This window comes from Burkholderia sp. 28_3, assembly GCF_003253915.1.
GTDB classification, from domain to species: Bacteria; Pseudomonadota; Gammaproteobacteria; order Burkholderiales; family Burkholderiaceae; genus Burkholderia; species Burkholderia cenocepacia.
The window spans coordinates 1-52,961 of the sequence record NZ_QKZF01000031.1 but is presented as its reverse complement, the minus strand read 5'-3'; the positions used below and the strand labels follow the sequence as shown (position 1 = coordinate 52,961).

General features: G+C 61.7%; 61 protein-coding genes and 4 pseudogenes. 8 read left to right on the top strand and 57 right to left on the bottom strand.

Going from position 1 to position 52,961, the window contains the following annotated elements:
- Nucleotides 1–73 precede the first annotated feature (73 nt).
- The 24 genes from traN to DFS13_RS35900 all read right to left on the bottom strand — a co-directional run bounded on the left by traN (nucleotide 74) and on the right by DFS13_RS35900 (nucleotide 18,886).
- On the bottom strand, nucleotides 74–1,102 hold the full coding sequence (traN, locus tag DFS13_RS36015) for a conjugal transfer protein TraN (RefSeq protein ID WP_258400025.1): 1,029 nt from the start codon (nucleotides 1,100–1,102) through the stop codon (nucleotides 74–76).
- Nucleotides 1,099–2,379: a hypothetical protein gene (locus DFS13_RS36010; protein WP_165581455.1), complete on the bottom strand. Its 1,281-nt coding sequence runs from the start codon at nucleotides 2,377–2,379 to the stop codon at nucleotides 1,099–1,101. The genes traN and DFS13_RS36010 overlap by 4 nt, the downstream gene beginning before the upstream one ends.
- A 5-nt stretch (nucleotides 2,380–2,384) precedes the next feature.
- Complete coding sequence (trbC, locus tag DFS13_RS36005; RefSeq protein ID WP_027811082.1) at nucleotides 2,385–3,173, bottom strand: type-F conjugative transfer system pilin assembly protein TrbC; 789 nt, start codon at nucleotides 3,171–3,173, stop codon at nucleotides 2,385–2,387.
- A complete protein-coding gene (gene traU, locus DFS13_RS36000; RefSeq protein WP_027811081.1) occupies nucleotides 3,170–4,201 on the bottom strand; it encodes a conjugal transfer pilus assembly protein TraU in 1,032 nt (343 codons plus the stop codon). The genes trbC and traU overlap by 4 nt, the downstream gene beginning before the upstream one ends.
- Entirely contained in the window at nucleotides 4,198–4,890 is a 693-nt protein-coding gene (locus DFS13_RS35995; RefSeq protein WP_027811080.1) for a hypothetical protein, read from the bottom strand. The genes traU and DFS13_RS35995 overlap by 4 nt, the downstream gene beginning before the upstream one ends.
- 46 nt (nucleotides 4,891–4,936) lie before the next feature.
- Nucleotides 4,937–5,578: a type-F conjugative transfer system protein TraW gene (gene traW / locus DFS13_RS35990; RefSeq protein WP_027811079.1), complete on the bottom strand. Its 642-nt coding sequence runs from the start codon at nucleotides 5,576–5,578 to the stop codon at nucleotides 4,937–4,939.
- A gap of 253 nt (nucleotides 5,579–5,831) precedes the next feature.
- Nucleotides 5,832–6,341 (bottom strand): S26 family signal peptidase, encoded by a 510-nt coding sequence (locus DFS13_RS35985; protein ID WP_049030195.1) that lies wholly within the window; start codon nucleotides 6,339–6,341, stop codon nucleotides 5,832–5,834.
- Nucleotides 6,342–6,555: 214 nt separating this feature from the next.
- Entirely contained in the window at nucleotides 6,556–6,924 is a 369-nt protein-coding gene (locus DFS13_RS35980) for a TrbI F-type domain-containing protein (protein ID WP_205713840.1), read from the bottom strand.
- 2 nt (nucleotides 6,925–6,926) lie between these two features.
- A complete protein-coding gene (gene traC / locus DFS13_RS35975; protein WP_027811076.1) occupies nucleotides 6,927–9,521 on the bottom strand; it encodes a type IV secretion system protein TraC in 2,595 nt (864 codons plus the stop codon).
- 14 nt (nucleotides 9,522–9,535) lie between these two features.
- Nucleotides 9,536–10,216, bottom strand: a complete 681-nt coding sequence (gene traV / locus DFS13_RS35970) for a type IV conjugative transfer system lipoprotein TraV (protein WP_027811075.1) — start codon at nucleotides 10,214–10,216, stop codon at nucleotides 9,536–9,538.
- Nucleotides 10,217–10,218: 2 nt separating this feature from the next.
- Nucleotides 10,219–11,130, bottom strand: a complete 912-nt coding sequence (locus tag DFS13_RS35965) for a DsbC family protein (RefSeq protein WP_223274479.1) — start codon at nucleotides 11,128–11,130, stop codon at nucleotides 10,219–10,221.
- Nucleotides 11,127–11,402, bottom strand: a complete 276-nt coding sequence (locus DFS13_RS35960) for a hypothetical protein (protein ID WP_027811073.1) — start codon at nucleotides 11,400–11,402, stop codon at nucleotides 11,127–11,129. The genes DFS13_RS35965 and DFS13_RS35960 overlap by 4 nt, the downstream gene beginning before the upstream one ends.
- A complete protein-coding gene (locus DFS13_RS35955; protein ID WP_027811072.1) occupies nucleotides 11,399–11,752 on the bottom strand; it encodes a hypothetical protein in 354 nt (117 codons plus the stop codon). Before DFS13_RS35955 ends, DFS13_RS35960 begins: the two co-directional genes overlap by 4 nt.
- Before the next feature lie 2 nt (nucleotides 11,753–11,754).
- The gene (locus DFS13_RS35950; RefSeq protein WP_027811071.1) at nucleotides 11,755–12,213 is read right to left on the bottom strand and encodes a hypothetical protein; all 459 of its coding nucleotides are present in this window, start codon (nucleotides 12,211–12,213) and stop codon (nucleotides 11,755–11,757) included.
- Nucleotides 12,210–12,638, bottom strand: a complete 429-nt coding sequence (locus DFS13_RS35945; protein WP_027811070.1) for an HNH endonuclease — start codon at nucleotides 12,636–12,638, stop codon at nucleotides 12,210–12,212. The genes DFS13_RS35950 and DFS13_RS35945 overlap by 4 nt, the downstream gene beginning before the upstream one ends.
- On the bottom strand, nucleotides 12,635–13,489 hold the full coding sequence (locus DFS13_RS35940; protein WP_175048440.1) for a hypothetical protein: 855 nt from the start codon (nucleotides 13,487–13,489) through the stop codon (nucleotides 12,635–12,637). The genes DFS13_RS35945 and DFS13_RS35940 overlap by 4 nt, the downstream gene beginning before the upstream one ends.
- Nucleotides 13,482–14,804: a TrbI/VirB10 family protein gene (locus DFS13_RS35935; protein ID WP_027811069.1), complete on the bottom strand. Its 1,323-nt coding sequence runs from the start codon at nucleotides 14,802–14,804 to the stop codon at nucleotides 13,482–13,484. The genes DFS13_RS35940 and DFS13_RS35935 overlap by 8 nt, the downstream gene beginning before the upstream one ends.
- Nucleotides 14,797–15,543 (bottom strand): type-F conjugative transfer system secretin TraK, encoded by a 747-nt coding sequence (locus tag DFS13_RS35930; RefSeq protein ID WP_027811068.1) that lies wholly within the window; start codon nucleotides 15,541–15,543, stop codon nucleotides 14,797–14,799. Before DFS13_RS35930 ends, DFS13_RS35935 begins: the two co-directional genes overlap by 8 nt.
- Nucleotides 15,540–16,151: a type IV conjugative transfer system protein TraE gene (locus tag DFS13_RS35925; RefSeq protein ID WP_027811067.1), complete on the bottom strand. Its 612-nt coding sequence runs from the start codon at nucleotides 16,149–16,151 to the stop codon at nucleotides 15,540–15,542. Before DFS13_RS35925 ends, DFS13_RS35930 begins: the two co-directional genes overlap by 4 nt.
- 4 nt (nucleotides 16,152–16,155) lie before the next feature.
- On the bottom strand, nucleotides 16,156–16,443 hold the full coding sequence (gene traL / locus DFS13_RS35920) for a type IV conjugative transfer system protein TraL (RefSeq protein ID WP_027811066.1): 288 nt from the start codon (nucleotides 16,441–16,443) through the stop codon (nucleotides 16,156–16,158).
- Between the two features lie 12 nt (nucleotides 16,444–16,455).
- Entirely contained in the window at nucleotides 16,456–16,854 is a 399-nt protein-coding gene (locus tag DFS13_RS35915; RefSeq protein WP_027811065.1) for a hypothetical protein, read from the bottom strand.
- Between the two features lie 179 nt (nucleotides 16,855–17,033).
- On the bottom strand, nucleotides 17,034–17,423 hold the full coding sequence (locus DFS13_RS35910; protein WP_034192246.1) for a hypothetical protein: 390 nt from the start codon (nucleotides 17,421–17,423) through the stop codon (nucleotides 17,034–17,036).
- Nucleotides 17,420–17,917 (bottom strand): lytic transglycosylase domain-containing protein, encoded by a 498-nt coding sequence (locus tag DFS13_RS35905; RefSeq protein WP_027811064.1) that lies wholly within the window; start codon nucleotides 17,915–17,917, stop codon nucleotides 17,420–17,422. Before DFS13_RS35905 ends, DFS13_RS35910 begins: the two co-directional genes overlap by 4 nt.
- Before the next feature lie 717 nt (nucleotides 17,918–18,634).
- Nucleotides 18,635–18,886, bottom strand: coding sequence for a hypothetical protein (locus tag DFS13_RS35900; RefSeq protein ID WP_034192245.1), 252 nt, complete (start codon nucleotides 18,884–18,886; stop codon nucleotides 18,635–18,637).
- 282 nt (nucleotides 18,887–19,168) lie between these two features.
- Between DFS13_RS35900 and DFS13_RS35895 the strand changes: the two genes are divergently transcribed.
- Nucleotides 19,169–19,786: a helix-turn-helix transcriptional regulator gene (locus tag DFS13_RS35895; protein WP_049120948.1), complete on the top strand. Its 618-nt coding sequence runs from the start codon at nucleotides 19,169–19,171 to the stop codon at nucleotides 19,784–19,786.
- Here DFS13_RS35895 and DFS13_RS35890 read toward each other — a convergent pair.
- The 5 genes from DFS13_RS35890 to DFS13_RS35870 all read right to left on the bottom strand — a co-directional run bounded on the left by DFS13_RS35890 (nucleotide 19,773) and on the right by DFS13_RS35870 (nucleotide 27,053).
- Nucleotides 19,773–20,585 (bottom strand): VUT family protein, encoded by an 813-nt coding sequence (locus tag DFS13_RS35890; protein ID WP_027811061.1) that lies wholly within the window; start codon nucleotides 20,583–20,585, stop codon nucleotides 19,773–19,775. The two genes, DFS13_RS35895 and DFS13_RS35890, sit on opposite strands and share 14 nt — an antisense overlap.
- 167 nt (nucleotides 20,586–20,752) lie before the next feature.
- Nucleotides 20,753–21,229 (bottom strand): cupin domain-containing protein, encoded by a 477-nt coding sequence (locus tag DFS13_RS35885; protein ID WP_034192242.1) that lies wholly within the window; start codon nucleotides 21,227–21,229, stop codon nucleotides 20,753–20,755.
- Nucleotides 21,230–21,691: 462 nt separating this feature from the next.
- Nucleotides 21,692–24,586 carry a MobF family relaxase gene (gene mobF, locus DFS13_RS35880; protein ID WP_027811060.1) on the bottom strand — a complete coding sequence of 965 codons (2,895 nt, stop codon included), beginning with the start codon at nucleotides 24,584–24,586 and terminating at the stop codon, nucleotides 21,692–21,694.
- A gap of 6 nt (nucleotides 24,587–24,592) precedes the next feature.
- Nucleotides 24,593–26,659, bottom strand: a complete 2,067-nt coding sequence (locus DFS13_RS35875; RefSeq protein WP_027811059.1) for a type IV secretion system DNA-binding domain-containing protein — start codon at nucleotides 26,657–26,659, stop codon at nucleotides 24,593–24,595.
- Entirely contained in the window at nucleotides 26,652–27,053 is a 402-nt protein-coding gene (locus tag DFS13_RS35870) for a hypothetical protein (RefSeq protein ID WP_027811058.1), read from the bottom strand. Before DFS13_RS35870 ends, DFS13_RS35875 begins: the two co-directional genes overlap by 8 nt.
- 1,016 nt (nucleotides 27,054–28,069) lie before the next feature.
- Here DFS13_RS35870 and DFS13_RS40060 point away from each other — a divergent pair.
- A complete protein-coding gene (locus DFS13_RS40060; protein ID WP_143277545.1) occupies nucleotides 28,070–28,573 on the top strand; it encodes a hypothetical protein in 504 nt (167 codons plus the stop codon).
- 247 nt (nucleotides 28,574–28,820) lie between these two features.
- Nucleotides 28,821–29,132, top strand: a complete 312-nt coding sequence (locus tag DFS13_RS35865) for a hypothetical protein (protein ID WP_027811057.1) — start codon at nucleotides 28,821–28,823, stop codon at nucleotides 29,130–29,132.
- A gap of 162 nt (nucleotides 29,133–29,294) precedes the next feature.
- Here DFS13_RS35865 and DFS13_RS35860 read toward each other — a convergent pair whose 3' ends face one another.
- The 15 genes from DFS13_RS35860 to DFS13_RS35795 form a co-directional block, all read right to left on the bottom strand.
- Nucleotides 29,295–29,594, bottom strand: coding sequence for an addiction module antidote protein (locus DFS13_RS35860; protein ID WP_027811056.1), 300 nt, complete (start codon nucleotides 29,592–29,594; stop codon nucleotides 29,295–29,297).
- Between the two features lies 1 nt (nucleotide 29,595).
- Nucleotides 29,596–29,889, bottom strand: a complete 294-nt coding sequence (locus tag DFS13_RS35855; RefSeq protein WP_027811055.1) for a type II toxin-antitoxin system RelE/ParE family toxin — start codon at nucleotides 29,887–29,889, stop codon at nucleotides 29,596–29,598.
- Between the two features lie 104 nt (nucleotides 29,890–29,993).
- Nucleotides 29,994–30,137, bottom strand: a complete 144-nt coding sequence (locus DFS13_RS40480) for a hypothetical protein (RefSeq protein ID WP_154233621.1) — start codon at nucleotides 30,135–30,137, stop codon at nucleotides 29,994–29,996.
- 56 nt (nucleotides 30,138–30,193) lie between these two features.
- Nucleotides 30,194–30,472: a DUF3717 domain-containing protein gene (locus tag DFS13_RS35850; RefSeq protein WP_370540367.1), complete on the bottom strand. Its 279-nt coding sequence runs from the start codon at nucleotides 30,470–30,472 to the stop codon at nucleotides 30,194–30,196.
- On the bottom strand, nucleotides 30,460–31,011 hold the full coding sequence (locus tag DFS13_RS35845; protein ID WP_077186813.1) for a hypothetical protein: 552 nt from the start codon (nucleotides 31,009–31,011) through the stop codon (nucleotides 30,460–30,462). Before DFS13_RS35845 ends, DFS13_RS35850 begins: the two co-directional genes overlap by 13 nt.
- A complete protein-coding gene (locus DFS13_RS35840; RefSeq protein ID WP_027811052.1) occupies nucleotides 30,986–31,252 on the bottom strand; it encodes a hypothetical protein in 267 nt (88 codons plus the stop codon). Before DFS13_RS35840 ends, DFS13_RS35845 begins: the two co-directional genes overlap by 26 nt.
- Nucleotides 31,253–32,295: 1,043 nt before the next feature.
- A complete protein-coding gene (locus DFS13_RS35830; protein ID WP_039350079.1) occupies nucleotides 32,296–34,425 on the bottom strand; it encodes a ParB/RepB/Spo0J family partition protein in 2,130 nt (709 codons plus the stop codon).
- A gap of 699 nt (nucleotides 34,426–35,124) precedes the next feature.
- The gene (locus tag DFS13_RS35825) at nucleotides 35,125–35,313 is read right to left on the bottom strand and encodes a DUF6900 domain-containing protein (RefSeq protein WP_027810081.1); all 189 of its coding nucleotides are present in this window, start codon (nucleotides 35,311–35,313) and stop codon (nucleotides 35,125–35,127) included.
- Nucleotides 35,314–35,365: 52 nt separating this feature from the next.
- Nucleotides 35,366–35,533, bottom strand: a complete 168-nt coding sequence (locus tag DFS13_RS40475; RefSeq protein ID WP_165581456.1) for a hypothetical protein — start codon at nucleotides 35,531–35,533, stop codon at nucleotides 35,366–35,368.
- 49 nt (nucleotides 35,534–35,582) lie between these two features.
- Nucleotides 35,583–36,089: a hypothetical protein gene (locus DFS13_RS35820; protein WP_027810082.1), complete on the bottom strand. Its 507-nt coding sequence runs from the start codon at nucleotides 36,087–36,089 to the stop codon at nucleotides 35,583–35,585.
- A 23-nt stretch (nucleotides 36,090–36,112) separates the two neighbouring features.
- On the bottom strand, nucleotides 36,113–36,766 hold the full coding sequence (locus DFS13_RS35815) for a DNA methyltransferase (protein WP_027810083.1): 654 nt from the start codon (nucleotides 36,764–36,766) through the stop codon (nucleotides 36,113–36,115).
- Nucleotides 36,767–37,226: 460 nt separating this feature from the next.
- On the bottom strand, nucleotides 37,227–37,688 hold the full coding sequence (locus tag DFS13_RS35810; protein WP_027810084.1) for a hypothetical protein: 462 nt from the start codon (nucleotides 37,686–37,688) through the stop codon (nucleotides 37,227–37,229).
- A gap of 111 nt (nucleotides 37,689–37,799) precedes the next feature.
- Nucleotides 37,800–38,081, bottom strand: a complete 282-nt coding sequence (locus DFS13_RS35805; RefSeq protein ID WP_034175683.1) for a hypothetical protein — start codon at nucleotides 38,079–38,081, stop codon at nucleotides 37,800–37,802.
- A 23-nt stretch (nucleotides 38,082–38,104) separates the two neighbouring features.
- Nucleotides 38,105–38,770 carry an LPD29 domain-containing protein gene (locus DFS13_RS35800; protein WP_027810086.1) on the bottom strand — a complete coding sequence of 222 codons (666 nt, stop codon included), beginning with the start codon at nucleotides 38,768–38,770 and terminating at the stop codon, nucleotides 38,105–38,107.
- Nucleotides 38,771–38,843: 73 nt separating this feature from the next.
- Entirely contained in the window at nucleotides 38,844–39,671 is an 828-nt protein-coding gene (locus tag DFS13_RS35795) for a DUF932 domain-containing protein (RefSeq protein WP_027810087.1), read from the bottom strand.
- A gap of 665 nt (nucleotides 39,672–40,336) precedes the next feature.
- On the opposite strand from DFS13_RS35795, the gene DFS13_RS35790 reads away from it, so the two are divergent.
- A complete protein-coding gene (locus tag DFS13_RS35790) occupies nucleotides 40,337–40,801 on the top strand; it encodes a hypothetical protein (protein ID WP_027810088.1) in 465 nt (154 codons plus the stop codon).
- Nucleotides 40,802–41,390: 589 nt separating this feature from the next.
- Here DFS13_RS35790 and DFS13_RS35785 read toward each other — a convergent pair.
- The 13 genes and pseudogenes from DFS13_RS35785 to DFS13_RS35715 all read right to left on the bottom strand — a co-directional run.
- Nucleotides 41,391–41,600 (bottom strand): annotated as a pseudogene (locus tag DFS13_RS35785) (DUF4158 domain-containing protein); the annotation flags it as partial.
- Nucleotides 41,601–41,786: 186 nt separating this feature from the next.
- Nucleotides 41,787–42,215 (bottom strand): arsenic resistance N-acetyltransferase ArsN2, encoded by a 429-nt coding sequence (gene arsN2 / locus DFS13_RS35780; RefSeq protein WP_027810089.1) that lies wholly within the window; start codon nucleotides 42,213–42,215, stop codon nucleotides 41,787–41,789.
- A 126-nt stretch (nucleotides 42,216–42,341) separates the two neighbouring features.
- A complete protein-coding gene (gene arsH / locus DFS13_RS35775) occupies nucleotides 42,342–43,079 on the bottom strand; it encodes an arsenical resistance protein ArsH (protein WP_077186795.1) in 738 nt (245 codons plus the stop codon).
- Nucleotides 43,057–43,479: an arsenate reductase (glutaredoxin) gene (arsC, locus tag DFS13_RS35770; protein ID WP_027810091.1), complete on the bottom strand. Its 423-nt coding sequence runs from the start codon at nucleotides 43,477–43,479 to the stop codon at nucleotides 43,057–43,059. The genes arsH and arsC overlap by 23 nt, the downstream gene beginning before the upstream one ends.
- Nucleotides 43,476–44,708: an MFS transporter gene (locus tag DFS13_RS35765; protein WP_027810092.1), complete on the bottom strand. Its 1,233-nt coding sequence runs from the start codon at nucleotides 44,706–44,708 to the stop codon at nucleotides 43,476–43,478. Before DFS13_RS35765 ends, arsC begins: the two co-directional genes overlap by 4 nt.
- Nucleotide 44,709: 1 nt before the next feature.
- Nucleotides 44,710–45,783 (bottom strand): ACR3 family arsenite efflux transporter, encoded by a 1,074-nt coding sequence (arsB, locus tag DFS13_RS35760; RefSeq protein ID WP_027810093.1) that lies wholly within the window; start codon nucleotides 45,781–45,783, stop codon nucleotides 44,710–44,712.
- A 64-nt stretch (nucleotides 45,784–45,847) separates the two neighbouring features.
- Complete coding sequence (locus DFS13_RS35755; protein WP_027810094.1) at nucleotides 45,848–46,342, bottom strand: arsenate reductase ArsC; 495 nt, start codon at nucleotides 46,340–46,342, stop codon at nucleotides 45,848–45,850.
- A 16-nt stretch (nucleotides 46,343–46,358) separates the two neighbouring features.
- Nucleotides 46,359–46,853, bottom strand: coding sequence for an arsenate reductase ArsC (locus tag DFS13_RS35750; RefSeq protein ID WP_027810095.1), 495 nt, complete (start codon nucleotides 46,851–46,853; stop codon nucleotides 46,359–46,361).
- Between the two features lie 9 nt (nucleotides 46,854–46,862).
- Nucleotides 46,863–47,342 carry an ArsI/CadI family heavy metal resistance metalloenzyme gene (locus DFS13_RS35745; RefSeq protein ID WP_027810096.1) on the bottom strand — a complete coding sequence of 160 codons (480 nt, stop codon included), beginning with the start codon at nucleotides 47,340–47,342 and terminating at the stop codon, nucleotides 46,863–46,865.
- A complete protein-coding gene (locus DFS13_RS35740; RefSeq protein WP_027810097.1) occupies nucleotides 47,339–47,674 on the bottom strand; it encodes a helix-turn-helix transcriptional regulator in 336 nt (111 codons plus the stop codon). Before DFS13_RS35740 ends, DFS13_RS35745 begins: the two co-directional genes overlap by 4 nt.
- Nucleotides 47,675–48,961: 1,287 nt before the next feature.
- Nucleotides 48,962–49,272: pseudogene (locus DFS13_RS35725) on the bottom strand (integrase); the annotation flags it as partial.
- Between the two features lie 353 nt (nucleotides 49,273–49,625).
- Nucleotides 49,626–50,114: a DUF411 domain-containing protein gene (locus tag DFS13_RS35720; RefSeq protein WP_077186796.1), complete on the bottom strand. Its 489-nt coding sequence runs from the start codon at nucleotides 50,112–50,114 to the stop codon at nucleotides 49,626–49,628.
- A gap of 101 nt (nucleotides 50,115–50,215) precedes the next feature.
- Nucleotides 50,216–50,587 (bottom strand): creatininase family protein, encoded by a 372-nt coding sequence (locus DFS13_RS35715; protein WP_306172480.1) that lies wholly within the window; start codon nucleotides 50,585–50,587, stop codon nucleotides 50,216–50,218.
- A gap of 113 nt (nucleotides 50,588–50,700) precedes the next feature.
- On the opposite strand from DFS13_RS35715, the pseudogene DFS13_RS35710 reads away from it, so the two are divergent.
- The 4 genes and pseudogenes from DFS13_RS35710 to DFS13_RS35695 form a co-directional block, all read left to right on the top strand.
- Nucleotides 50,701–51,759 (top strand): annotated as a pseudogene (locus DFS13_RS35710) (IS4 family transposase); the annotation flags it as partial.
- A 53-nt stretch (nucleotides 51,760–51,812) separates the two neighbouring features.
- Nucleotides 51,813–52,289, top strand: a complete 477-nt coding sequence (locus DFS13_RS35705; RefSeq protein WP_027810101.1) for a transposase — start codon at nucleotides 51,813–51,815, stop codon at nucleotides 52,287–52,289.
- Nucleotides 52,265–52,615, top strand: a complete 351-nt coding sequence (tnpB, locus tag DFS13_RS35700; protein ID WP_027810102.1) for an IS66 family insertion sequence element accessory protein TnpB — start codon at nucleotides 52,265–52,267, stop codon at nucleotides 52,613–52,615. The genes DFS13_RS35705 and tnpB overlap by 25 nt, the downstream gene beginning before the upstream one ends.
- Nucleotides 52,616–52,646: 31 nt before the next feature.
- Nucleotides 52,647–52,868: pseudogene (locus DFS13_RS35695) on the top strand (IS66 family transposase); the annotation flags it as partial.
- Nucleotides 52,869–52,961: the final 93 nt, after the last annotated feature.

Here is a 52,961-nt window from a genome sequence, read left to right as displayed (position 1 = left end):
GATCACCGTCGCTATAATCCATTGACCGCGCAACACCACCTTCCAGACTGATCACGTTCGCCGAAACGATTGATCACCATCGCCGAAATCCGCACTTGGAGCAGCCCTGGTTGTACTGGACACAGAGGTTCTGGCCACGCTTCAGACTGAGCACCTGCTCGTCAGGGGAACAGGCGAGCCACATCTGGATCAGCTGCGCAGCGATCTCGGCCGCGAATACGTACGGATTGAAATCGGCAAGCTGAACACCATTGGTGAGGGAGAACGAAAAACTAAAGCCGTAGGCACCAAAGGTTCCGGAGGTAGACAACGCCCTGTCCGCCCATGCGCCCATCTGCAAGAGACCAGAGTTCACGATCGAGCTATCGACCGTTTCGTACAGCTGGTCAAAGACATACTTCGACCCTAACGCGATGCCCTGCTTCGCCGCCGTTCCGCCAACCGACAGTCCAGCGCTGACCGCGGCGCTTCCGATCGCGTTGTTCGAGTAAGCGGCACCGCCGCCGTTGCTGGTGCAGCAGCTCTTGATCTCGAGGCCGCCCAGCACCTTGATCGAGCAGCTGCTGTCGTAGCCTTTGAAAATGTTCACGTTACCGCCACCGACACCGTAGGCGCCGGCTTCGCGCCCGGTTTCCAGCCCTGCTACGACCTTGCCGAGCGCGCCGTCCGCACCACTACTTGACGAGAAGCATCCGGCACCCGGTGCGCACATCGTGTTCGTGCATTGGGTGACGGTCGTCGTGTGCGCCGGAGTATCGAGACACTGGTACGTGTACTGCATCGTGTCGCAGCTTCCCTGCACCGCGTCGTTGTATGACACACACTGCTGGTTCACTAGGCCGCAGCCTTGCTGCTGCAATGGCGCGCAGTCGTTAACGGTGGAAGCGGCTTGGCATTCGTAGGTATCCTGGTAGTTCCAGCAATCCTGGTAGAGCGGAATCCCGTTGATGATGCGTGTGCCGGCCGGCTCGATGCAGGTTGAACCAGTGCGTTGGCAGGTGGGCGCGGCATACGCTACCGGCGCGGCGAGCAGGGTGACGGTCATTACACTGCCGACGAGGGTGAACGCACGCGCGGCGAACATGAGAGCGCGGATATTCATTGTGCGGCCCGCTGTTCGAACGAGCTGCACTGGTCGATCCAGTTCGGCGTGCAAGTCGCGGTGCAGATCTGGTTCAGCGTGAGCTGAACTCGGGCCTGCCCGCCGCCCTGGAAACCGTACCCGCCTATCGCCGCTTGAATCTCGACGGTATTGACGCCCTCGTGCAAATACGCGCGGATGTCGGTGTTGGGCGCAATGGTCGACGGGTTCCCCTCGTACTCGCTACCGAAGGTAAAGAACGGTCGATACTCTGTGAGACCGCCATCTGCCGTAAAGGCAGTTTTATCCGAACACACGCTCCGAATGCCGTTGTAAATCAAATTGTGTGTGAAGGTCACACCAGGCGAAGACGCGGCAAGATAGCCGGTGGTCTGCCGTCCATCAATACCGCCGGCCGACGCCGGCAGCGTCGCCACTCCGCATTGGAGAATGCGCCCGCCGTCCGGCGCATCGGTGTAGACCGTGACGCCGTTAATGTCGACGCTGCGCAGCGTATTGTTTGCCGTGATCTGGCTGATGACTGCGGTACCGATCTGACCAAGGTTCTGGACGCTGAAACTCATCGAGCCGGACACGGTCAGTCCGTTGTAGCCTGAGTTGTCGTGATAGCCCGTGTCAGCGCCGAAGTTCCAGAGCGCAGAGTTCGATGCCAGGCGCGCGGCAAACCCGCCGGTGAAGCTTCCCTCGACGACCCCGCCAGCGGCGCAGCCTTGATAGGGTTCGGTGCAGACGGGGTCATTGATGCGGTTGCAGGTATAGGTTTGCGTACCCACGGCCTGTTCGCAGGTTTCCTTCCGGTAGGTCGCCGGCACCGTCGACGTCACGTTGTGGCAGTCCTGCGAACTCGTCGTAGACCCGGGGTTATTGATCGCGCCCTTGCTTCCGGTCACGATCGGATCGCTCGCGGTGATCGGCATGCGATTGGGAGGCTTCTTCGCGAGGTAATTCACGGCATCGCATTCCTGACGCCAGTAGGCACTCGGGTTCGCTGGCTGCGTTGAGCAATCCGCTTCCTTCCCTGACCCGGCCGGCCCGAGACTGCCCTGCCCACCGCCATACAGCGGCGTCAGCTCGCCGTCCTGGTTCGTGTAGTTCGGCACGTTCGAGCTACCGCCACTGATGCTTCCGTGAGCCGCGTTCATTCCTGACTTACCGAACGACTGGCCTTCAGTAAACGCAGTCCCGGTAGATGGGGCGTCCGCAGCAGCGCACACGGCGACCGCAGCCAGAGCGGTCGCGATGGCCAGTGGTGCGCTTCGGCGCAGGGTTGCCCGCATTCCGTTCATTCGACATCCCCCAGTGCACGGAGATATCGCTCGGCGATCCCCCCGTAGGTAGGGCTGTGATCGACGATCTGGCGCAGGGCATACGCGGGCGTCACGTCTCCCGACAAGGAGACGTACGACGCCGGCAGCGCACATCCGCTGCTGTCGACCTGACTGTTGGCGTCTCCACCGCGTGTGACGACATAGGCGGGCACACGGGCGATGCGATACTGCGTGAACGCCTTCGGGTTGACGACGATGCCGCCGGACGCAATCCCCAGCCGCTGCATTTCAGCGGCCGTCGCCTTCAGCGAGTCGTTCTTGAAGCCCCGGAACACCACAGTTCCCCCGGCCTGATTCATGGTCTTCACCAGGCGTACCAGCGAGGCAGCGGGCATCGAGAAGCTCGCGAACGCGACGAAGGAGTCGGTCACACGACGCTGCGTACGGCTTTCGTACCGTTTGGCGACGGCGAACGGATCTGCACCGGCGGCGGCTGGCGCCGGCGCCGGTAGGTTCGGGAACGCGTTGCCATCGTGAGCTGCCTTTGCTGCCGCCTGGGCCATCTGCCGATCGCGACTGCGCTGGATACGGCTCATCTCGGCATCAATCGCATCCGACGATGGCATCACGCCTCGGTAACGTGCGGTGCCGCTGGCTGCCTCATCGAAGATCGCTCGGCGCGTGGTATTGATCTGCTGCTGCTCACGCGCGAGCGCGTCATTCGACACGGTTTGTGCCGACACATGACCGGCCGCGAGGGCGATCGTGCCGGCGGCTATGATGGAGAAAGTGAGCCGACTCATTGGGGCAAGTCTCCGAGGTTCGCACCCATGCAGCAGTTGCGCTTGCGGAAAATCTCGTACGCGAAGTCCTCCCCCGTGTACGGGATCATCTTTCCGGCGCCCCAGAGCGCCGACGTGCGGCCATACGGCTGACAGCACTGACCGTTGATCTGGTCGGTTTGCGCAACGGGGTAGAGCATCGTGTACTTGTATTGGGTCTTGTCCATCACCGGCTGCAGGTAGTAGCCGCACATGGCCCCGTCACCTGTCGTGCCCCACATCAAACCCTCGCGATGCAGCTTTGCGGTCATGCGCTCGACCAGCAGTGACGACGCCTGGATCGCGGACACATGGGCCTGAACGTGGCCGTTGAATGGATAGATCGAGCCGTTGCAGCCCGCGCACCAGAAGAGCAGGTTGCTGCCGAAACCTAGGCTCGAGAGCACGCAGTCACCTGCGCAAGCGGCCTGGGCGATCGGACTGCCGAACAGGTAGGTCTCCGGCTCGAGGAGCATGGTGAGATCGTCGTCGCTCCACGTCGGATCGACTTCGGTCATGTACGCGACATCGAAGCTGCCCGTCTCCATACAGGGGTCGTCTAGCAGGATCTCGGTGTAGTACATGACCGGATCGGTGTACCAGTGCACCTGATAGAAGCTCTGCTTGGTGTCGTCCTTCTGCTCGCGCACCTCCCCCTCCGGGGCGTGGATGCCCGGGTTCAGCGAGATCCCGCCGAGCGACACGAAGCAGTAGGGCGAGCGCGTGACGTCGACGCGCCGGATCGGCTCCCAGAAGCTGAACTTGACGCCAAACGTGCCGCTACAGAAGCAGAGGAATCCGCCCGGGTTCGGGGTGTCGTCCTGGCCCATATTGAGGAACGTGACGCTACCGATGGCCATCGGGAAAGCGCATTCCCAGCAGATATCCGTGATCGGATTGGCGAATCGGCCGACACACTGACCCGCATCGGCCGGCGCCGAGAACGAGAAGCAGCTGGCAACCAGCGCGATCGCGAGAATCCAGCGGCGAAGGAGAGGGCGCATGCTCATGAAAGCAGCTCCCGCATCGCCGGATACACGTGGAAGACGAAGTCGATCAGGTATGCGCCGACGTGATGGCCAAGGCGATAGACGATCGGCAGGAGGATCACTGCAAGACCGCCGGTCGCCGCACCGGCAACGCCCCAAGCGGCGACCCATACCACACGTGACGTTACCGTGGCCAGGATGTCGAGCAGCTTCGCTCCAATCGAACGACGTGCGGACTCAACAACGCCGGAGACGGGAAGAGGCTCATCCAACTGGACCGTATGGGTCGATTCGACGCCGATACCGAGGGCGCCCTTCACCCCCTTCTCGATACGACCGATCAGCTCAACGGCTTCGACCTCGCTCAGATGCTCGGCGATGACCGCAGCAGGACGGTGGATATCATCTACAGCACCCACCACAACACGAAAGGTTTCCCCGCTGCTGTCTCCTACGATCTGGCGGTCAGGTTGAACGGATAGACGAGCGACCCTGCTGTCGTAGGGGCTCGCGCGCCAGTAGTAAGTCGCGAGCACACCCTTTCCTGAAACGACGACCTGATCATTGGTGACGTCTACGACATACCGGATCGGCTCGACTGTCGCATTGAAGTGCTGAAGAGCAGCAGCGCCGTCGTGGGGCGAGTTCTTCTCGACGACGTCGATAACGGCCGGGTCGGCAGTGAAGTCCAGACGGTCATAGTTGTTCATCGCGATTCCGATAAATTGGGAGGTGACAGGTGATTTGGTCGCCGGGTCAACGCAGTTGCTCCGCAGGTTCTTCCTCAAGAAGCAGTTGGTTGCCGCGCTGGCTGATGACGGCCGGCACGCGGGTGATCCCGAAACGCTGGCTAAGTCGACCCTGCTGATCGAAATACACTTGCCGTTTCCACGACTTCGTCAGGTCAAACCACGAACCAGCAGTCAGGATCGGTTTGATGGAATCGCCGGAGCGGGCCGCGAGCGCCTGCACCGCCTTGACCTGTCCCGCATCGCGGCCGTCGAAGAACACCAGGCGCTCGTGCAGCGTGACAATGTCGAGCGGATTGATACGCGTGCCGGCGGCGACGATCACGGCGCCCTCGTCGTTGGTGACGGGCTTGGAGTAGGTGACCGTCGGATCAATCAGGCGACTCGAGTACGCGCTGACGGTCGAAATGCCCGGCACCGGGGGCAGGGACGTGACGTCATGCAGCGCGCGCTGGCGCGCACGGCGCTCGATGGCCGCCAGCCCACCATTGGCTTGCAGTTCGAGCAGGCGGCGCTTCAGCATCGCAATCGCGTCGTGCTCCGCAATCGGATACGTCGGGCCAACCACGCCCAGGTCCTCCGCAATCGCTGAAATCGGGGATACCGCGACCGTCAGTGCCGCGATCCACAGGACTGCAGCTCGTCGGATAAGCTGTCGTAGCTGCCTCCAACCAACGAGCAAGCAGGCTGGACCTATCCCTGTGTCCACTATTTGGACGATAAAGAAATGTGGTGTACCAATGACATGCCTATAAACCAGGCCACCAGAAACCCCACACCAAGACAGAACACGATCACGCACATCCATACGGCCCATATGAACAAGCCAATTGCAAGCATCAGAAGCGTCATCTGAGCCTCCAGTTGAAGCGCCGGCCGGCGTGCTGAGGGCGCGGCAGCGGTTAAAAAATTTCATAGGCCTCCCCGACGATTGCGGTTTGAGGAACGGTGCCGGCGATCGAGTACCGCGAATCGAGGCTGTTCGGGTTCGGCGTGGCCACGAAGTAGTGTCCCGGCGGAATCACGCCGTCTTCGGTCGGAAACAGCGCCATCCCTGCAAGCGAGAGCGGCTTGGCGTAGCCGATATAGGTCTGATTGACCCAGACGTTGCGACCAACGACGTGCACGACATCGCCAGGCAAACCAGCCACGTGTTTGATGAAGGTCAGTCCTGCGGGGTAGGTCGCCCCACCGTGCCACCGAAATGCGATGGTGTCGCCGAGGCGCGGCCGACAGGGGCCCTTGCGGATGAAGTAGAGCGTCCCCGGCAGACTGGTCGACATGTTGAACGTCAGCCCATACCAAGGCGTGAGGCCCCATGCGACAGCCGCCACGACCGTCAGCGCGACCACGGTGCGAACAAACCGTCGATAGCGAGCCAGGCCGCTGGAGTAGGCGACGAGCGCGATCACTGCTCATCTCCGCGAAGGTCGGTTCTTGCAAAATTCGCGCCCCCCGATCGACGCAAGTCGAAATGCGTCGTTACGTTTGCAAGCGCCGCCGCACAAGTACTGGTCGAGGCGGCCAGATAATCACCAACGGCGGTCGGTGCAAATCGTCCGCCCACCATTTTTGTTCCAAGCGTGCGCGCAGAAAACTGGGAGAGGGCCGTCGATCGGAGACGAGTCATTTCGCGATCCTCTTGGCGATCAGGTCAGTGAGGTCGGGCGCATCACCTGCGAGCACGGCAGCTTTATTGACGACAACGCAGCCGCACTGTGTGCCGAGCTGGTCCAGCGCGGCCGACAGGCGCTTTGCGTAATCGCCGGCGTGTTGGGTCGCCTTATTCTTCGCGTCGTCCGTCATGTGGACGGGATCGCCATTATTGAAGGTCTTCAGCAGCGTTTCCTGCTCATCGCTGATGAGCTTCTGCACGTCAACCACGACGACCGGCGCAACTCTTTCGCGTTGCGTCCATAAGTAGACGAGCGGGGAGCCCAGCACCAACGAAGCGCCGATCGAGATAAGGCCGGTGAGTACGAGGTCGTGTCGCATGTTCACTTCCGTTTGGCTTGGATTAGGGCGCGGATCGCGTCTTCTGTGGACGTGCCGCCGGCACGCAAACGCTGCATGAATTCGTAGTCCGGCCCCTTCGTGGTCGCCATGGCCAGCGTGAATTCGTCAGGGATATGGCGCAGTAGGTGCGTGCCGCCGTTCGGATCGACGAGGACGAACTCGCTATAGCGACCGGGTACCGGGCGTAGCGACTTCAACATGCGTTTCAACCCCGGCGACAGATCCATCACGTCGCCCTTCTCGATCTTCTTGAGCGTGTCGTCGCTTTGCTTGAGGTGGAACTTCCATGCGGAGTTGTCGAACGCGGCCTGCGTTGCCTTGTTCATCCCGGCGTCGGTGATCCCCTGCGTCGCGAAAAAGAAGCTGCCTTCGTATTTGCGCGCACGCCGATAGCCTTCTTCCATGAAGTCGGCCGATTCCTGATCGTCACCGACGATCTGCCAGCCCTCGTCCTGCAGGAACAGCTTCGGTCGCGACCGGTCAAAGCGGTACATTTCGTTGGTGACCTGATTGGTCAGGCCGAGCATGATCACCGTGCGCAGTTGGGGATCGCTGTTGAGGTGCTCGAGCTCAAGTCCAACCACTTCATTGTCGAGTCGTACGTTGGTGCGCCCGTTGACGTAGTCGCCGTAAACACCCCCCTTGCAGAACGGTTCGAGACGCACGGCAAGTTCATACGCGATGCGCTCGGGTTGCCCATTCTGGTCCTTCAGGCTCAGCAGGGCGTCTCGCACCAACGTGGGACTACCTTCCTGGCCGTAGTCCTTCCATACGATGCGCACTGCGACATCGAGCAACGCGCCCTCGAACGGAGTGATAGGAGCGGTCGGCGATACCATGCGCGCGATGATCGGCCGGATGAATTTCACCTCGCTGTCGAGACCATTTTCGGTATCGATGCCAGCGGTCGAAAACGCATTGATGACGATTCGCGACCCAGGCTTGAAGTCGATGTACTGGCCGTCTCCCATGTCGATCTGCTTTTCGTACGAATAGCCCACGTCACAGATCCGGATGATTCCGCCGACCGAGCGGAACGCTCCGATGATGTCGTTCATGAGCACCGATTTACCGGCGCCGGAAGTACCATCGACAAAGCCGTTGTAGTTCGTTCCGCTCGAGTAAATGTCTACAAGCGCGGGTGTACCGCGACGGCCAAAAAAGAGCAGGCTTGCCCGTCCATTCGTACCCGACCACTCGCCGAGCACCGGTGCCATATCGGTCGCATTTACGGTGGTCTTGGTGGTGATCAACCGAAACTTCTTGAGGTCGTCCCGCATGTCGCTTGTCAGCATCATGGGCAGGGCCGACAGGAATGTCGTCAGCTGCTGGGTCAGCATCGGGAACAGCTTGAAGCGCTCCGAACGCCAGATGCCTTTCGCGGCCGCCACACACTGCTCCATCTTCTTGCGCGGCGCGAAGAGCGTGAGCGTGTGATAGAGCTCACACATCGAGCCCCCTTGCGTGAGCTGCATCGAGACGGCTTTCCAGTCCTGATTCTGCAGCGCCAGTTCGGGCTGCAGCTTCGCGATCTTCGATTCGGCGTTCTGCGTCGCGCGCGCACTACGCAAAGCGGCCCGTGTCTCGACGGCGGTCTGATCGAGAATCAGGACGCCGAGCGTGATCAGGTACGGGCAGGGGTATTGATGGACATCGTTGAAGAGCGAGCCGACGATGTTGTTCATCTCCCACAGCTCTTTGCTCTTCGGATACTGGTGCACGCCAAAGCTGCGCACAGCGATGCGTGCGTCGGGCTCGTCGGCATCCTCCGGCGGCACTCCGTAGAGCAAATGCTTTGCCTTCACCCGCATGTGGTGACCGAAAGCCGTCAGTTGGTCACGAATGGGCTTGTCGTCGCTATAAGTCTGATCGATCGTTTCAGCCCCATCGCCAAAGAACGCACCGGGGTTGAGGATCGGCCAGAGAAAACGCAACAGATCGTTGGGCTCCGCGCTACGGCTTGCCAGGCTTGCGGAACTCAACGTCGCACCGACGACGTCGCGAATATTCTGGATTTCTTCGATCAGCTTCAGATCGTCGAGCGAGCCCTTGCGCACGATCGACAGCAACAGCCGCTTGTCCGTGATCGAATAGTTTTGGCCAAGAAACAGCGGCTGGCCGAGTTTGCCGCGAATGAATGCGGCGCGGCGCTCGGCCTGTTCCAGATAGAACGAGGGCGCACGTCCCGCCTCGGCGTACTCGCGCCGAAGGTCGACGTAGGCGTTCAATGACTCCTCGATGATGGGGTCGCCCAACAGCATCCATTGGAGCCCATAGCCGGCCGGAACCGAGTCATATAGGCCGTGGAGACTGCGGGTCAACTCCGCGTCGGCGCCCGTCTGCGGTGCAACCGCAAGCACGAAGCCAACCGAATCCGTGTTGTAGTAGAGCTCGGTGGCGGGGTCGTACTGGTCATACGGAAGCAGGTTATGAAGTCCGACCGTCTCTATGCGTCGCTGGTCCGCGGCAACGGGCGCGGGCGGCCCGAGATCGTCCTCGGTGCCGAGAATTGCTTCGCTGATCGCAATTCGCGCGAGCGATTTCGCGTCATCGATCCAGGCCTGCAAGGTGCTCATCAATGACTCCTGGATCAATGGTCCGTCGCTGCGGGCATCGCAGCCGCTGCACGGTCGACTGCGCCGGCAGGCGTGAGAATGCCCTGCATGACCCGATCAGCACTCGATATCGCCCCCGACGTCGAATCGCTGTTGGAGCTGGAAGTAGCCGCCTTGCTACCGCTACTGCTAGCATCCCGCGCAGGAGTCGGCGGCATCACCGGCCGGAACGCGGCCTGGATGCGCTGCTGGTTGTGCGCGATCGACCAGTGGCCAGGATCGACGATCAGATAGACGTATTCCTGGTCATGCAAGTCGGAGTCCGCGTCCTGCCACGGCGCGAACCAGACACGCATTTCGCGCGAAGCCGTGTGAACCGGAGCGCCGCTATCGAGCGCTTTGGGGAGAATCTCGGCGGAGCCGACGACGGGTCGAGAACTGGCACTGACCGCAGCACCCGATGCGTTCGATGCCGGGCCGGGATCTCCGGCATAGCTGCCGAGTGCGATATTGGTCGTCGCGCCCGCGCCTGTATGAACGTGCTGATCAGGCAGGTTATGCGCCATCGCGTTGGCATAGATGCCGGACATGCTGCTGCAGAGCACACCTTCAGGCGCCTTGCAGGCGAATTGCGAGTTCGCGTCGTAGCCGCTGAAGCTGCAGCCGGTCAGACTGAGAAGCGCTGAAAGCGTGGCGAGCATGATCTTGTTTTTCATGGTCACTTCGCTCCAAGCCATTGATCGATTGCTTCGGCGCTGGCGGCGCCCGGCAGCACCCGCCCGTCCTCGCTCACGAGCGCAGGCGTGCCGGAAATTCCCATGCTTGCGGCCAGGGCTTCGTTCGCGTCGATGGGATTTGCGCACGACACGAGCTTCGGCTCGACGCGTGGCGGGGCAGGTGTCTTGGCAGCGACGCCAGTCGGAGTCGATCCCTGATCACGCATCCAGCGCGACAATGCGAGGGGCATCCACGCGTGCCAGGTGGCAAGCCTGTCCTCGGCGCACCAGATCGCTATGGAATGGGCGCGGGCACGCGGATGAATCGATTCGAGCGGGTACATGAAGCGGTAGATCGTGACGTCCTTGAGCTTGGAGAGGTCGTCCTCCAAGGCCAGGCAGTAGGGACAATCGGGATCGTCGAAGATTGCGAGCTTGCGGCGGCCGGTACCGTGAACCTCGACGAACGCGTCCTGAAGCCGATCCGCCGGGAACCGCACCTTCTGCAGCGCTTGCTCGAGCGGCACGGTCAGATCCTGCTGCGTCACCATGTCGAAGAGATGGCCAAACAGGAAGTACCGCCCGGTGACATCCGTATAGGCAACCTTGTTACCCATCACGACCTCATAGATGCCGACCGACGGCGTGGCGGCGACCTCGCGAAACTTGGTTGCCGGGTAGCGTGCATGGAGCGCCGCCTTGAGCGCAGCTACGCCGGGATCAAGGTTCGGGTCGGCAGGGTTTATCTGCGACGTCGCAGCCTGAGCGACGGACGCCGTGACACCGACTTCAGAGCTTGGCCCGGCGACGCGCGCCGGAACCGTGGATGGCACCGCGGATGTACCTTGGGTGGTGCAGCCCCACGCGATGCACGTCGTCATCAGAAGAGCGAAAGTGAATTTGGCGTGTTTCATTGGATCATTGAGCATGTTGAGGGCGAGGTGCCGGCGGCGAACGTGGGCGCCGACGCTGGAGGGACGGTCATTTGCCGAGATGGCTTCGAAAAAGCGTGATGCTTGACCCCATCGATCGTGCGGCCAGCCAGCTTCTTACCAACGCGCAGCATGCGGGCGTCGCCGTCGTCGTAGGCTGCTGAATCGATGCCGTCGTAGACCTGGCCAGTCCGTTTGGCCCACGCTCCAAACCACGTGCGGTCGCACCACTCGATCTTGCTGATCTCGGTCATCGCCGCACCATCATGCAAAGGTCCGCCCGGCGCTTGATCTCAGCCGCGTATACGGTCAAGTCGCCGGTCAACACAACATGCGTGCGCGGTGCGGCCGGCACACCGACATACTCTTCAACAGGGGAATCCGCGGTCTGCTTATCTCCGGCAATGCGGACGTTGTAGCCCCGCGAATTCGGAACATGCGCAATCGAGAGCGTGCCCTGCGAGACCATCGCTTCGAGCAGCGGGCGAATCCGTGCCGCGCTCAGGTGAAACTCGCTTGCCAACGCGTAGGCTGCATAGGCGACACGTGGGCGCATCGCAGCAAGTACATCGTTGGCAGTCGGCATATATTTGGCACGAGGCATGGTCAGTCCTCCAGGGGCTTGCGGCGTTGCACGAAGTCCCACAGCGCGGCCGGCAAGAACCGCGCCTCTGCACCTCGCTGGTCGAGCATCATCGCGACGTTGGCAACATCCACGGGATCGCCCATCGCGACGACCTCGATAAGCTCGCTCGCGAGCGTCATCGCCGAGACGGTCGCGGGGTCGCGCCGTCCGCGACGGCCTTCTTGACGCTTCTTGGCGAGCTTGCGTTTCATCCGTGCAGCGAAGAGGTCAACGGCGACATCGTCCGGATGTACTGAGCCAGCGCGTCGATTCCAGGCGGCTGCAGCGGCAGCGGCGTCGTTGAAGAGCAGCACCATCTGATAACCGGGGCACGCGGGTTCGACGCAACTCCCACCGAACATCGCTTCGGAAACACGCATGACCGCGTCAAGGTCGCAGTACGGACACGGGACAAGTTGATAATCGCGGGGAGAGTTCATTGAAGTTCTCCAGAGACGGCCGCGCGCGCAGCGACCCGCTCGAAATAGAAGACGACAGGCGCCCCGGTTTCCTCGATCAACCCGTAGCACTTCGCCAGGCGATCGATCGGGTGATACGCGTTGAGGGAGGCGACATGCTTCATGAGCGCTTGGCGCCACTGCTCAAGCGACATCTGCCCCTTGCTGATGTTGCAAGGCGGACAGGACGGCATGTAATTCGACTCGACGTCACGCTCCGGATGCCTCGACGGGACGCTCACAAGCTTCCATTGGCCATTCGCGGTTCGCTTGGTCTCGACCGCGCGTACAACCGGGTCTACATGGTCGCCATGCCACCGATCGGGCAATGGCATTCCACAGTACGCGCAGCGGCCGTCGTATTTGCGCCGGAGCCGATCGCGCTGTGCTTTCGTCAGCCGGCTCACGCTTTATGCTCCACGGCAGGTGTGGCAGCATCCTGGCAGGCGACTCCACGATCCGCGCCTGCGTCCAGCTTGACGGCGCCGGCGCGGCGCGCTTCGGCCGTGGAACGGATCACAATCTCCACCTGTTCCCAGAGCCAGGGCTTGCAGTCGCGCGCAAGTTCGTTCGGAAAGCCGGTAATGCCAATGGCACCGGCCGGCGTCCTGATGTCGAGTTGGCCGCCCATGACCGGACTGCTGGAAATCTTCGTGAGCTCGCCAGCGGCAACGATCGCGTCAGGCTGCGTGGGGGCAGACGCGACGGCCTCGTCCATGTACCAGTGCATCATGGCGAGCAGGCCGATATCGATGGGGTCGCCCTTGTCGACGTGCGAGCGCAACATAGTCGACAGATCACCCCGTTGTGCGCTCCACCACCCGGCACGCCCCTGGGCTCTACCCACTGCCATCTTTGCCTTCAACACGCGGTTGAACCCGTCGAGTGCTGCATCGTCGAACGCTGCCGCACTTGTCAGTGGATTCGCGTCGGTCACGTCGGTAACGGCTGACGAACCAAGCTCGTTGCTGGAGAGGTCGAGCAGATCCGCAGCTTGCTTAAGAAATTCAAGGAAGCCCGATTGAAACGCGGGATCACCGCGAAATCGATCGGCACCGATATCCGCGAATCCCCGCACCTGCTCGGCAATGAGCAAAGCAGCGCCGCACCAACCGGCAAGCGCCCGGCGCATTTCCGGTTGGTGGTAGTTGCCGTCTCCATCCTTCGTGAACGACGCTTCGTGAACCGCTTGGTCCGCACACCGCAGCATCGCGGCCTCGAACGCTGCGATGGTCACGCTCTTCGTTTCATCAATCATCGGTGTAGCCCCCATCGTTAGCACGGCCATCGTTGGCCAAGCCATCGTTGATGTTGCTGATATCGGAGAGGGCGCCGTCGTATTCGGCTCCCTTTGACACGGCGAACTCGACGATGCGACCACCGTCCGTCTCGATCACAGGGAAAAGCTTTTCGGCCGCTCGGATGTAGTACTGCTTAAGAGTGTCTGCACCCCCAGATACGCCGCTGCCGATGGCGGCACGGCCGACCTGGCTCGGGTTGATAATGGAGGTGGACCCGAGTGCGGTATTGCTGAGGGTGTTGGCTGATTCGTTGAACGCTTGCCCAATCCCGGAGGAGATACCGGCGAACACCGACATGGCCAGTGCCGATCCTGCCTTCGAGACTAGTCGACCTCGCACGCCTTCCTTGCCGTCCTCGCCCATGACGTTGCCCTTAATCGGCATTTCCACGGTTCGGCCGTTCTTCAGGATGCAGTCGAGCGTTTCACCGCGCATGTGAGTGCGCTCGCTGGAAACGTCGCCATACGCCTGCGTCAGGATGCGGCACTCCGTGATGTCGAGCTTGCGACTGTTCGGTAGATTGGCTGCGTCCAATACCTGGAGGAACACCGGAAGCGGATCGTGCTGGGCCTCGCCGCCCGTCGGAGCGTCGACGCCGTTCATCATGAATACGCGCACGAAGGAGGTGGCAGGGATGAAAGTGACTTTCTTCTTGCCGTTGGCCTTCAGGCAGTCCTGCTGTGCGCGTGTCGCCTGATCCAACGGCAACGACGAGTAGCGGGGGTCGACGCAGTCGACCCCGTTGCCGGTCGGCGCATTGAATTGAATGATGGCGAGCTTTGGAGGGGCGGCAGCCATATCGACACCGGGGTTGCCGGATTTGCCGAATGGCGGATTCAGGATTGCGCCCGTCTTGGCCGGGGCCCCGTTGAGGGGAATTGGCTTGTCCAGGGCCGCGCGGTCTGCCGTTGCTCCGGACGCGGCCGCGGGGGCGCTTGCCGGCGTGCTCTTCATCGCGTCGATCCGCTTGCTGAGCTCGTCCTGGGCTTTCGACAAGGCTTTCATCTGTGACACGGCATCGTCGGCGCGCGAATCTATACTCGACATCCTGCGCGTAAGCTCAGCGAGTTGCGCCTCCGAGTGAGCCCGCCAGGCATTGCGATCGTTCTGGTCGCCGAGGCTCGTAAACGGCACCTTCGTGGTGAACTGACGATTGGCCGGCCCGCTCTGCGTGAAGAACATACCAACGGTGAAGAGGCCAGCGAGGACGGCGAAGCAGGCCACGGTCAGGATCCGCTGGCGGCGCTTGGTTGCTTGATTGACATCACTCATGGTCGCCCCGCTCACGAACGACATAGACAATCGTGCTGGCGCCGGCCGGCAGGTTTGCGTTTTCGATCGCGATGGCGAGCACGCCCGGCGCGTAGAGTTCGCGCTCGTCGATGGCCATGTCGGTGTGCGAGGTATTCGAGAGCGTGTAGGTCTCGCCAATGAAATCGCCGTCGCTGTACTGACGGACCAGCGTCAATACAGCCTCCTTCCAGAGCGGCACGACAGTGTCGAGCGACGTGTACGACAGCTGCGGTGCCCCCCGACCACCGGCCATCGCCAGCATCATGAGTTTCACCCGTCGTTGAAAAGCCGACGCGTGGAGCGCTTGGGTCGAGCGCGCTGCAGGCGGTTCGATACGGATATCTTCGGCCGGTCGCGGACCGGGAACGAGCAATAATCGGTAGGTCGTGCCGGCGTCATCGATCACGAACACCGTGATCGACTCATTCAGCGCGGTCGGATTCGCGGGCATGAGCCAGAGCTTTCCGCCGTCTTGCGTCCACGAGATCGAGCCTGGTAGAGCTGGCACGATCTTCGAAAAGCTGCGCCCCCCGGACATTGACAGAACGTTGTATTCCGCCGCGGAGATCGAGACCTGCTGCGTTTGCCGATCCGCTCCCTTGACGACCTGGATCGCATGCGCACTAGTGGTAGTCAGGAACATCATGGCGGCAAACACGAGACGCGGCCTGAATGCCGTGCACAATTTCGGCGACTGTCGATTGAAGGCAAATTTCATGATGCGGGAGTCTCCGTTGTGACCAGCGGCTCGACGCCTTGTTTGCCGCGCGCGGCTTCTCGGATGTCGAGGAGGACTAAGCGGCCGAAGACGGTGATTCCGAAATAGACCTCGTAGGTCTTTTGTTCCGAGCTCGTGCGCTTGCCGGAGATGTAGGTGGTCAAGGTGCCGGTGACCTTCACAGCTTTGTTGCGGAAATCCACCTCGCCTACCCCCATCGGCTCGAAGACGTCCGTCACGCCGTCGTGCTTGATCTGGAGTGCGTCGGCCTCCCATGCCGTCTTGAGCGCGGCGCGTCGATCGTCGTCGACCATGGACAGGAGAATCCGTACGTTGTTGTCGACGGTGGTCGGCGTGACACTTTTGGAAAGGGAGAGCACGTACGCGGCCTGATCGGCGAGGTACTGGTCGTTTGCATACCGAGCCCCGACGACGTAGGTGCCGCGAACGGCTGGCGGCATGATGATGACGCGCTGCGTGACGACCAGCCATGCACAGGTGAGCGCGATGACCACACTGGTGGTGCCGTTTCCGAGCAGCACTTTCTTCAGAAAGCGGTTCTCGGCCTGCAGCTGTTCGCGTGATTGGGCGGCTTTACCGGGTGTCATCGAATCACCCGTTCAGTTCGCGAAGATCGGACGGCGGAAACTTCTTCGGCGCTGGCTGACCCAATACCCAGTACATGACGTGAGCCGACATACCGGGATGCTGGCCCGAGCTGAACTTCTGCCAAAGCGCCGCGATCGCAACGCCCGCGACTAGACCAAGCAGGGTGTGGTTAAGCAACACACCGCCGATCGTGCCAGTGAGCCCGATCGCTGCTACATCCTTGCGAAAGAACAGAAACTTCTCCGGGTCGTCAAGGCGACTGGGTACGTAGTGACTGAGATCATCCGACATCGCCGCTCCCGGTCAGATCGTCGCGGTATAGCTGGCGTCGATGATGCCGACGATTATCCCGGTCAGGATGCCGATTCCCGACGGGACAACGAAAGCACCGTAGTCCTTCACGAACATCGCGCGCACACTCCCGAACATCAAACCAGCGAGTGCGCAGCTTTTTCCGGGATTGCCTTTGACCCATCCCTCAAGGGTGGTCGACCCTTGCTGGAACTCCACGCCGTCCGTTCCAAATGCGTAACGGGCGACCATCATTAGCGTGACCGCGAGGATCACGGCAACGACGAAGTTCAGCGTTTCACGCACTTCGGATTTCTCCAGAAGCGCCTTCGCGCGATCCTCGAAAGCAACGAGGGCGCTCGCGGCTCGATATTCGAGCATCTCGAGCTGGTTGAATTGAGCGGTATTCATCTAGTCCTCATGTGGTAGCTAGCCAGCAGCGCGGGCCGGGGGTTGTGCTCGCGCCGCTATATGCAGCGCGAGCACGATTCAGGGGGAAAGTAGTTAAACGAACAATCGAAATTTCATTACGGATTACTTACTGTCGCGTTTCCTCCTTGGTCGAGTGGTGAATCGGTGAGCTGCGCGGACTAACGGCCCGCCAGGTGCTTCGACGCCGTCCCGACCGCGGCGCCCGCGGTGCAAAGCGTTCGATTCGCCACCTTCGCGACTCGGTGGACATGTCGGATTCGCGCTTGCAGGGATTGGTGGCGCTTGGCGATCGGCGTGGAAAGCGCTTGAACGGGCCGGGTTTCTGCGGCCGATACAGGGAGCGATAGATTCTCTTGAACGACAGGCGCCGGCGCCGCGAGGTGCTTGATCGTCGGTTCAGGGCACGAGTCGCCGGAACAGAACACGTAGCGGCCGGAGCCGGGTTCGCCGATCTGCGTGACGTCGTAGTCCGGAAGGCGGGAAGACGCAAAGCAGGCTTGCGTAAGGGTCCCGACAATCAGGCCAAGAAGAGGGACGAGGCGCATCATCGCGCGCCTCCTTCGGCGACCTTGCCGAGCGCCGACTGGGCGCGATAGCCCGCATATGCGCGCTGCACCAGCCGGACATAGCGCGCCTGGGCGGCGATGTTCGTGGAACCGGGCCCTGTGTTGTAGCAACCGACGGCGGCCCAGGTCGCGCCCTTGGCCTGGATGCAGTTGGCGAGCACCCACGCGCTGAGCTTAAGGTTCACGCACGGGTTCAGGAGGTCGCGTTGGGTGACGCCGTAGCTGACGAGTTCGGGAAGATGGACATCGTTGATTTGCGCGGCTCCCCACGCCCTGTGGCCGTCCGGCAAGCGCGGCCCAACGGCGCCGGGCACGCCACGGGATTCGACCCAGGTTATCGCCCGCAGGAGATCGGGATCGAGGTGATAGAGTGCTGCCGCCTCATTGAAGATATTGCCCTTGCAAACGTCCGCGGTCGCTGGCGGAGAAGCGAGCAGGGCGATCGTGGCAGCAACTGCCACGCAGAAGGTGCGCATCGCACACGATGAGTGGCGACGCACGGAATAAAAAACGTAGCGTATCGGGTTGCCCCGAAACGCTACGAGACCGCCTGCAGTCGAGGCACTGAGAGAAGAAAGCGACAGGCGGGATACGAGCGAAAGCTGCTCGTACCAAAAGAGCAACATGGAGCAAAAAGGGGGTCCGTCCGAAAAGATGCGTGACACCGAACCCGCAGGGCAAGACATGCCGCTGCGGAGGAGGTTTGACGCGGAACAGCGATCGAATGTCTTGCTCGCGCGTGATATTCCGGTGCGGTGGACAAGGCGTATCGCCGTCGCCTTAAAAAGGGACGCATCGAATGCGTCAATCCCGAAGGATTGACGTACAATATCTGTAGCCACGAGTGGTCTCTCTCAGCTTTCCCAGCTATTTGCTTGTGGTCAGGACATATGGGGTGTTGGCGCACCCTGTATGTCCGTCTTAATTAACTACAACTGCACAACACAGACATGAATGTTCGGAGACTTTCCGAATCTGCGGCGTGACGATATTCGAAGCGCCGCACATGTTTTTTTGTCCACTTCAAAACCCACGGCGGTCAATTGACCAAGATCGCGTATAGAACAGCTAGTCACACGTGGGCAGCGCTCAGAACTCATTACGCTTTCGCGCGAGCGGCTCAGAGGCCGGGCCGACTTCGCATCGGTAAACCTGGCGACTGCCGCTACCTGGAGCTACCAGGTTCGTACCGCTCATCCCTTTGGATTCCACTGCAGGGTGATCACGTTAACGTTCAGCTCGTGCTTCTCAAAGTACTTCATCATGCTATCCAGGCTTGCCCATGTCCTCGGTTCATTGCGGAACGTATACAACGTGTGCAAGCCCTCTTTCCAAGACAGTTCGACGACGAAGAGATAGCCCCTATCCGTGCGCAAAACCGATGCGTGCTTGATAGCGTTGTTCTTCGCGGCATCCCGAAATTCCGCCTCAGTAATCTTGCTCAACCCACCCTCCAATGTGCTCAACTGGAGGATAGTAAAGCGATAGCTACCGATTCGGATGGTTCGATTCAATTTCTACCAACATTACCTGTATTGCACTGCAATAGAACATGACTTGCATTGCAAAACAACATATTTTGCAGGGCGCAGCGGGAGACGACGATCTTGTCCTCTCACCCTGACCAGCGCCGATCGGTCGACCAGCAAATGACGTTACCAACTGTAACAGGATGTTGAAAATTTTCAACTCCTTCGTTGAACAAAAATTAGGGTCGGACAAAGCGCGTGAAGAAAAAGGAAGAACTTGCAAGTCTAGCGGCCACGTTTGTGGCAACAATCAAACACTTGCAGCAGGAGGCCGGGGTTAACGACTCGGAACTGTCGCGCGCGATCGATCTTGACCGGGGGACGCTCAGCCGCCTGTTATCGGGTGAAACTATCGATCCGAGACTGAGCACGATTTCAGCAATTGCCCGGTTTTTCGCCGTTCCGATGTCGTCCCTCTTCGGCGAAGAGAGCAGGGGGTTCGTGCCTGTCTATGAGCAGCGGAGTCTGCGCGACGCGCGAAAAGTATCCGCGGCGCCGCGCCACGGTCAGCTGTGGATCAGGGTATCGAACGCAAATTCGAGTCGATTTGCGATTGCACTCGCCCCCAAGAGCCGCACCGAACCGCTTCCGCACAATGCCATCCTTGTCATAGGAGATTATGCTTCTCTTGATTCAGGCGATTTTGCATTTGTCGAAGTAGATGAACAAACTTACACCTTCGTCAAGTTGACGGATGGCGAAAAACTCATCGGTTACGACATAGAATCAACCTCAAAGCGCCGGCCCATATTGATAAATGAGCAAGCGATCATCGGAAAAGTTGTGGAAATTATAATGGGCACTAGCTCCGAATGAAATTCACCTTATAGTCGTAATGATCGACACCATCACGCGACTTTATCCAGAGAACGATTCTGGAAAACAAGACAGAGAACGCCATTTCGTACAACATCTTTATCGTGATTTGTGCAAGCACGATCTTGAGAAGCACAGTCAACGGCACAACACCGTAAAACAATAGTGTCCCAAATAGAACGCTATCGACGACTGCTCCGACTGCATTGGCCGCAAGAAAACGAAGAATCAGGGCGCGGCCTCTTAGTGCGATCTTCAGCCTAGATACGACCAGCGAATTAGATAACTCGCCTGCGAAGTAGCCGACAGCCGACGCGCCCAGCGCCCTCATCATTTGATGGGACACTCCGAGAACGCTACCGCCCAGCCATCCCGCCTTCTCGAGCGACAGAATAATCAGAATAACCGGGATGTTCACTAAAAACGCACCCCATATCACATGGCGACTTACAACAAATCCATACGTCTCCGTTATGCAAGCCCCAAAGCAATACGTCAACGGAAAAACGACTAGCGCGGTCGGAAAGAGGACGCTGTACCCATGCAGGAACGGCAGGTTGATGGTGGTGATACTATCTCCAATTAAATTGGTAGTGACCAACATGACGCTGAAAAGTGCCGTAAGATAAATAATCCCGTAAGGGAAGTGCGGCACTCGCTCGGTGATGTTCTGGATATTGACGTCGTTAGCATTTACCGTAGCGAGCAATGCGACATCGTTGGCAGAGAATTTGCCAATCCAATCCGCCTCTAACAGTTCACCAACGGGCAGCTTCATCGAAATACCCGTATCATTCACGCGCACTCTCGCGACCGAAAATCGCTTTTCACCATCCTTCGGAAGAATCGCCTCTACCTGGCATCTCGGGATACTATTTGCCGTTACCATAATTGCGCCTGTTCAAAATCGATCCACCAAACAACCAAAAGCACCACCGGCCTACCTTGGAAAACCGAACACTTACGTCACTTGGGCAGATTCTGATACGCCATCTTCAATATGATATCTCGATATTGCGGATACTTTCCCAGCAACTCGGACTGAGTAAGAATTCTATAATCAGCATCGTCAAATCCCGGCACAACAGCGCAACTGACCAACGTGTAATCACCTGAATCGACCGACGCCCCGAAAATCCATCCTCCGCGCATAACTACAGAAAGTACCTCTCCATGTTCCACGTTCGGGCCGAGACGGACCGTCCGATATGCTCCCGTTTCATCGATGACGTGCATCATGAGCGGGTCGCCAGAGTGGTAGTACCATATTTCATCGGATATCATCTGATGGAAGTGCGACGGGCTATCATGGGTCACCATGAAATAGATTCCGCTATAATTTTTCCTTTCAGCGCCGCTCGCCGTCTTTCGATAAATGTCAGAACCAAATGCGTATCTAAAATAGCCTCCTTCCGGATGAGGCTCCAGACCAAGTTTCTCCATCCAGAATTCCCTGGATTCGCGAGGTCTGCTGCTATTTGAATTTGGCATAACGTTTCCCGCAGATATCATGAAAACTATTACAAAAATCGAAACGAAGGTTACTCGTTGAAGCACCGCCTTCGGCCCTCTACACATAAATTTATTGTTTTTCGCAAACATACGATGTGGTTTTAGTTGAAATTTCTAATACATCGCGAGACCGCAGGTGCACGGGGAAATAGTACCGCTGCTGATCCTACACGATGATATCGACATCGATTTGGAATTCTTTACCGCTTTGCAATACGGAGGTTCCCGCGCCGAACAGATGTCAACAAATCGAAAGGTATATTCGAGACTCCAACACAATTCTTTCGATTTGATTTAATTTGAACGCGCAGCGCGCCTGCGACCGAGCATCGCCCCTATAACCGTAGCGGCGAGGCGATGGAACAGCGTCCGTCGCGGGCGCGCGCCGCAACCTCAGTCCGGCTCGATCTGCATCTGTTGCGCAGCTTGTTGACGTCGCTGGCGCTGCGGCTGGGTATTCGCCTGCTCGGCCAGCTCATGTTCACGCAGCGTCTCGATGGCGCTTGACTTGTCCTGGTGGCGTGAGACGGCCGCTCGAGCGAGAATTGCGTCGGTCGTGAAAATCTGGAGATCCTCGACCGCCCGGGTGAGCCCGACATAGAAGCTCCGGTCGCCGAAGATCCTACGCACCGTCATCGCGACGTCTGACTGGCGCCGAGCATCTTCCGGATCACGCTCCATTTTGTGTGAAGGGATATGCAGCATGGCTTGCTCGCGGGTCGCGCCTTGGCCTGCGTGAACCGTCACCGCGTACGCGTGATCCCAATGACGCTGCGCGTCGAGATCCCAAGGAATTTCCTTGCCATCCGCGAGCCGCAGGACCGCCTGGTTCTCGTTGACAGAAACGACGGTCGCCTCGTGGCCATTCTTGACGAGCTCGTCGCCGCGGGTGAAGCGGATGACGTCACGCGCGGCGAGATTCCTCGTTTCCGAGAGATACACCTCCACCCGGTTGTACTTTTTCGGTTCCCATTCCATTAGAGACCCGTCGGACTTCCGCAGAACGACGATACCCTCGTCGGGTCGAGTGCCCACAACGCCCATGTATTCGCCGCGGGAGGCGAGTATTTTCTGATAGTCACGACCAAACCGGACGGTCATATCCTTGGTGTAGTACTGCGCCTCCTTCTGCTTGGCCCGGGTCAAATCGCCGTCGGACCGGAAGATGGTGTGTGCCGAGTCGTTGACATCGAGATCGCCACGCTCCTGCAGCTCCGCCCGAACCGCATTGTTGATTTCGACGCGGTCCTCGTTAAACGGGGTGATGATGATCGTCTGATTTCTTCGTGGTCCCCGGTCGACGTACTGGCGCGCCAACAGGTCGATCAGGTCTCGCGGATCCTCGTGTTCCGTCACGCGCCCAGCTCGCTCGAGAAAGTCGAAGGCGCGAGCGTTACGTGCGAGGTTCAGGTCGGTGAGGGGCTCATCCGGTGCAAGGTCGGCGGTGCCCACGGTGATCGCGACTGCCTGCTGCAACTCGGGATTCTTCTGGCGCTGGATCTGGGTCATCTGAGCGGTGGTCACGCCCTCGTCCTGCAGGATCTCAAACGGTTTGCCCGCCTCGATGGCCTGCAGCTGGAGGCGGTCGCCAAGGAGGATGACCTTCGCATCCGCTCGTTCCGCCATCTTAAATAGGCGAGCCATTTGCCGTTGGGCGAGGAACGATGACTCGTCGACGAGCCAGAGCTCGCGCTCTCGTGATAGGTCCGGCACATACTCGCGCAGGACCTTCAAATCATCCTGGCGCCGCTGCTCATGAATCTCGAACATCGTAACCGTATCGGCCTGGATACCGGAGTCGTTCTCGAGCTGCTTGGCAGCCTGCCCGGTTGCGGCCATCCCTCGTACAAGCCAACCCTGCTCGTGCGCGACCTGGACTGTTCCCTTGACCATCGTGGTTTTGCCCACGCCGGCGAGCCCCTGCACCGCGACGATCCGGTCTCTGCTCGTCAGCGCATGCTCGATCGCGCCTCGCTGGCCGGGGGTGTAGTCGAAGGTGGAATCGTTCCGCTCCGCACGCGCGGTGGCGATGGCCTGTTCGATTCTGGACCGGACTAATTCGGCAGGCGCGATCGCCGGCGTCGCATCTCGCTGCGCGAGCGCGTTCTCGACCGTCCAGCGCTCCGTGTTGAGCATCTTCTCGGTGGTAATGTTGCCGTCCGGAAGGTCGACGATCTTGCCTTGATGGACCAGCTTTTTGTAGGCATCGAGAATCTGATTCGGAGACGTTCGGCCGACCGCATGTTCGAGCGCGGTCTGGACGAGGTCATATTGGTTCAGCACGATTTCGCGCTCACCGAGGTGAGACGCAGCGAACCGTAGGGCTTCAATACCGGACAACTTGACGACCCGTGCATCCGTTCCCGCTTCCCGCGCCTCCCGTGCCTTCTGCTGGATGACGCTGTAGTCGAGGTCGACTGCTTGTGCGCGCTCACGCCATTGAACCGACAAGGCCTCATGGTCGACGCCGACCTTGCGTTCGCGGGTCGCGAGCACGGCACGCTCCTTCTCGGCGGCCGTGGCGTTTGCAGGATCGATTCCGTTGGCCCGCAGCCATCGATCGCGCGCTGCCGAGCGCTGGCTGAAGTGTTCAATTTGCTCCCGCGTGACGCCGACCAGTTCGAAATTCCCGTTCTCGTCGGGTGCCGTGATGGCATAGCCGCGCTTCTGCAACCCGCGCGCGAGCGAGGACGTGTAGATTGCCCCGATCACCTTCTGCTGCACGTACAACTCGTCATTGGTGAGCGATCGCCATTCGCCATCGGCGCGTTGGGTCGCGTTCATGACCAGGGCGTGGGTATGCGTATCGGGGTCGAGATCTCGGCTCGTGTTGTGTCGAAAGAGGGCGGCTACTACATTGCCGGTCGGCTCGACCAGCGTCTCGCCATCGACCGTTTTGCGGGCCTGCGCCACATACGCCTCGACGTACTCGAGCGCCTCCTTGACGGCTTCCTCGTGGGCGAGACGGACCTCGCGATCTTCGAAAACTTCGGCAGCGATACTGACGCTTTTCGGTGCCGAAAACGTCAAATCGATGCCGGGCCGATGCACGACCTCGGGCTCGCCATTCTCGTCCAAGACGACGCGACCGAGTTGCTGATCGCCGACCTGCCCAGACAGCAGTTTGAAAAACACGTTCCGATCGACTTGCCCGTTCAGACCGAGGGTGGCCGCCCCCTTGCCGAACCAGGCGGAATGTTCGAGTCCCTGATCGGTGGTGTAGTAGTTGTCTTTCGAAAAATAGTGGAGCGCTTGGCTGGCGCTGCCGACATTGTGCATGCTCATCATGGCGTGTCACCCCAACAGGTCACCGAGGCCGGCGCGGCCGGTGGGCCGTTCGCCGGCGCCTGGCTCGCGGGAAGCCGACGTATCGTGAACCTCGCCGGTGTCACCGTCGACGATTTCGCCGGTCGACAGCGAGATCACGTTGGACGGCTGTACTACGGAACGAGGAGTGTTCGGCGCGGAGGCACCGACAGCCGGGCCGGCCGCAGCGGCGTTGGTCGCCGAATCCTCGGCGGCCGTGGTCGGTGCGCCGGAAGGATTGGGTGACGGGGAGTGGGACAGGGACGGGTCGCTGCCGGATCTCTCCGGCGCAGCCGGACGGTCAGCTACAGCGCCTGCCGGAAGCCAGAGATCGTACGTTTGGCGCGGGATGAAGGGCGTCACCGTTTGGGGATGGGGGACGTATTCGTACTTGACCCGAGCAACCGGATAGTCGCTCGGTGTGACCAGATAGCCCTGCATGTCGGGCAGGTGCAGGATTTCGGATGAGAGGACGAGATCGCGGAGATTGCGTCGCGCAAAAACGCTCATGCCGTCGCGCCGCTCGTCGATGCCGAGATTCAGGCTTTCTTCCTTTTCGTCGAGGTCGGCCTGACCGATCGCGTTGGCCAATGCCTTGGCCGCGTCACCATCGGTCACGCGCAACAGGAGCTTGGTCTGGCATCCGGAGATGATCGTGCGCGCCAAGTGCTCGCCGTAGATCTGGAAGAGTTGGGAAAAGTCCTGGATGCCGAGCACGAAGCAACCGCCGTACTTCCGAATGTTGGTAACGGCGAGCTTCATGATCTCGAGCTTTTGCAGAGTGGGGAGCTCGTCATAGAAGTACCAGAGACGTTCGCGATGAATCGGCTTGAGTGTCAGCAGCGAGCGGATGGCGATATCACACCAGAGGCTGATCAGCGGAAGCAGGGCGGTTTTCTGCTCCTCGTTGACGGAAATGAACAGCCAGGAATCGTCGTCTTCATCCTCATTCTGGATCCATTCTCGGATCGAAAATGGCTCGCCTTCGTCGTGCAGGTAACGAAAGCAATCGAGCTGGTTCTGCACGGTCATCTTAAGGCTCATGCCCGTACGCTCAGTGACTGGATCGACGTAGGTCGCCGCGGACTCGTTCGCTAGGATCGCGTGCAATTCCTCGAGATTGCTATGGGCGATGGCCTTGTACAGCGCTGCGTTGGTTCGTTTGTTGTCGCCGCCAAGCGCACGAATCGCTCCCTTGAAAACCATGCGCCCCGCAATCGCGAAGAATGGGTCGGCGACATTCGGCGGAATCGGAATGAGCCCCTCAGCCAGCCCGTCGTAATGGATCTCGCTTTGGATTTCGCGCCAGGCATTCCAGTTCGGGCTACGCGCGTCGAGGGGATTCAGGATGACGTCCTTCCCTTCGCGATAATACGCAGCGGTGAATTCACCTGATGGGTCATAGACGATCGCCCGTTTTTTGCGGGCGCGCACCTGATCCATCAGCGCAAAAAACTGCTGGGACTTGCCACTGCCTTGGGCACCAGAAAAGAGTGTGCCGAGCACTTCGGCCTTCTTCCGCATCGGCACGCCGGCGATGCGATAGGGGCTCGCGTCGTCTCGAGCCTCCAGTTCCTTGATGAGCTCCTTTGCTTTGACGAGCTTGGCACCGCGCACCTGCTTGTCGGTAAGTTTTCCGCGGCCGTACTCCATCCAAAACAGGACGGAAAGGAACGTGACGGCAATCGCCGTTAGAACAGCGTACACGGCAGCATTGCGCGCATAGACGAAGAACTCGTCGGCCGCATCCTCGGTAAACGACCGCGCCGCAGCGGGCGGCAGTGCCGTGTCGTCGTTGCCGAGATGGAACGAGACGTTCGGATTCGCCATCGGAACGACGGTGAGGATTTCCGCCTCAAGGTGCTTGATCGTCAAATAGCGAGTTTCGGCCGACGTGACGAAGTACACGTATGCACCGCCGGCCAGCGCACCGACGAGAATTGCCGCGACGACAACCGCCACGATCGCACTGGTGAGAAGCTTTGCCTGTTGCCACCAGAGGGCAGTTCCTCGTGAAAAGGTGGCGAGTCCGCTGGGTGAGCGTTGATCAGCCATTGCTCTCTCCCAGCAGTTTCTTGGTAGCGGCTTCGGCGCGATCCTGTGCCTGGTGGAAGAACTGGATGTTTCTGTCGCTGATGATGCTGGTCAGGACTTCGCGGCTGAAGAACACGGCTTGAACCAGTTCGGACGGTAGCGTCTGGACGGATTTGCCGGGGCTGCCATCGGACGGCGTGTGCCCACTCAGTTGCTGAATGAGGGCCTTGAGACGCTGGTCGATGAGCGAGACATTTTCGGTGACGACGCCGAGCGCAAGCTGCTTGCGAATGTAGTCGGACAGCGACACACCGTTCTCCTGGGCCTTGCGCCGATAGAAGCGTTCCGACTCGGGATCGAGTTTGAAGGAGATGGGTTTGGACGCACCTTTCCCCGGCGTTTTGAGACGCGGCATGAAGACCTCGTAGCGAGAGATCCTTACCTTTTTGTGGCCGTGGTTATGTGCGGATTGCGCTGCCGATACGCGCTTCTGTCGTGTGAAGATGTTAGCACATGGTCACGCTGTTTCGTCATACGGCTATGTGTTTTTCTGGGAAGGGCGACAATCTTGTCGTTTCGCATTGTTTTCTCCATCAACATCCCCCTCGCGTCTTTAAAGCACTGATTTAATTATCGTTTGCTGTATATCTGGATCTTCATCGAATTTAGGTGTACTACCGTGACGCCAATGGTGTAATACGCATATAGCCGTTGTCACGCGCGCTTTCGATCTTAGGTCGAACGGTATTAAAAGGGTTTTACGGGCGTCATACCGGCATACGCTATATCCAGCTTTGAGTCTTGGCTCTACCTTATCGATATCGCGATTTTAGGCGTCGTACCGCTTAAAGGCTTGCGCAGCAAGGCTTTAAGCACCCGCAACGGAGTTGCGTGGTGTGTGACCGTCCGGTCGGGGGGTGGGGCTTGCCCCACGGGTCGCCCCTCGGACGGACGGACGGTATCTGGATGGTGATACCCGGACGGGTCCGGGTATCACCGGTTTTTCAGCAGGCGTGGCGATCGGCATCGCAGCCAGCAAGAGCGAGGATTTCGTTCCGTTGAGGCGTTCGCCTGGGTGGAGCACCGCGAAAATTTTGCAGAAAAGTGAAGGTTGAGTCACCGACACGAAAGAGAGAAAAACGAGGCGAGCGTCGATCCGTTCCGCACAGGGAAAAAACGGAATAGGGAGGTCGAACGGAGGCAGGGAGCGGACAGGGGGAAATTCGGAGCGACGAGGGTGGTTATGCCACGCAGGTTTTCCACATATCCACGGGTCCGAACCGACGCAGCGATGCGCCTACATCGCAAGAGCGTTGGCCGCGCGCCGTTTTCCACAACGGTGTTGGTTGTGGGAAACGGGAGAAGCGCGGGGACCGGTGGGTATGTGGAAAACCTGCCGGCGTGCGCGGATTACGGTCGTGGATAGATGGGGTGTCGAGCAACAGCCAGAGAGAAAACGCTGTGAGCACGATCGGTTTGGCGGTATTCGGCGGGCGCGACTTGGCGGCCGCCGATCACGGTCTGCGCAATTCAGGATTGCGCACTGAATGGGTGGTCCGCGCGGGGCGACGGCTGCGCAACGGCGCGGGCGACGCCCCGCGCGGCGACTGTGCGAAAAAAAGCGCGGGGCGGGCGCTCGCGCGCTGGCTTGGTCGGGTCGACGGCCGCGACGGTGGCGGCCGCCGCGCTCGAGCTACGCAATGCGTGCATTGCGTCTGGGTGGATGGTCCGCGCCGGGCGGCGGCTGCGGAATGGCGCGGGCGCCGCCCGGCGCGGCGACAGCATGAAAGTCGCGGGGCCGGGGGCTCGGCGAGCGGGTTGGTCGGGCCGGCGGTCGCGACGGTGGCGACCGCCGTGCTCGAGCTGCGCAATGCGAGCATTGCGCTCTGGCTAGGTGGTCCGCGCGGGGCGGTGGCCGCGGAATGGCGCGGGTGACGCCCCGCGCGGCGACAGCAGGAAAAATGCGGGGGCGCCGGATCAGCGCTCGGAGCGGTTGCGTCGGCGGCCGCGACGGTGCCGGCCGCTGCGCGCGAGTTGCGCAGCGGGCAATTGCGCCGCGACGGATGACGCGCGGGGCAGCGGTGCGACAGCGGGGTATCAGGCCTCAGTGCTTTACGTTGCGCGGCCGAATTCCGTTACACTTCGCGGCAAGGGGGAGGGACAAGATGGAGTGATAGAGGCCATGACAGCAGATGCAGGGAAGACAGCGCGCAAGCCGCGATCGATCGAAGACGAGATCGCGAGGGCGGCGGCGAAGCTGAAAAAGCTGCAGGACCAACAGCGCGAGATGATCCGCAGGGATCGCGAGCGGAATCATAAGGCGGTGCTCGAGCTGCTGCGCGCGGAAGGGCTGGACGAGATCCCGGCGGAACAGTGGAAAGAGCGGCTTGATGCGGTAAAAGTCGCACTCGCGAAACCGTGCGAGACCCCGGTGCCGGCGAAACCCGCCCAGGGCGTGCCGGCCGCCGCTGTCGCCGACGGCGCGTCGGTGTGATCGTTGGGGCAATCCGGCGACGCACGAAGTGTGCGCGGAGCGGGATTGCCCCGATTCGTTTGCGCAGCGCGCAAACTGGCTAACGCATTGGTCGCGGGCTGGCGGGTGGTCGCGGCGTAGCGGCGAGCGCCCGCCAGCCCGCGACGCCGCGAAAATCCCGGCTCAGGCGTGCTCGTGTACGGGCGTCGTCACGGTCAACGTGAGGCCGAGCGCGCGCACAACACGCAGGATCGTCGCGAATTCCGGGTTGCCGTGCTCGTCCAGCGCTTTGTAGAGGCTTTCGCGGCCGACGCCCGCGTCGCGCGCAATCTGCGTCATGCCACGCGCACGCGCCACGGTGCCGATGGCTTCCTGAATGTCGGCGGAATCGCCGGTCTCGAACGAAATCCGCAGATATTCGGCCTGCGCCTCGGGCGTGTCGAGGTATTCGGCCGCATCGAACGGCGTTGTCTTGATACCCATGTCAATCTCCCAATTGCGCCGAAAGCGCGATAGCACGCTCAATGTCGCGCTGCTGCGTTGACTTGTCGCCACCGCATAGCAGGACGACGAGCGTTGAGCCTCGTTGGACAAAGTAGACGCGATAGCCGGGGCCGACGTGCACGCGCATTTCGCTCACTCCGGCACCCACCGGCTTCATGTCCCCATATTGGCCGCGCGCGAGCCGTTGAATCCGCTTGGCGATCTGCGCGCGCGCGATGTGATCGCGTAGGCCGCGCAACCATTTCGCGAAGTCGTCTGTCTGCTCGATTCTCATATCCTATATAGTATCCCATAGGATACACGATTTCAAGATGCATTCTGGGTGCCGGCTGAACGCCCCGGCGACGCGAAATGCGCCCGTCGAAGGGGGTACGGTTTTCACGCGACGCGCTCGACTTCTACAAGCTGCGACCCAAAAGGCGCTTCCGCACGGCTCCAAGCCTCTTCGAAGCTGCTTGCGTCGATGATCTCGACGTCGAATCCAGTCTCTGTCTTGTAGGTGATCGCCCACTGTGCCTGCATGTCATTCTCCTTCGCGAACTCCGGCTAAATCGAATGCGGGTCGCGTCGATGACGCGTTATTTCGAAAACGCGCCGTCGAACGCGGCGCGTTGCGTGTCCGACAAGTGCGCCGCGTCGATCTGCGTCGCGCGGTTCACGATCATCAGCGCGTAGGGTTCGGCAAGAATCCGCGCTTCGCGGCACAGGATTGGATCACCGTCTACGCTCGGTTGGCGTGCGCGCCAAATGTTGATCGCGCGCTCGATCTGCTCGATATGCAAAACTGTTGTGCTGTTCATCGTTTTCGCTCCGTGGAGTGCGCCGTGTACACGGCGCACGCAGGTTAGTCGATACATTCGTCGAAGTGCCAGCGCGACTCCATTTCCTTGGCGGCACCGATCGCCTCCTGAAGCGTCTCGCGTGGATGGCCGGTGTTCGGCTCGCAATCGCCGCCACGATGAGACACTTCGAGGGCGGGGACATAGCCGTGCCGGGTCAGGCTCACGCTCGGGCGCGTTTCGTTCAATCCGTCCATGTCGCTGAACCATTCTCCAAACCAGACGACCCGACCGCATTCCTCGGCTTCGAAGCCGTCATCCCAATACGGAAGAAGAGTGGGCTCGTCCGCCAGCATCAGCGACATGTCGGACCCTTCGCGGCACGCGCGCACACCGCTCTCTCGGGCGCAGATAACGGCGTCAATCAAGTGCTGCTCCGCGTTCCACTGGTTTCCGGCAATCGCGGCGATGCCGTGCAGCGCAAGCTGTATGCGCGCTTCGAGGGCAAAATCGAAACTGTCGATGGGAGGGCGATCATTTTTCACAGCTCGCTCCGATCGGCGCGCCAGCTTCTGCGCGCCGGCAAGTGGGTCAATGGAAGATGCCGAGCGCTTCACGAACGACGCGTTGAGCGCTCGCGGCGCCGTAGCGCTCGCCGCGCGCGTACGCCTTTTCGTAGATCATGATCGCGACATTGATTTGCCACGCAGTCCAGTCGATCGTGGGCAGCGTAAATGCCAGTTCGCCATCGTCGCCATGATGTACCCCGATGGAGGACGCAGCACGTTCGGAACACGCAATTGCGAAAAATCCTTCGGTGATACCTTCGATCATCAGTTCGTCAGTCTCGTAGCTCATCGTGAGTCTCCGGGTTATTGCCAAACCGGCGACCACGCGCCGGACGAAAGGCGAAACAGGGTGATGCGCTGAGCGCAACCGTCGGTCCTCGTTTCGAGCCGCACAGCGCGCGCGTCGTCATCAGGGCGGGTCCAGCGGTACAAAACGCGAATGGGGGCATCGACCGGGCAGCCGAGCCAGTGCGCGGCGGTCGCGCGCAGGCGATTTTTCGTGTGTCGAATGCCTGCCTGGCGGTGAGCCTCGGGGGGTGCGGGGGGAACGCCCGCGCGTGTGTGCGTGATTCGGTCGGGGGTGGTTGTGCTCACGATTTCGTCCTTTTGTGTCGGGTTGTGGATCTGCCATTGGGAGCCGCCTCGACGCGGGTTTAGCGCGGGCGGGCACGGGTGCAAGGGCGCGCCCGGAGGCCGCATGCGGAGCGCAGGCGTAGCCGAGCACCGAACGGGTGAGGACGTGGGCGGAGCGAAGCGCAGGCTTTACCCTTGCGCCCGTGCCCGCCCGCGCTATGCGTCGAAAAGGGGCGGCTCCCAATGGCAGATCCACGCGCTTAACCCGGCGCAAAAGGATGGAGCGCAACCACGCGGTTTCCCCGACCGGATCGCGCACACGGCGCGGGGCAGCCGGCCCCGCGCCCCCTCGGCCGGCGTAGCCGGCCGCTAGACCTGCTGTCCGCCCGCGCGTAGCGGGCGCGTACTCCACGAGCAAGCGAAGCGCGCAGCGCCGGCACGGCGCGCAGACGTCAGGGATTGAAGCCCGTCAGGGGCGAGACACGCGCAGCGGGGCTCGACGCGCAGCGCGAAAGCCCGGCCCGGAGCGAAGCGGAGGGAGACGCCCCAGCAGCGAGTCAGGAAAGTGCCGCCAGCGCATGCGCCACAGCGACGGGCGCGCATGCGCAGCATCGGAAAGGTGATCCTTTACGGGAGCGGCAGAGAATCGAAAAGTGAGAACTTTCGGGAGTAGATCATCATGCTGCGGACGGCCCGCCGAAGGACACTGACCGGCACACTGCGCCAGCGGGCGTAACGCACCCGCTGGCGTCGATCCGGTCAATCTCGCGGCGGCATGCCTTTGCCTTCCGCTACAGCGGCATCGTCGCGCACGTCGTCGGCCGACACGGCCAGAGCACGGGCGTCGGGCTCCGCTTCCTCAGCGCTCGCCTCGGCATCCGACGCCTTCGCCGGAACGTCCCACAGCTTCACCCGCACGACTTCGGCCTTCGCGAAATGCTCAGGCAACCAGCCGCGCCCCCCGATCAGCCGTTCGGCCTCTGTCGCCGCGTCCCCCTTCTTGAGCTTCGCCACGCGCATCGCATCGGAAGGCGACACGGCCGCGCTCACGACGTCCACGATCCGATCCTTCGAAACATGGTCGAAATATCCCGCCTTCGTCGGTTGCCACGCATCCGCGAGATTCAGCCCGAGCGCCGGGATCAGCGCGTTGATCGCGTGCGGCCGCTCGTCCGGGCGCACGCTGTCCACGCTCGCCGCGACGTACTGCGCGAGGATCAGCTGCAGGCGCTCGTCGGTCTGCTCGATCAGCCAGCGCAGCAGCGCGTCGCTGTCGTGGGGGATTACGCCTCCCCAAACCCGGCGTTGCTCTCGGCGCATGGTGAACGCAAGGTCGTCGTCCAGTTCCGGCGCATGCTTCGTCAGGGTGTGGGAGTGGTCGCGGAACGTCACGTCCAGCGCGCTGCCTTCGGTACTGTGGCCGTACTCGCCCGCCAGCAGCCGGTGCACGAGCGCGGCGAGCGCGACGTGCGGCTGCTGCGCGAGGGCGGCGGCAACGGCCGCCGTGCGATGCGCGTTCAGACGCAGCGCCAGCCGTTCGGAGTGCGGCCCCTTCACGGGCTTCACAGCCGACACGGCGACGCGCGCGGGCTGACCATCTGACGAGTCGTCGTCATCGTCGTCACCATTCTCGCCACTTTCGGTCGTCGCGGCTGCAACCGGCTCACGCGTAACGAGTCCGCGCTCGATCACGGGCTCGCCGTCAGCATCGAGCGAGAGAAGCGCCCCAGCCTGCGCCATGTCGTCGGGATGGTAGACGAGCAGGGACTCTTCGATTTCGTCACGACGCACGGTCAACGCTTCTTCTTCCGCCTCGACGCGCTCGGCGACTTCGTCGTCTCTCTCGTCGGCATCCCAAAATTGGGCGAGTTCGGCCAGCCGCTGATCGATCGCTGTCAGTTCTTTCTCCACCTCATCGGTGGGTTCCGTTCGACGCGGCAGCACCGGGCGGAACTGCGACCGGGTGGCATGGTCGCGTTCCGGCATGGCTTTCACCCACGCCCAGCCTTCGGCCAGCACCGACGCGCCGAGCGCTTCCAGTTGCTCGGTCGCGAGGCGCAGCATCAGCGCATGATCGCGATACCACGCATCCTCGGCTGCGGAGAACAGGTCGCGTCGCACGGCACCGCCAGCCGCTTCGAACGCCTCGACGCCTACGAATTTCGCGACGCGGTTGCTCACGAACGACTGTTCGTCGCGCACGAAGCGGCGGCGGATCGCGTGCGCGTCGCGGTTGTACGGCTCGGCGTCGAACCACGCGGCCTCTTGCTCGTCGTGACTGTCCGACAGCGCGAGCGCCTGCATTTGATCGAGCTTGATTTCACCGGTGCGGAACAGGTCGACCAGCTTCGGAGAGACGCGTGCGAGCTTGAGGCGGCGCTGCACAGTTTTCGGATGCACGCCGTACAGGTCCGCGATTTCCTCGATCGATCGACCGGATTCGACCAGAATCCGGTAAGCGTCGCATGCGTCGGCCGGGTGCATCGGCTCGCGCATTTCGTTCTCGGTTGCCGACAGCAGCACTGCGTCCTCGACCGGCACGACCCGGCAGCGCACCGGGTGGTCGGCGGGGATGTAGTCGTGTTCGAACAGGTAGATGAGCGCGAGGCGGCGGCGTTCGCCAGCGGCCGCGCCGAACGTCTGCGCCCTCCGCGCGCCGACCTTCATTGGATGGACGATCAGGTTCTGGAGCAGACCGACTTTCCAGATATTGAGGGCGAGTTCCTTGATGCCGGTGGGCGGCACGCGCCGCACGTTGTAGGGGGACGCGACGAGCCGTTTAAGCGGAATGTCGCGCAGCTCGTCTGCCGTTCGGTGAGCCTCGGGGGGTGCGGGGGGAACGCCCGCATCGTGGGCGAGGGCCGGGATCTCGGTGGTCACTGCGTTCATAAAAGCCTCCTTTACGTCGGGGTGGAAAAAGCTGCCATTCGGAGCCGCCTCGACGCATGGGGAGTGCGGACGCGCAGGCACTGCAAGGGCGCGAGCAAGGCCGCAGCGCCGCGGCCGCCAGGCCCGGCGACCGGGCGCCGCGCGCGGCAACGCGAACCCTTGCGGTGACGGCGGGCCGCACTATGCGTCGGGATGAGGCGGCCCGATGGCAGCTGATGCGCCGACGGGAGAGGCTGGAACGCGGGGACGGCTGCCGAGACCCGGACATCGCCGGCGCGGGGCCGCACGCGCGGCCCGAGCGCGAACTCCGCGCGGCTCGCCGCGTGGCTGACGGGGCGGCCAGCGCCGGGGCCGGACGCCGGTGGCGGCCGAGCCCCAGGAGCGGACAGCCCGTTTCTCTGGCGCGCGGGTGCCTGCGGCTTGCGTGCCTGGCGCAGCCGGGCGCGCAAGGTGCCGCGCGCCGGCTGGATATTGGGAACGGTGAAGATCCACCGCGGCCAGCTGGGGCGAGCAGTCCCCGCCCGCGCCGGCCGCTCGATGCGGGCGGGGTGGGCCGCCCCGGATCAGTGGAACATCTCGCGGTACGGAATCGGCTTTCCGCGTTCCAGGCGCCGGCCGGGCCCGCGGGCCCACGCCGGCGGTGGAACATGGTCGAGCGGCGAACACCGCCGGCGCCAGGCGCGCGCCGGCCGCCGCGAGTCACTTCGAAGCGTTTCGGCGCCCGTCAATAACGCCAGCGTCGTACGCCGCGGTCAATGCGGCACGGATACACCAGACGGCACAATCGTGGAAATCCAGCCGGTCGCTGTAACGCGTTTCAAGCGTGTCGATGTTCAGATGGATACGCGCGATCGCAAACAGCAACATTTCGAATTCGCCTTTGTTCATGGGTTTCTCTGGAAAGGCCGGCCCCGGGCAAAGCCGGGGCCGGCGAGTGGATTTATCGCCGCGCGCACTGGCCGGCCTGGAACGCTTCCAGCATCGCGTAACGCAACGACGTCGGCAGGACTTCGATTTCCGTATCGGAATCCCATACGTCCGAGATCTCGGGACCGAAGGCGTTTGCAGCGATCGCGGCCAAAATTGCATCAATCAAATATCGGGGCATGCTGTTCTCCAGTTGCGCCGGCCGCAGCGCGCGGCCGGCGCTCGTGTGGTCAAGAAAGCTGCACAGCGCCGCAGTTCTCGGCCAGGCAGAAGGCGAAATACCAATTTCGGTACAGTTCGGCGAACAGGTGATCGCAATCGGCGTCGATTGCCCCAAGGAACTGACTGAAATCGTCGGCCAGCTTTGCGGAAGTCCGAGTGCCGATCGTTCCCGACGTGATCGAGAAATCGATCAGTTCCTTGAACGGGCCGTCCTTTGCCGCGATGGCGCCGTTCGTATGGCAGATCCGCGCGGCGCCGATCGAGATCGCCGGGTAATCGGCGAGCTCGGCCAGGCGCTCGCGGAAGATGTCGTGCATGACGTAGGTGCCGGCGCTGAACTCGAACGAATTCCGGTAGCGGTAGATACGCGCCATGTCCAGGTCGCTGGCGCGGTGCGGGAACCGCGCCGCGGCGTCGAGGCGGACGCAAAACACGTCGACAGGGTCGCCGTTTTCGTTCGTGCGGGGATGGTCGAGCTGCTCGAGACCGGAATAGGCTGAAACGATCAGTTGCATGATGAATGTCCTCTGTTCGGGTCTTAGGCGGCGGCCAACGCGGCGCCGGCGACGGGCGCCGTCAGGCGCGCCTTGGCGGCCGCAAAGTAGGTCGCGTCCAGTTCGATGCCGATATACCGGCGCCCGAGCTCGCGGGCGGCAACGCACGTCGAGCCGGAGCCGGCGAACGGATCCAGTACGACGTCGCCGGGCTGCGTAAAAGCGGAAATGAGTGTGCGCAGCGCGGCGACCGGCTTTTCGGTCGGATGGTGGCGATTGCCGCTGTACGGAAACGGCATGACGTCGGCGATCGGCGCCGCCGGCGCCACGGGCCGCCCCTTGGCGAGCAGGTAGGCGGATTCGTGTTGGTACTTCACCAGGCCGGCCTTGGACGCGTAGGATTTCGTGAAGACGAAGTGGCCGGCCACGCGAAAGCCGGCGGCCTTCCAGGCGTCGAAAAACAGGTCGACCTTGTTCCAGCCGTAGAACGAAATGCACACGGCATCGCGTTTCAGGACGCGGAACATTTCGGCGAACGCCGGCGCCAGCCAGTCGCCGTTCACGTCGTTCGCGATCGAGCGACCGCTCCGATCGCGGAAATTCACGAGGTAAGGCGGGTCCGTCACGATACAGTCGACGGATTCGGGGGCGAGTTTGGGCATGGCGACCAGGCAGTCGCCGTTGTACAAATAGCTCACGGTCAGCTCCATAGAGTTGAGATAGGGGCAGCCGGAGCACAGCCAGAACGATCTGGCTCGCAAACCGTGCTACCCGGAGCTGGCGAGCGCCCGCAGGGGAATGGCGGGCAAGGGGACCGTGGAATACCGGAGTGCGCGAAGCGCGCGAGGATATGCCGCGAAAGCCCCTTGCAGGAGCGGGGCGCCGTGCGACATTCGTCGCGCACGGCGCAGCGGTCCGTCCGCCAGGACACGGCGGGCGAACGTGGGCTCCGGGTTGAAAGGTCGACGGCTGTGGAATGCCGACGGAAGGGGATGGACCTGCAGGACGTAGCGGACCGACGGTGCTGCGTCCCGGTCATGAGCGCCGCGGCGATCTCCGATCGCGCGGCGCGATCGCGATTCCGTCAGCGCGGCCGCGAGAGCGGCCGCCGCGCAAACTTGCCCGTACGACGGCCGAGCAGGTTAAGGTACGGCAGCGTCAGAACAGCGCCAGTTGCTGCGCCTCGAGGCGCACATCTCGACGCTGCACGTCGACGTCGCTCGCGAGCAGCTCGATCGATGCACCATCCGGGTCTTCAACGCTCGCGTCGAGCCGAATGTCCGCACGTCGCGTGGCGTCGGCCGCACAGATGCGCTCGAATTCTGCACGCGTAGCGGCCAAAAGGGCACGCGTGGCATGCTCGGGCAGCACGCAGTCGGCCGACGCGTACTGGCCGTCAAAGAATCGTGTCACGCCATACCGTTCTCCGCCGCCGTGCCTCGGCTGGTATACGACCAGAGCGATACGATCGGCGTCGCGCAGGCCGTTGGACCAGCCCGCTGGCCCGCAAGGCGCTAGACCACATTCAGCGGCGATCGCCGCGCCGCGCGCAATCAGATCGGCGTGCGCACGGTCGATGACGCGATGCAGATTGGGCATCTTCAGGAAAAGTTGATTCATTGGGTCGTCCTGGTCGTGCTCGAGGCAGCCGAACCACGGCGGCTGGCTGCCCGCAAAATGTGAGATCGCGCACCATCCATCATCACCATGTGCGCGACGATCGGCGTCAGCTCATCGGGAACTGTCGGGACGCTCCCGCCACGCCTGCACCTCGTAAACTTTCATGAGCTCGAACGGGGTCTCGCCGTCTGGCTCGATGCCAGGGTTCTCCAGAATGACGTGCAATGCATCTGCGTCGCTCAGGGCGGCCAAGGCCGTCAGGAGCTGCTCGCGGCCAGCCTTGCGCGCACGAGCCCACTCGCTCCCGTCCTCGTCGTTCCAATCCGGTACGGTGCGCAGCTGAAGGCCATACGCGCGGGCCGCTTCAATTGCTGCAGTTTCGATCGCTGTCATGTTTCGCTCCTTGGTCACTCCGGTCAGTGGACATCGCGGCGCACGAATAGACGCGCGGCCGTGGCCGAACGGGGAAAGCCATGCACGTCGGACGTCTCGGCAAGCATTGCGGCGACGTCCATCTGCACGTTAGATCCCGAGCGAACGCTGCCCGCCCGATGCACGCCGATCACCTCGAGCAGCTGCAGGTCGCCCGCGCGATATCCGTCGACCGTCATCGAGGCGCGCACGTCCGGCGCCAGCCGATCGCCGTAGCGCGACGCGAGCCGCGTGAGCACACGCTCAACCGCGCGATCGCTGAATTGTCGCGACAGCGCGATCCGATCTGCGGCGAGGCGGACCGTCCGCCGGCCGCTGGACGTCAACATGAAGTGTTCGACCCGCTCGAGCCTGCCGCCGTCGGCCAGACGGGTGGCCTGCAGCGGCATCACAAGGCGCGCGACCTGGACGTCTCGCGGGCCATCGGTCCAGTCGATGGTCAGCTGCGTGCCGCGTTCGTTCTTTGCGACGCGCACTGCGAACGACGTCGCGGGGAAACCTTCACGCAACACGGTCTGCACCAACTGCGCGGTCTCGACAAGCGTCAGCACGTCGGCCAGCACCGCGGGCGCGGTTGCGGAATCCCGGCTGCCCCGCGCGCGGACGGACTCGGAGATTTGGGTACGGCGATCTGCAATGTGATGGAACATGTTGAACCTCGAATGATGGTGTACGGGACAACGTGAGGCGAGGGCGCCGGCGGCGGCCGCCGGCGCGTTCGGGTTAGCCCTTCAACTTGCGCATCTCTTCGGCGAGCACCCACATGGCGCGATTCAGGCGGAGATCCTGATCGATACCGGTCACACCGCGTGTCGACATCCGACGGCCGGTGGCCGAGCGACCACGCACCCCGCCCTTGATCACGTTCTCCTGCACGCGCTGGAACGTGGTCCAGAGGTCGGGGCGGTTGTCTTCGGTACGACGCGCGCGAAGCAGCTGATCCTCGGTGATCGGCGCGGGCGCTTCGGTCACGTCGTACCGGAGAGCCAGCACCGACCGCGCGAACGCCTGTTGCTCGCCTTCATCAAGCTGCGCGGCTTCCATCTCGCTCTTGCATTCGCGGATCAGGTCGAACCCGTCGAGCACCTCGTGCGCGCCGTCGACGACGTGGTCGACGACGTCGCCTTTGTGCGGCACCCGGATGTCGTGCGTCGTGTCGCCGAATACGAGACCGTTCTGGCAGACGAACCGGAAGTAACCGGCCAGCATCTGGTAGCTGCTCGACCCATCGTGGCTGTTGAGGAGGATGATTTCCGGGGTTTCCGGCGACGCGACCTGCGACGCGTGCCGCAGTCGGAGCATGTGCTTCGTATGCTCGCGCTTCGCGGCGACGCGCACGCGGGTCTGACAAACCATGAAGGGCTGGAACCCTTCTGCGCGAAGCTTCGTGAGGATCTCGATGGTCGGAATGTACGTGTATCGGTCCGACCGTGAGTCGTGCTTGTCCCCGGCGAAAATCGACGGCGCGACCTCACGAATCTGGTCATCGGAGAGCGGCGTGTTCGAGCGAAGGATCGGGGCGTTACTGCCAAACTTGGTTGCGAGTTGCATGGTTTTCTCCAGTGAAGATTCAGGTTCGATGCGAGTCGTTCAGGAATTCGCTGGCGTCCGTCAACACCAGACGACGTGGTCGTAAGCGACGGTGCGCCGGTAGTAGTTCCGTCCATCCCAGGGCGTGTACGTGTATTCCATGTACGCACAGTGCAGGACTCCTATCCAATGGTGCAATCGGTTCGTTTCCATCGTGACCTCCATCTGCGGTTGGTTTGCTCTTCAGGCCGACCGGGACCCAAGATTCCGAGTCCCCACGTAGGGGTTGTGCCGGTGCTGCCTGGACTTCGGCAGAACTGCTGCCGCCAGTCCCCTGAGTTCGTCGTCCCGCGACTGAAGGAGCCTGCCGGCGGGCGTGTTCAAGGGCGGTCGCAAAGCCGCACGCGGAGCGCAGCCCGAAGGGCGAGCACCGAACGGGTGCTGCGGCCGGCGGAGCGGACCCTTGAATGCGAACGACGGTGGGCTACGGTCGCGTTTGGGACGGCGAGCTCAGGGGACTGGCGGAATGCGGATAGTTGAGACGGCACCGGCTCGCCGCGCGGCGAGCGCCCCGTCTTGCGGCCGCGGCCGCAAGACTGGTGAGGTGTGTGCCGCGTGTCGCGGTCGTTCGCGACACGCGGTTGCGCTATCCTTCGGCGTGATCGTGTGAAATCTAAGACGAGTCGATGCTCATTCGAGAACAGGGAAACCTCATCAAGGTGCTGCGCGTCGAGCCTCCCAAGCAACCGCGTGCAAGGGGACGTCGGCGCGAACATGTGCTCGGCACGTTTCGCGCCGACGAGCCGATACCGCCCGAGCTGCTCGCGGCACTAACTCCCGACGAACGCGAAGGGCTCGCACGCTGGCTCTCGGTCTACCGGGAAGGCCAGGCGCGCACGGAGGCGCGTGCGATGCTGGCCTCGGCGCCTGCGCAACTGGAATCGCTCGTCGGTGCACTCGAAGTCGCGGCCGACACCATGTCGGCCGCCGAGGCAGACCGTGTCTGGGCGCAGCTGCAGGCGATCGCGCGTACACTGAAGCGTTCCGGCCATCCGCGGCCGCGCGCTGTGCGCCGGCCGCCGGCGCCGCTTCCCGGACAGCAAGATTTCTTCGGCGAATGCGACGAGCTCGAGCAGCTGGCCGAACAATGAACACGTTCCACGCGAGAATTCGACCCATGCGTCCACACCGTATCGTCAAAGACAGCGGGCGCACGCGAATCCCGACACGCCGGGCAGAAGCTCAGATCGCGCATTTGCCGGGATGGCGACGCTGGATCGCGCGGCTTGCCCGCGCCTTCAGTAAGACGACCAAGGTCCATTGAGGATCGAGCAGACGAGGTCGTCGCCGCGCTGATCACGTGGCACGGGGACCAGTTGGGCGCGAGCCGCTGGCGGTGTTCGTCGAGGCGCTCGAGCGACTTGAGCGGATGCGGGAGGGTCGATCGTACGGCCGGCCGCCCGCGCGGCACCTTGCCACCGGATCCAGGCTCGGCTGACACCGCTGCAATTTCGACCGGATGTTGCGCTCGCCCCAGCCCCCTGATGTATATACAGTGTTTCGGCGGCACCGGCCGCCGCGCGCGAGAAGGTGGGACGGACAATCTGATTCGAGTGATCGACGTTCGAGAGATCGCAGTGCGCTCCCTGGACGGTCTGGCTGCATCGGCGACTACAAGCTGGCCACCGCGCGCGGGAACCTAGTCCGCGTCCCTCGGAGTCAAGCATGATCGCCCCGCTAGGGCACCTGCTTGTAGGCGTCGAGGGTGCGCCCCGTCATCCGCACGAAACCCAGATGCAAGGCAACTGCCAGCCGGTAGAGATGCGAGCGGCGCCCATCGATCAGCGCTCGCTCGCGAGCGGAGAACGTGAAGAATATGTTGAGCTCGAACTCAGAGAGCTCTTGCGGGAAATGCCGCATGCCGAGATACGCCAACTGTCCGTGGTCCATCGCCCGCACTCCCGCGCGAAAAACGGACTGTGCAGCGTAGCGAGAAATTATTCGGCGGGCAATCGCAAACCGAAATATGACAATCGTGCAAGATGTTCAGAGAAGCGAACCTGAGCGAAGCGCAGCTCCATCGCTTCTTGTGATGGAGGTTCCCACGATCGGAAGGTCAAGAGTATTTATTGGGGGTTAGAGCACTTTCAACATGACCGTAGCAGATCCCGGACACACGCCCTGGAACTGGCTGGATGCCAGCAAGAGATGAGGCACGTCGTTGCGCGCGACGCGCATGAAACCTTCCTTTGCGAAGTAGTCCTCGGCCGTCGTCGTGAGCAAGGCAACCGCTTCGACTGCACGGCTGCGGCATTGCGCGAGCAATCGCGAAACAATCGCCTTTCCCACACCGGCTCCTCGCGCCTGTTCCGCGACCGCGATTGAACGGATCAGCGCGAAGTTGCCGTGGAATTCGATGCCGCCGCATGCGACAAGGCCCTGGGAATTCACCACCACAACGAAGTTCGTTAGGTGTTCCGCCGCGCCGGCGGTCGGCAAGTTGGACACGCGCAGGAGTGTCTCGATTGAGACCAGATCGGATACGGCGGCTGCACGAAGTTGCATGGTGTCGGTCCTCAGGTGGTGACGGCATCGGGTGTTCGGATGCGATTGACAATGCTTCGGGCTCTAACGACGTTCATGCGGCCGGCAAGCCGCGGCGAATTCCCGCGGTCACGGCATTTTGGCATGTCAGATACTGCGTTGATTCACGCGCTTAGACAGTTCCTCGGCGCTTTCCTTGCGTTCGCTGTACCGATCGACCAGGTAGGGACCGACGTCGCGCGTGAGCAAGGTTAATTTGACCAGTTCCTCCATCACGTCGACAACCCGATCGTAATACGCCGAAGGCTTCATCCGCCCAGCCTCGTCGAATTCAGCAAACGCCTTCGCGACCGACGACTGGTTCGGGATGGTCAGCATGCGCATCCAGCGGCCCAGCACGCGCATCTGATTCACCGCGTTGAACGACTGCGAGCCGCCGCTGACCTGCATCACCGCGAGCGTTTTGCCCTGCGTCGGCCGCACGGCGCCGACCGACAGCGGAATCCAGTCGATCTGCGACTTCATGATCCCGGTCATCGCGCCGTGCCGTTCCGGCGAGCACCAGACCATCCCTTCCGCCCACATCACCAGCTCGCGCAGCTCGACCACCTTCGGGTGGCTCTCGGGCGCATCATCGGGCAGCGGCAGGCCGCTCGGATTGAACACGTGGACCTCGGCACCCATCGCGGTGAGCAAGCGCTCGGCTTCCTCGACCAGCAGGCGGCTGAACGAACGCTCGCGAAACGAGCCGTATAAAAGCAAGAGCCGGGGCGGATGAGTCGACGGCGTCGCCGGCCGAAGTTGAGCGGCGTCCGGCACGCGAAACAGTGTAGCGTCGAGCTGCGGCAGGTCATTCAGATGCTCAGACACGCTTGCCCTCCGCATCGATCACGACCTCTCCGTCTTCCTTGGTGAACGGTCCCTTCTGCGGGTTCGGCAGAATGTCTAGGACGGCTTCCGACGGCCGGCAAAGCTTCGTGCCAATCGGCGTGACCACGATGGCCCGGTTCATCAAAATCGGATTCTGCCCGATGAAATCGAGCAACTCCTCATCGGTCCACTTCGGATCGCCAAGGCCGAGTTCCGCATAAGGCGTGCCCTTCTCGCGCAGCACCTCGCGCACGGTCAGGCCCGCGTCGGCCAGCAGCTTGATCAACGTTTCCCGCGACGGCGGCGTCTTGAGGTACTCGATCACGACGGGCTCCTCGCCGCTGTTGCGGATCAGGGCCAGCGTGTTACGCGACGTGCCGCAGTCGGGGTTGTGGTAAATCGTGATGTCGCTCATGTAGAGGTTCCTTTGTTTGATAGGTCGATGGCTTGCTGCCGGATTTGCGCGATCGCGAAGCGGAACAGAATCGCGCCCGCCGAGCCAATACCGGCCAAGGCCAATAGCGTGCCGGGATAGCCGTTCCCGGCGGCATACAGAAGTGACGCGACGAACGGGCCTGCTGCGATAGCGATCTGTACCGGGGTCGCCATTGCCCCGCTGATCGCCCCGTACGCAGCTCGCCCGTACAGTTCCGCCGGCAGCGCTCCGCGGACGATGGTCATGATGCCGTTGCTGATGCCATACAGTGCGGCGAATACGACGTACAACGGTAGCCAGTCACCCGATGCAAAGAGCAGGATCAACGACAACGGCAACAGGGAGATCGCTGCCATGCCGACGTGGCGCGTGCTGGCGCGTTTGCCGATCGTCGTCTCGAGCACGCGACCAAGAACCTGCATCGGCCCAACCAACGCACCCACCCATGCCGCGTTCGCGGCGGAAATGCCGTGTGCCTGCAAGACCGGGATCATGTGCAGCGACATCGCGGCGAACACCAGCGCATTGAGCGTGACCGCTGCCGTCACCAGATAGAAAGCCGGCTCGCGCAGGACAGCGATGAGGTTGGTAGCCGGATCTTCCGTGCGCGCCGCTGCAACCCCGTGCGTTGCCTTGCCGCGCTTCGGTAAGGTGGCGTGAATGGGTAGGCAGACCAGCAGGTTCGCCACGGCATAGAGAAGCCATGTCTCTCGCCACCCGGCATGCTGCAACAGGGTTTGCGTCAGCGGCCAGAAAACCGCGCTGGCGAAGCCGCCGAACAAGGTCAGATGCGTGATGGCCCGGCGATAGTTGGTGCCGAACGCCTGCGTAATGACCGCGAACGCGGGCTGATACAGCGTCGCGCTCATTGCGACGCCAATGCCGGCCCATGCGAGATACAGCCCTACAACGCCATGCACGCGTGACAGGCAAGCAAGCATGAGCGCCGCAAGTAGCGATCCGGTTGCCATCAGCAAGCGCCCACCCATGCGATCGATGATGGCGCCAGCCGACGTGGAGCACAGCCCGGAGATCAGTAGCGCCACCGAGTAAGCACCAACGACAATCGGTTTCGACAGCCCCAGCTCGTCCTGCATAGGCTGCATCAGGACGCCGTACGCGTAGAACATCGAACCCCACCCGATGATCTGCGTCAGCCCGAGCGAGGGCGTCAGCCAAGCGCGCGGACGGGGCGTCCTGTTGGACATGTCAGGTCCGGCACTCGTACCAGCCCTTCGACTGGTTCACGATGCGCACCACCAGAAGCATGACCGGTACTTCGATCAGCACACCGACGACGGTGGCCAGCGCCGCACCGGAATGGAAACCGAACAGGCTGATCGCGGCCGCGACCGCCAGCTCGAAGAAGTTCGACGCGCCGATCAGCGCCGACGGGCATGCAATGTTGTGCTTTTCGCCGATCGCACGATTGAGCCAGTACGCGAGCGCCGAATTGAAGAACACCTGAATCAGGATCGGCACAGCGAGCAGCGCGATCACCAGCGGTTGCTTCAGGATCGCTTCGCCCTGGAACGCGAACAGCAGCACCAGCGTGGCCAGCAGTGCGGAGATCGACCACGGGCCGATCTTCGCCATCGCGGCATCGAACGCCGCCTGTCCTTTCGCGAGCAACACCTTGCGCCAGACCTGCGCGAGGATCACCGGAATGACGATGTAGAGCACGACCGACGTAAGCAGCGTCGCCCACGGCACCGTGATCGCGGACATGCCGAGCAGCAGCCCTACCAGCGGCGCGAACGCGATCACCATGATGCTGTCGTTCAAAGCAACTTGGGACAGCGTGAACAGCGGATCACCGCCGGTCAGCCGGCTCCATACGAACACCATCGCCGTGCACGGCGCCGCAGCGAGCAGGATCAGGCCGGCGATGTAGCTGTCGAGCTGATCCGCCGGCAGCATCGGCGCGAACAGGTGGCGGATGAACAGCCAGCCGAGGAATGCCATCGAGAACGGCTTGACCAGCCAGTTTACGATGAGCGTGACGCCGATGCCTTTGACGTGCTGACGCACTTCGTGCAATGCGCCGAAGTCGACCTTGACCAGCATCGGGATGATCATCACCCAGATCAGCAGTCCGACCGGGAGGTTCACCTGCGCGTACTCCATCCGGCCGATCTGCTGGAACAGGCCGGGAAGCACCTGGCCGAGCGCGATGCCGGCGACGATACACAGCGCGACCCAGACGGTCAGGTACCGTTCGAAGAAGTTGATGGAGGGCTTTGCGACGGCCTTGCCGGGCGGGGCGATGTTGGACGTGTTCATTGGACAGGGTTCAGTCTCGAAGTCGTTGGCGGCCGCTAGTTTCGGCAGACCGCCGCGCGAATGATCAGGTTTGCGAGATCTCAGTCAACGCCGTCTGGAGTTCGGCATTGCTCATGCGGTCAAGCGGTAGCGCCAGCAACTGCAGCATGCGGTAGCCGATCGCCTGACGTGTGAGTTCGAACGCGAGGCGCTTGCCTTCGTCACCGCCCGTCGCATTCGACGGATCGGCGTAGCCCCAATGGACTTTGACCGGGCTGCCGGGCCAGTATGGGCAGGTTTCCGCCGCCGCGCTGTCGCACACGGTGATGACGACGCGCATTTCCGGTACGCCGTCGCCGACGAATTCGTCCCAGCTTTTGCTGCGATAGCCGTCGACGTCGACGCCGGCGTTCGTCAGCGCTTCCAGCGCGAACGGATTGAGGCGACCGCTCGGCGCGCTACCTGCGCTGTACGCGCGTACATCCTTGCCGAGCTTCGCGGCCCAATGATTGAGCATCCCTTCCGACAGCACGCTGCGCGCCGAGTTGTGGGTGCAGAGGATCAGTACGTTCGTAGTCATGTCAAAACATCCGGATTTACTGTTGGCCGATATCGCGCACCGATTTCTCCAGTGCGACGTTATCGAGTTTGGTGAGCGGCAATGACAGCAGCAGGTCGATCCGACGCTTCAGCGTCAGCGCGGCGTCGTGCATGGCCTGCTGCTTCTGTTCATCGGAGCCCTCGACATCGGCCGGGTCGGGCACGCCCCAATGTGCGGTAACCGGTTGACCGGGCCAGATCGGGCAGACTTCGCCGGCGGCCTTGTCGCACACAGTGAAAACGAAGTCGAGCGCGGGCGCGTCTGGCGCGGCGAATTCGTCCCAGCTCTTGCTTCGATACCCTTCGGTCGACAAGTGCCACCGTGCCAGCTCGCGCAGTGCGAACGGGTTCACCTCGCCTTTCGGATGACTGCCGGCGGAGTAGGCAACGAAACGCCCGTCGCCGAGCTGGTTCAGTAGCCCCTCCGACAGGATCGATCGTGCGGAATTGCCGGTGCAGATGAACAGCACGTTGTAGCGCTTGTCGCTCATGGTTGGACCTCAGCAGCAGGCAGATTTCACGGCCGCGCCGGTCGGATTGCCGCGCGCAGGAGTACAGCAAGCGGCAGTGTCGGCATTCGATTCGGCCGGCTGCGCATTACGGGATTCGCCATAGGTCGGGACGTTCCCGAGCGTCTGGTACGTCTCCCATGCAATGCCTTGCGGGTCCACCGTCCAGTACTTGTCGGAGCGCGCGTAGCAACACGTCGTACCCGTTTGTTCGTCGAGGGGCAGTGCGGCGTCGCTGAGACGCTCGTGCATTTCGGCCAGCTCGGCATCGTTTTCGACCTGTACGCCGAGGTGATCGAGGCCGGCCGCAGCGCCGCGCTGCGAGATCGCAAAGTTGACACGGGGATCGTCGAGCATCCACTTCGCATAGTCGGTCTTGACGACGGTCGGTTCGGCGGCGAACAGCGCCGAATAGAAATGGATGCTGTCAGCGAGATTCGGCACGCTGAGGTGCACGTGAAAGCGCTTCATGATTGTTGCTCCTTGGATGGAGAACATGCACCAACTGGCGAGCAGGGATTGCCGCCGCAACAGTTCTCCGTGAGATAGGCCAGCAGGCTGTTCATCGTGGCGAAGTTCGCGCAATAGAAAACGAAGCGACCTTCCTGCCGGCTGGTGACAAGCTGTGCATGCGCCAGCTCCTTCAGATGAAAGGAGAGCGACGACGGCGGCACGTCCAGCAGTGTTGCAATCTGCCCGGCCGGCATGCCTTCCGGCCCGGCCTGTACGAGGGCGCGGAAGACGGCGAGCCGGGACTCGTGGGCAAGCGCCGCAAGGGCGGCAATAGTTTGGTTCGTTTCCATGATTCCATATTAGTCGAAATATCGAATTAGAGGCAAGAATTTCGTCCGCTTGCTGATCTCCAGAGCCAGCGGCGCACCCAGAGTCGTGGACGGAGCCCTCTGGAGAATAGATGAAGCGACGATCAGGAAGCCCTTGAATTCGCTGAACATTATTTAAGGGCCTGGCCGCAGACCCTTACCAGGCCTACCGCGCGCAACACCGGTAAAGCGCACGAAAATCAAGGGGAGGCCTTCATCGGGAGCTCGTGGTCGAAGCCGACTCTAACGTAGCCGGCGTGGACATCGATAGGGCGGATTAGGGGGCGCTGGTGAGCGTCCGTCAGTAGTTGTGCGACGAACGGTACTGCAACTCTAGAGGCCAAGTCGCCTGCGTCTTAAGTCGGGGTAGCACGGTACGAATCGCCGTCACGGCGGATCTCGTACCACCTCGTTCCTCCGAATTCGGCCGCCGCGCTGTCCGGGCGTGCATAGAGGAGGCCCAGCATGCGGACGGACTCCCCCTGCCCGGGGAGACGATCGAGGTCACCTCGGAGGATCATGTTCCGACCATTGACAGCAACTGCGAGCGTGCGCCTCCTTGTCATTTGGAGCCCGTCTGGTTGCTCGCGCGTTGCCGGCGATTTCGAACTTCCCCCGGACGCGATTTCCCAAACAGCAAGGTCCGTGAGCGACGGCGTGTGGCGCAGCATCGCTCCCTCGAAAAACCATCCGGCTAGTAACGACATCGTCAGTGCTCCCTATTCAACGGCCGTCGGAAGCAAAAAGCGGTTGCTTGCTGCGTCCGGCGGGTAATACAGCATATTGGACGTTGCGCGATTCTCAACGTATCACTGTATGAAGTGCAGGATCAGTATCGCGCAGCCGCCGACCATACCGACAATCCCCGCAGTTACCCCCGCAGTCTTATTCAACCTTCCGAAAAGATAGATAAGTGCTGCGACAACGGCGATCCAAGCAATCCCGCATCCCAAGATCTCTAGCAGACCTGTTCCGGGCGCGAGAATGCTCCGAGGTTCCAATTCCATTGGCGCTCACCTTATTTGATAGCAATCCGAATGATTTTACATAACAGATACTAACGTCGACATTTTGCACATTTTAAGGTAACGCTCAAGCGCGTCGAGAACTTCGGCTTCAGTCCCGGAAACGTCCCATACTGTCGGCCACCCGCCATACTTATTCACCAGATCGCGCGCCAGATACCAACGACCGCCTGAAGGCGGCCGTTGCCTGGTGCGGGCTTTCGGCATGAAGTCGACGCTCCTGTACCTCGACGTCGGAATGCGTTCCGGCCACCTGCTCGATCATCTGCAGCGACATCAGCGTCAGGCGCGCCTCACCGCATTTCTCTATCGTCGCCTGCAGCTGCGACTTCAGCACCGGCGAACCGTCGCGCAGCGCAGCCGCGACCAAGTCGTCGCGCATCGTACGCAGCGCTGCGCGACGTCGGCCCGCTCATCCGCATCGCGATCGAAGGACAGCCGCTCGATCATCTCGATCGCCAGGCCTTGAACGCGCGCGCGCAAAGCTGTGAATTCGGTACGGCTGTAGCTGCGCAACGGCATCTGTGCCAGCTGCTGCAGGGAACGGTCGGCCATCGTTCAGGCAGTCGCCGGCTGCGTTGCCGCGCCAAAGGCCTCGGCTCGGGATTCGTCCGTGACGGCATCGCGCGTCACGATCGCCGTTGCGCACCGCTTCGAGAGTGGGCGCTTCGCTATTCTCTGAGCGCGCGATCGACGGCTCGTACTAATCTATCCGATGGTTTTCTACGTGCTCGCCCCAAAACTTAATCGGATCGCGACGAACGATTAGTTGCGATCACACTAATCACCAAGCCGCATCGCTACACCTTGGGGCCGCCCGAAAAGCGCGGATTTTACCGCCATCGACTATCAATCAGGCGAATCGATTCCACCAGTGATAGCATCCGCGGCCGCAGAGGCACGGCATCTCATCTGTACGATTGGAATATGCTGGTTTGTCCATCGCGACTCACCAACATGACGTTGTACGGCAAGTGGCGTCCGTTATATGCCGGCCCGTCCATACCAGGAGCCCCAATCGGCATGGAAGGTACAGCCAATCCGATTGCTTTCGGTCGCTCGCGCAGAAGGCGCTTGATTTCACGAGCCGGAACATGTCCTTCGATAGCATATCCCTGCACGATACCCGTATGGCACGAAGCGTAGCGATCAGGCATGCCTGCTTTACGTCTTGCCTCGACTGTATCGTCGACATTTTGCACGGCCACCTTGAAGCCGTTGTTCTTGAGATGTGATACCCAGTCTTCGCAGCAACCGCAGGTTGGTGTCTTCCATACTTGCACGACAGGCTTGCCAGCAGTCTCCTGCGAAAACGCTATGACGGGCAAAAGTGCCAACCCGGCCACGACTGATCGCCTTGCGTGTGAAATCGATCCGACCTTCAAAGGCTTTTTCATACAAACTCCTCCTTAATTGAATGGGTATATCGGCGGAAACTATCCAGTACCGGACATGATCAACTTGCCAAGTATTGAGCGTACTGTACTGTTGCATGGCATTAGCGGATATTACCAGTGTCCCCAAGGGAGTAGCGCCCAGGTTGGGTGTTGATCGCCTTGACGGTGTGGGCGACAATTGCTTCAACGCCGAGCTGCCCGAACTCCGAGCTTGCGTGACGCGGGTCGCCGCCATAGACTCCATCCGCAACCCCGGGTTTAGCCGCGTTGCGCAGTTCTTCGACACGCACCATTTGCGGAACAACCGCCAGTTGCAATGATGTGTCCGCGAGTCCGGCGTGCGTACCGATCTCGTCGCTTCGCACGCGACGCTCGCGCAAAATCTGCGCGTAGCCGTCAAAACTCGACGCATAATATTCTGATGGGACGAACGCACGCGCGCGTGACCCCGTCCAGGGCATGTCGTTATACACAACGTCCTCGTTGTTCGGCGACGGCGACGAAGCCCGTTTACTTTCAATGACATAGAGCGGCGCTTGTAAACTGTCGGCGGATCGCGTCTACTCTCCGCTTTTGAGCGGATGCCTTGGTCACCGAATCGACGCCCTGGACACAAACGGAATTCGAGCAACTGGACCTTGGCGACGCGCGCCTGAACAAGCGAGCGAGGCTTTTGATGGAAAGGATGGCGGCGGACCCGACGGCCAGCGTGCCGCAGGCATGTCACGGTTGGGGCGAAACGATAGCGGCGTACCGCTTCTTCGATAACGAGAAGGTCCAGTGGCATGCGATTCTGGAGCCGCATTGGCAGCAGACGCAAAAGCGGATGCAAACGCATCAGGTTGTGCTCTGTCTTCAAGACACCACCGAGCTTGATTTCAATGGTCAGGATGCGCTCGGATTGGGGCCGCTGACGTATGAGGCGCAGCGCGGGATGTTTGTTCATCCGACCTATGCGGTGACGCCGCAGCGCGAGCCGTTGGGCATCCTTGACGTATGGATGTGGGCCCGCGAGAAGAAGGACGACTCGGGCCGACGTGGTGGCCCGAAGGAAAGTTTGCGTTGGATCGAAGGCTACGAGCGCATCGCCGAGATGGCGCCGGATATGTCCTCGACCCGTCTGCTGTATGTGGCCGACCGCGAAGCGGATTTGATGGCGTTGATGGAGCGCGCCGACGCGTTGGGCAACCCGGCCGACTGGCTGGTACGTGCCGCGCATAACCGCAGCCTGCCCGAAGGCGATAAGTTGTGGGAGTACGCCACGCACGACGAAGCGGTGGGCGAAATCGCCTTCCCGATGGCCGCGCGCCAAGGTGTGAAAGCGCGCACGGTGCGCCAGCGCCTGTGGCTGCGGCGCGTGCAGTTGCCTGCGAGCAAGGGCAAAAGCGTCGCTGCAACGTGCCTGGTCGCGCGCGAGTTTGACGCACCAGCCGGTGTGAAGCCGATCGAATGGCGCTTGCTGACTAACCGTACGGCGACCACGCTGGATGAAGCGACGGAATTGATCGAGTGGTATCGGGCCAGATGGGAAATCGAAATCCTGTTCAACGTTCTGAAGAACGGCTGTCAGGTCGAAGAACTGCAGTTGGGCACGATTGAGCGACTTGAGCGTAAGCGCTCTTTGATTGACGCCATTGCACGGCGAGGCTGATTCACCGAGGCTACGTGTCCATGTTCAATGAGCGTGGACAGGTGTGCATGAACGAGCAACGCGGAGGTTTGCAGAGCCGATTGGTGGTCGATCGCAAGCGAGACGGACGGCGTAAGTACGACGAGGATGCAAAGCGCGAATTGATACAGGCGTGTCTGAAGCCCGGGGTGTCGATCGCGCGGACGGCCATGGAGCACGACGTCAATCCAAACCTCGTTCGGACGTGGATTTCCAAGTATCAGCGCGAACAAGCCGCGGGCGAGATAGTCAGCTCCGTGACGGAGCCGTCACGAGAGGCTCGCGTCGAGCTGCCGGCGGCTTCCGTGCATGAGGAATCAGCCTTTATGCAGGTCGTCACCTCCGCGGTTGCTCCCACTCCGACTAAATTGGCTGCGGCATTCTCACTGAATGTGCACCTGCCAAACGGCGTTTCCTTAGAATTGGGCCCGGCGAACTTCGATGAACTGACGGCCGTTGTGCAAATGCTCGGGAGGCTGCCATGTTCCGGTTCGACGAAGGGCTGAAGGTTTATCTGCATCGCGATCCAGTCGACTTCCGCATGGGCATCAACGGACTGTCGATCCTGGTCGAACAGGCGATGCGCCTGAACCCGATGACCTCGGCGCTGTTCGTCTTCGGCAACCGCCGGCGCGATCGAATCAAGATTCTCGGCTGGGGCGGCAACGGCTTCTGGTTGCTGCTCAAGCGACTCGAAGCCGATCGCTTCATCTGGCCGAACGGAGGCGACACAATCACGCTCAGCGCCGAGCAATTGCACTGGCTGCTCGACGGCATCGACCTGGCCGTGATCCAGAAGCATCCCCAGCGATATTACGCGCGGATGAGCTGAACACCGCGCGGGTGACATGGTCTAATCGGCCATGCCGAACAGCCCCGTCATGCCGAGTGTTGAGGAATACCAGGCACTGCTCGCCGAACGCGATGCGCTGCGCGGTGAGCTTCGACTCGTGACGGCCCAGCGCGATCTGGCCGAAGAGAAGCTGCGGGCCTACAAGCACGAACTGTTCGGTGCATCGAGCGAGGCGCGCCATGCCGACCAGCTCGGCCTGTTCAACGAAGCAGAGGCATTGGCGGCGACTGCCTGTCACGGGGCGGCGCTATGGAGCCAATGCGGGGTCGGCATAAGGGCGCCACTTGAGGGGCGGCACATAGGCGCCAGTCCAAGGGCGGCGTAA

Excerpts from the sequence above, each read along its gene's own strand:
- traN (WP_258400025.1), bottom strand. The coding sequence starts at position 1,102 with ATGAATATCCGCGCTCTCATGTTCGCCGCGCGTGCGTTCACCCTCGTC.
- DFS13_RS36010 (WP_165581455.1), bottom strand. The coding sequence starts at position 2,379 with ATGCGGGCAACCCTGCGCCGAAGCGCACCACTGGCCATCGCGACCGCT.
- trbC (WP_027811082.1), bottom strand. The coding sequence starts at position 3,173 with ATGAGTCGGCTCACTTTCTCCATCATAGCCGCCGGCACGATCGCCCTC.
- traU (WP_027811081.1), bottom strand. The coding sequence starts at position 4,201 with ATGAGCATGCGCCCTCTCCTTCGCCGCTGGATTCTCGCGATCGCGCTG.
- DFS13_RS35995 (WP_027811080.1), bottom strand. The coding sequence starts at position 4,890 with ATGAACAACTATGACCGTCTGGACTTCACTGCCGACCCGGCCGTTATC.
- DFS13_RS35980 (WP_205713840.1), bottom strand. The coding sequence starts at position 6,924 with ATGCGACACGACCTCGTACTCACCGGCCTTATCTCGATCGGCGCTTCG.
- traC (WP_027811076.1), bottom strand. The coding sequence starts at position 9,521 with ATGAGCACCTTGCAGGCCTGGATCGATGACGCGAAATCGCTCGCGCGA.
- traV (WP_027811075.1), bottom strand. The coding sequence starts at position 10,216 with ATGAAAAACAAGATCATGCTCGCCACGCTTTCAGCGCTTCTCAGTCTG.
- DFS13_RS35965 (WP_223274479.1), bottom strand. The coding sequence starts at position 11,130 with ATGAAACACGCCAAATTCACTTTCGCTCTTCTGATGACGACGTGCATC.
- DFS13_RS35960 (WP_027811073.1), bottom strand. The coding sequence starts at position 11,402 with ATGACCGAGATCAGCAAGATCGAGTGGTGCGACCGCACGTGGTTTGGA.
- DFS13_RS35955 (WP_027811072.1), bottom strand. The coding sequence starts at position 11,752 with ATGCCTCGTGCCAAATATATGCCGACTGCCAACGATGTACTTGCTGCG.
- DFS13_RS35950 (WP_027811071.1), bottom strand. The coding sequence starts at position 12,213 with ATGAACTCTCCCCGCGATTATCAACTTGTCCCGTGTCCGTACTGCGAC.
- DFS13_RS35940 (WP_175048440.1), bottom strand. The coding sequence starts at position 13,489 with ATGATTGATGAAACGAAGAGCGTGACCATCGCAGCGTTCGAGGCCGCG.
- DFS13_RS35935 (WP_027811069.1), bottom strand. The coding sequence starts at position 14,804 with ATGAGTGATGTCAATCAAGCAACCAAGCGCCGCCAGCGGATCCTGACC.
- DFS13_RS35930 (WP_027811068.1), bottom strand. The coding sequence starts at position 15,543 with ATGAAATTTGCCTTCAATCGACAGTCGCCGAAATTGTGCACGGCATTC.
- DFS13_RS35925 (WP_027811067.1), bottom strand. The coding sequence starts at position 16,151 with ATGACACCCGGTAAAGCCGCCCAATCACGCGAACAGCTGCAGGCCGAG.
- traL (WP_027811066.1), bottom strand. The coding sequence starts at position 16,443 with ATGTCGGATGATCTCAGTCACTACGTACCCAGTCGCCTTGACGACCCG.
- DFS13_RS35915 (WP_027811065.1), bottom strand. The coding sequence starts at position 16,854 with ATGAATACCGCTCAATTCAACCAGCTCGAGATGCTCGAATATCGAGCC.
- DFS13_RS35910 (WP_034192246.1), bottom strand. The coding sequence starts at position 17,423 with ATGATGCGCCTCGTCCCTCTTCTTGGCCTGATTGTCGGGACCCTTACG.
- DFS13_RS35905 (WP_027811064.1), bottom strand. The coding sequence starts at position 17,917 with ATGCGCACCTTCTGCGTGGCAGTTGCTGCCACGATCGCCCTGCTCGCT.
- DFS13_RS35885 (WP_034192242.1), bottom strand. The coding sequence starts at position 21,229 with ATGGAGAAACTTGGTCTGGAGCCTCATCCGGAAGGAGGCTATTTTAGA.
- mobF (WP_027811060.1), bottom strand. The coding sequence starts at position 24,586 with ATGATGAGCATGCACAATGTCGGCAGCGCCAGCCAAGCGCTCCACTAT.
- DFS13_RS35875 (WP_027811059.1), bottom strand. The coding sequence starts at position 26,659 with ATGGCTGATCAACGCTCACCCAGCGGACTCGCCACCTTTTCACGAGGA.
- DFS13_RS35870 (WP_027811058.1), bottom strand. The coding sequence starts at position 27,053 with ATGCCGCGTCTCAAAACGCCGGGGAAAGGTGCGTCCAAACCCATCTCC.
- DFS13_RS35865 (WP_027811057.1), top strand. The coding sequence starts at position 28,821 with ATGACAGCAGATGCAGGGAAGACAGCGCGCAAGCCGCGATCGATCGAA.
- DFS13_RS35860 (WP_027811056.1), bottom strand. The coding sequence starts at position 29,594 with ATGGGTATCAAGACAACGCCGTTCGATGCGGCCGAATACCTCGACACG.
- DFS13_RS35855 (WP_027811055.1), bottom strand. The coding sequence starts at position 29,889 with ATGAGAATCGAGCAGACAGACGACTTCGCGAAATGGTTGCGCGGCCTA.
- DFS13_RS40480 (WP_154233621.1), bottom strand. The coding sequence starts at position 30,137 with ATGCAGGCACAGTGGGCGATCACCTACAAGACAGAGACTGGATTCGAC.
- DFS13_RS35850 (WP_370540367.1), bottom strand. The coding sequence starts at position 30,472 with ATGTATCGACTAACCTGCGTGCGCCGTGTACACGGCGCACTCCACGGA.
- DFS13_RS35840 (WP_027811052.1), bottom strand. The coding sequence starts at position 31,252 with ATGAGCTACGAGACTGACGAACTGATGATCGAAGGTATCACCGAAGGA.
- DFS13_RS35830 (WP_039350079.1), bottom strand. The coding sequence starts at position 34,425 with ATGAACGCAGTGACCACCGAGATCCCGGCCCTCGCCCACGATGCGGGC.
- DFS13_RS35825 (WP_027810081.1), bottom strand. The coding sequence starts at position 35,313 with ATGAACAAAGGCGAATTCGAAATGTTGCTGTTTGCGATCGCGCGTATC.
- DFS13_RS40475 (WP_165581456.1), bottom strand. The coding sequence starts at position 35,533 with ATGCCCCGATATTTGATTGATGCAATTTTGGCCGCGATCGCTGCAAAC.
- DFS13_RS35820 (WP_027810082.1), bottom strand. The coding sequence starts at position 36,089 with ATGCAACTGATCGTTTCAGCCTATTCCGGTCTCGAGCAGCTCGACCAT.
- DFS13_RS35810 (WP_027810084.1), bottom strand. The coding sequence starts at position 37,688 with ATGAATCAACTTTTCCTGAAGATGCCCAATCTGCATCGCGTCATCGAC.
- DFS13_RS35805 (WP_034175683.1), bottom strand. The coding sequence starts at position 38,081 with ATGACAGCGATCGAAACTGCAGCAATTGAAGCGGCCCGCGCGTATGGC.
- DFS13_RS35800 (WP_027810086.1), bottom strand. The coding sequence starts at position 38,770 with ATGTTCCATCACATTGCAGATCGCCGTACCCAAATCTCCGAGTCCGTC.
- DFS13_RS35795 (WP_027810087.1), bottom strand. The coding sequence starts at position 39,671 with ATGCAACTCGCAACCAAGTTTGGCAGTAACGCCCCGATCCTTCGCTCG.
- DFS13_RS35790 (WP_027810088.1), top strand. The coding sequence starts at position 40,337 with ATGCTCATTCGAGAACAGGGAAACCTCATCAAGGTGCTGCGCGTCGAG.
- arsN2 (WP_027810089.1), bottom strand. The coding sequence starts at position 42,215 with ATGCAACTTCGTGCAGCCGCCGTATCCGATCTGGTCTCAATCGAGACA.
- arsH (WP_077186795.1), bottom strand. The coding sequence starts at position 43,079 with ATGCGGAGGGCAAGCGTGTCTGAGCATCTGAATGACCTGCCGCAGCTC.
- arsC (WP_027810091.1), bottom strand. The coding sequence starts at position 43,479 with ATGAGCGACATCACGATTTACCACAACCCCGACTGCGGCACGTCGCGT.
- DFS13_RS35765 (WP_027810092.1), bottom strand. The coding sequence starts at position 44,708 with ATGTCCAACAGGACGCCCCGTCCGCGCGCTTGGCTGACGCCCTCGCTC.
- arsB (WP_027810093.1), bottom strand. The coding sequence starts at position 45,783 with ATGAACACGTCCAACATCGCCCCGCCCGGCAAGGCCGTCGCAAAGCCC.
- DFS13_RS35755 (WP_027810094.1), bottom strand. The coding sequence starts at position 46,342 with ATGACTACGAACGTACTGATCCTCTGCACCCACAACTCGGCGCGCAGC.
- DFS13_RS35750 (WP_027810095.1), bottom strand. The coding sequence starts at position 46,853 with ATGAGCGACAAGCGCTACAACGTGCTGTTCATCTGCACCGGCAATTCC.
- DFS13_RS35745 (WP_027810096.1), bottom strand. The coding sequence starts at position 47,342 with ATGAAGCGCTTTCACGTGCACCTCAGCGTGCCGAATCTCGCTGACAGC.
- DFS13_RS35740 (WP_027810097.1), bottom strand. The coding sequence starts at position 47,674 with ATGGAAACGAACCAAACTATTGCCGCCCTTGCGGCGCTTGCCCACGAG.
- DFS13_RS35720 (WP_077186796.1), bottom strand. The coding sequence starts at position 50,114 with ATGAAAAAGCCTTTGAAGGTCGGATCGATTTCACACGCAAGGCGATCA.
- DFS13_RS35705 (WP_027810101.1), top strand. The coding sequence starts at position 51,813 with ATGAACGAGCAACGCGGAGGTTTGCAGAGCCGATTGGTGGTCGATCGC.
- tnpB (WP_027810102.1), top strand. The coding sequence starts at position 52,265 with ATGTTCCGGTTCGACGAAGGGCTGAAGGTTTATCTGCATCGCGATCCA.